At 47.2% G+C, this 47,422-nt stretch carries 36 protein-coding genes, 2 pseudogenes and 1 riboswitch; of the genes and pseudogenes, 27 read left to right on the top strand and 11 right to left on the bottom strand.

From position 1 onward, the window contains the following. Nucleotides 1-705: IS110 family transposase (locus ATB78_RS18535; RefSeq protein WP_155647839.1), on the bottom strand; the 705-nt coding region annotated here is incomplete at its 3' end. Nucleotides 706-1,286: 581 nt separating this feature from the next. Between ATB78_RS18535 and ATB78_RS18530 the strand changes: the two genes are divergently transcribed. The 13 genes and pseudogenes from ATB78_RS18530 to ATB78_RS28565 form a co-directional block, all read left to right on the top strand. After that, a complete protein-coding gene (locus ATB78_RS18530) occupies nt 1,287-4,337 on the top strand; it encodes an amino acid adenylation domain-containing protein (RefSeq protein WP_061009794.1) in 3,051 nt (1,016 codons plus the stop codon). Nucleotides 4,338-4,404: 67 nt separating this feature from the next. Continuing rightward, nucleotides 4,405-5,901, top strand: coding sequence for an amino acid adenylation domain-containing protein (locus tag ATB78_RS18525; RefSeq protein ID WP_061009792.1), 1,497 nt, complete (start codon nt 4,405-4,407; stop codon nt 5,899-5,901). An 18-nt stretch (nt 5,902-5,919) separates the two neighbouring features. Beyond that, nucleotides 5,920-6,195, top strand: a complete 276-nt coding sequence (locus tag ATB78_RS18520) for a phosphopantetheine-binding protein (protein WP_061009790.1) — start codon at nt 5,920-5,922, stop codon at nt 6,193-6,195. A gap of 139 nt (nt 6,196-6,334) precedes the next feature. Continuing rightward, complete coding sequence (locus ATB78_RS18515; protein ID WP_061009787.1) at nt 6,335-11,851, top strand: type I polyketide synthase; 5,517 nt, start codon at nt 6,335-6,337, stop codon at nt 11,849-11,851. A 91-nt stretch (nt 11,852-11,942) separates the two neighbouring features. After that, nucleotides 11,943-16,028 carry a non-ribosomal peptide synthetase gene (locus ATB78_RS18510; protein ID WP_061009785.1) on the top strand — a complete coding sequence of 1,362 codons (4,086 nt, stop codon included), beginning with the start codon at nt 11,943-11,945 and terminating at the stop codon, nt 16,026-16,028. After that, on the top strand, nt 16,025-17,614 hold the full coding sequence (locus ATB78_RS18505; protein WP_061009782.1) for an MDR family MFS transporter: 1,590 nt from the start codon (nt 16,025-16,027) through the stop codon (nt 17,612-17,614). Before ATB78_RS18510 ends, ATB78_RS18505 begins: the two co-directional genes overlap by 4 nt. Next, the gene (locus ATB78_RS18500) at nt 17,611-18,228 is read left to right on the top strand and encodes a hypothetical protein (RefSeq protein ID WP_061009780.1); all 618 of its coding nucleotides are present in this window, start codon (nt 17,611-17,613) and stop codon (nt 18,226-18,228) included. The genes ATB78_RS18505 and ATB78_RS18500 overlap by 4 nt, the downstream gene beginning before the upstream one ends. A 69-nt stretch (nt 18,229-18,297) precedes the next feature. After that, the gene (locus ATB78_RS18495; protein WP_061009779.1) at nt 18,298-19,314 is read left to right on the top strand and encodes an NADP-dependent oxidoreductase; all 1,017 of its coding nucleotides are present in this window, start codon (nt 18,298-18,300) and stop codon (nt 19,312-19,314) included. 34 nt (nt 19,315-19,348) lie between these two features. Beyond that, entirely contained in the window at nt 19,349-20,353 is a 1,005-nt protein-coding gene (locus ATB78_RS18490) for an HlyD family secretion protein (RefSeq protein ID WP_061009777.1), read from the top strand. Between the two features lie 2 nt (nt 20,354-20,355). After that, on the top strand, nt 20,356-21,117 hold the full coding sequence (locus ATB78_RS18485; protein ID WP_061009775.1) for a 4'-phosphopantetheinyl transferase superfamily protein: 762 nt from the start codon (nt 20,356-20,358) through the stop codon (nt 21,115-21,117). A gap of 328 nt (nt 21,118-21,445) precedes the next feature. Further along, nucleotides 21,446-22,102 carry a response regulator transcription factor gene (locus tag ATB78_RS18480; RefSeq protein WP_061009773.1) on the top strand — a complete coding sequence of 219 codons (657 nt, stop codon included), beginning with the start codon at nt 21,446-21,448 and terminating at the stop codon, nt 22,100-22,102. 1 nt (nt 22,103) lies between these two features. Beyond that, nucleotides 22,104-23,537 carry an ATP-binding protein gene (locus ATB78_RS18475; protein ID WP_061009771.1) on the top strand — a complete coding sequence of 478 codons (1,434 nt, stop codon included), beginning with the start codon at nt 22,104-22,106 and terminating at the stop codon, nt 23,535-23,537. Between the two features lie 11 nt (nt 23,538-23,548). Next, nucleotides 23,549-23,874: pseudogene (locus tag ATB78_RS28565) on the top strand (IS3 family transposase); the annotation flags it as partial. 6 nt (nt 23,875-23,880) lie between these two features. Here the strand turns inward: ATB78_RS28565 and ATB78_RS18470 are convergent. Then, nucleotides 23,881-24,138, bottom strand: a pseudogene (locus ATB78_RS18470) (peptide-methionine (S)-S-oxide reductase); the annotation flags it as partial. Nucleotides 24,139-24,316: 178 nt separating this feature from the next. Here ATB78_RS18470 and ATB78_RS18465 point away from each other — a divergent pair. The 4 genes from ATB78_RS18465 to ATB78_RS18450 all read left to right on the top strand — a co-directional run bounded on the left by ATB78_RS18465 (nt 24,317) and on the right by ATB78_RS18450 (nt 26,596). Continuing rightward, entirely contained in the window at nt 24,317-24,715 is a 399-nt protein-coding gene (locus ATB78_RS18465) for an OsmC family protein (RefSeq protein ID WP_005438193.1), read from the top strand. A 111-nt stretch (nt 24,716-24,826) separates the two neighbouring features. After that, on the top strand, nt 24,827-25,381 hold the full coding sequence (locus ATB78_RS18460) for a sugar O-acetyltransferase (RefSeq protein ID WP_061009768.1): 555 nt from the start codon (nt 24,827-24,829) through the stop codon (nt 25,379-25,381). 121 nt (nt 25,382-25,502) lie between these two features. Continuing rightward, nucleotides 25,503-26,318 carry a hypothetical protein gene (locus ATB78_RS18455; protein WP_061009766.1) on the top strand — a complete coding sequence of 272 codons (816 nt, stop codon included), beginning with the start codon at nt 25,503-25,505 and terminating at the stop codon, nt 26,316-26,318. Between the two features lie 44 nt (nt 26,319-26,362). Then, nucleotides 26,363-26,596: a hypothetical protein gene (locus tag ATB78_RS18450; RefSeq protein WP_061009764.1), complete on the top strand. Its 234-nt coding sequence runs from the start codon at nt 26,363-26,365 to the stop codon at nt 26,594-26,596. Between the two features lie 73 nt (nt 26,597-26,669). Here ATB78_RS18450 and ATB78_RS18445 read toward each other — a convergent pair whose 3' ends face one another. Continuing rightward, the gene (locus ATB78_RS18445; RefSeq protein WP_061009762.1) at nt 26,670-26,852 is read right to left on the bottom strand and encodes a hypothetical protein; all 183 of its coding nucleotides are present in this window, start codon (nt 26,850-26,852) and stop codon (nt 26,670-26,672) included. Between the two features lie 360 nt (nt 26,853-27,212). Then, nucleotides 27,213-27,310: riboswitch (guanidine-I (ykkC/yxkD leader) on the top strand. A 66-nt stretch (nt 27,311-27,376) separates the two neighbouring features. On the opposite strand from ATB78_RS18445, the gene ATB78_RS18440 reads away from it, so the two are divergent. The 7 genes from ATB78_RS18440 to atzF all read left to right on the top strand — a co-directional run bounded on the left by ATB78_RS18440 (nt 27,377) and on the right by atzF (nt 37,017). Next, a complete protein-coding gene (locus ATB78_RS18440) occupies nt 27,377-28,450 on the top strand; it encodes a putative urea ABC transporter substrate-binding protein (protein ID WP_240537416.1) in 1,074 nt (357 codons plus the stop codon). 33 nt (nt 28,451-28,483) lie between these two features. Continuing rightward, nucleotides 28,484-29,314, top strand: a complete 831-nt coding sequence (locus tag ATB78_RS18435; protein ID WP_061009757.1) for an ABC transporter permease — start codon at nt 28,484-28,486, stop codon at nt 29,312-29,314. Further along, complete coding sequence (locus ATB78_RS18430; RefSeq protein ID WP_061009755.1) at nt 29,307-30,092, top strand: ABC transporter ATP-binding protein; 786 nt, start codon at nt 29,307-29,309, stop codon at nt 30,090-30,092. Before ATB78_RS18435 ends, ATB78_RS18430 begins: the two co-directional genes overlap by 8 nt. Before the next feature lie 10 nt (nt 30,093-30,102). Then, nucleotides 30,103-30,861: an urea amidolyase associated protein UAAP1 gene (locus tag ATB78_RS18425; protein WP_061009753.1), complete on the top strand. Its 759-nt coding sequence runs from the start codon at nt 30,103-30,105 to the stop codon at nt 30,859-30,861. Nucleotides 30,862-30,872: 11 nt separating this feature from the next. Beyond that, nucleotides 30,873-31,511, top strand: coding sequence for an urea amidolyase associated protein UAAP2 (locus tag ATB78_RS18420; protein ID WP_061009751.1), 639 nt, complete (start codon nt 30,873-30,875; stop codon nt 31,509-31,511). Nucleotides 31,512-31,604: 93 nt separating this feature from the next. Then, complete coding sequence (uca, locus tag ATB78_RS18415; RefSeq protein WP_061009749.1) at nt 31,605-35,195, top strand: urea carboxylase; 3,591 nt, start codon at nt 31,605-31,607, stop codon at nt 35,193-35,195. A gap of 19 nt (nt 35,196-35,214) precedes the next feature. Further along, the gene (gene atzF, locus ATB78_RS18410; protein WP_061009746.1) at nt 35,215-37,017 is read left to right on the top strand and encodes an allophanate hydrolase; all 1,803 of its coding nucleotides are present in this window, start codon (nt 35,215-35,217) and stop codon (nt 37,015-37,017) included. Between the two features lie 92 nt (nt 37,018-37,109). On the opposite strand, the gene ATB78_RS18405 is transcribed toward atzF, so the two are convergent. After that, nucleotides 37,110-38,018: a LysR family transcriptional regulator gene (locus ATB78_RS18405; RefSeq protein WP_061009744.1), complete on the bottom strand. Its 909-nt coding sequence runs from the start codon at nt 38,016-38,018 to the stop codon at nt 37,110-37,112. A gap of 148 nt (nt 38,019-38,166) precedes the next feature. Between ATB78_RS18405 and yjjG the strand changes: the two genes are divergently transcribed. Beyond that, a complete protein-coding gene (gene yjjG, locus ATB78_RS18400) occupies nt 38,167-38,841 on the top strand; it encodes a pyrimidine 5'-nucleotidase (RefSeq protein WP_061009742.1) in 675 nt (224 codons plus the stop codon). Between the two features lie 85 nt (nt 38,842-38,926). Here the strand turns inward: yjjG and ATB78_RS18395 are convergent, their stop codons facing one another. Then, nucleotides 38,927-39,418: a hypothetical protein gene (locus ATB78_RS18395; protein WP_061009740.1), complete on the bottom strand. Its 492-nt coding sequence runs from the start codon at nt 39,416-39,418 to the stop codon at nt 38,927-38,929. Nucleotides 39,419-39,677: 259 nt separating this feature from the next. Here ATB78_RS18395 and ATB78_RS18390 point away from each other — a divergent pair, with 259 nt between their 5' ends. Next, a complete protein-coding gene (locus tag ATB78_RS18390) occupies nt 39,678-40,217 on the top strand; it encodes an NUDIX hydrolase (RefSeq protein WP_061009738.1) in 540 nt (179 codons plus the stop codon). A 121-nt stretch (nt 40,218-40,338) separates the two neighbouring features. On the opposite strand, the gene ATB78_RS18385 is transcribed toward ATB78_RS18390, so the two are convergent. Both ATB78_RS18385 and ATB78_RS18380 read right to left on the bottom strand, forming a co-directional pair. Then, the gene (locus ATB78_RS18385) at nt 40,339-40,761 is read right to left on the bottom strand and encodes a DUF6559 family protein (RefSeq protein WP_061009736.1); all 423 of its coding nucleotides are present in this window, start codon (nt 40,759-40,761) and stop codon (nt 40,339-40,341) included. A gap of 35 nt (nt 40,762-40,796) precedes the next feature. Beyond that, nucleotides 40,797-41,117 carry a DUF4377 domain-containing protein gene (locus ATB78_RS18380; protein WP_009705071.1) on the bottom strand — a complete coding sequence of 107 codons (321 nt, stop codon included), beginning with the start codon at nt 41,115-41,117 and terminating at the stop codon, nt 40,797-40,799. A 260-nt stretch (nt 41,118-41,377) separates the two neighbouring features. Between ATB78_RS18380 and ATB78_RS18375 the strand changes: the two genes are divergently transcribed. Further along, complete coding sequence (locus ATB78_RS18375) at nt 41,378-41,881, top strand: hypothetical protein (RefSeq protein WP_061009734.1); 504 nt, start codon at nt 41,378-41,380, stop codon at nt 41,879-41,881. Here the strand turns inward: ATB78_RS18375 and ATB78_RS18370 are convergent. The 4 genes from ATB78_RS18370 to rpiB all read right to left on the bottom strand — a co-directional run bounded on the left by ATB78_RS18370 (nt 41,878) and on the right by rpiB (nt 47,321). After that, nucleotides 41,878-42,729: a DUF3626 domain-containing protein gene (locus ATB78_RS18370; protein WP_061009798.1), complete on the bottom strand. Its 852-nt coding sequence runs from the start codon at nt 42,727-42,729 to the stop codon at nt 41,878-41,880. The genes ATB78_RS18375 and ATB78_RS18370 overlap by 4 nt on opposite strands. Nucleotides 42,730-42,792: 63 nt before the next feature. Further along, nucleotides 42,793-46,062, bottom strand: a complete 3,270-nt coding sequence (locus ATB78_RS18365) for a mechanosensitive ion channel domain-containing protein (protein ID WP_240537415.1) — start codon at nt 46,060-46,062, stop codon at nt 42,793-42,795. Between the two features lie 148 nt (nt 46,063-46,210). Beyond that, on the bottom strand, nt 46,211-46,879 hold the full coding sequence (gene rpe, locus ATB78_RS18360; RefSeq protein WP_009705067.1) for a ribulose-phosphate 3-epimerase: 669 nt from the start codon (nt 46,877-46,879) through the stop codon (nt 46,211-46,213). Between the two features lies 1 nt (nt 46,880). Further along, nucleotides 46,881-47,321 (bottom strand): ribose 5-phosphate isomerase B, encoded by a 441-nt coding sequence (gene rpiB / locus ATB78_RS18355; protein WP_009705066.1) that lies wholly within the window; start codon nt 47,319-47,321, stop codon nt 46,881-46,883. Nucleotides 47,322-47,422 lie beyond the last annotated feature (101 nt).

Raw genomic sequence — 47,422 nt, 5'->3', positions numbered from 1 at the left:
TGGGGAGCTTACGTCCGCCACGCACAACGTCGATGTAAGGTCGCCAACTCCAGGGATAGTTTTCAGCAATTGTGCACTTTCGTTGTTGTTAACAACTGTCTGAAGCTTACTATCTTGAGCTTTGACTGGTTCATTAAGGTATTTGTAGTGTTCGTGGATAGACACTAATTCACACAGCAAATTCTCCGGCAATGATACTTTTTGCTCCGCTAGCCATTGGAAGAGAGACTTCATCTTTGCATGCCCCTTTGGAAAACTCAGGCCGAACTTAAGCAAGATAGCCCCAATTCGAGACATGGCAGCTGTTCTTTCCTTGATATAACCATCTCTGACACGATGAATCACTGCGATGACTTGGGCCTCTTCACTTTTTACCGCGACAAACCTCATTGTTGGTCGACCAGCGGCTTCTGCAATTGCTGATGCATCTATGAAATCATTTTTATTGCCTTTGACATAAGGCTTAACGTACTGAGGAGGAATGAGTCGAACTTGATGGCCGTACTCACCACACTTACGAGCGAGCCAATGAGCACCGCCACAAGCTTCGAAAGCAATGGTTGTTGGTTCGATTTTACAAAGGAAATGTTGGAGTTGGTTTCGATTAAACTTACGACGTAATACTTCCGCACCCGAACGGTTATGAGCGATAGCGTGGAAACAGTGCTTGCCTAGGTCGATACCTAAAATATGAATAGAAGACATATGGTTCACCTCATTCTGAGAGTCTACTCTAAGCTTAAGGGCTTGAGAGTGGGGCGGACCATATAATTAAGCCAATCGTCGCACCACATGCGAAAAACGTTCAGTTGGTTAAGTGAGGTTTACTGGAAAGAGAACATTGTTTGGTCGCCAGGTTACTTTGTCAGTAGCGTAGGCGTGAATGAACAGGTTGTAGCGAATTACGTTAGACATCAGGGCGAAAAGGATTCTGGTCAACTCCGCATGGAGTTGTAACAGTAAGTACCCCGTGCATGCACGGGGGTATCTACAAAAAAGAAAATGAACTTAACTCTAAAGTGTTTTTTATGTCTGTTTATAGTCAATTTAAAGTTGGTTTATAATTGATAATATTGAATTTAAAGTAAGCTTTATCTCCATAAGTGCCTGTTATCTTGTTTTTATTTCCTCCCTTTCTCTACCTTCGAAACTTTGATGCTTAAAACCAATTTGTTTCCTTAATTAAATCCTAAGTTTTCATGTCTAACTTTTACTTGTAGCAATCGGTCAGCAAGAAAATATTCTCGCTTGACTTCAGGAATACCTTAACCAGCGAGGTAAATATTGTGAAAAATAACAATCCTGTATTTGAAACTATTTCAATGCAATCGTCGATTTCCCCTGAGGCAATAGCGGTTATCTACAAATATAAGTCGCTGACCTATTCTGAGCTTGAACTGCAATCTAGCCAACTGGCGAGCTACTTAGTTAATCAATATCCTGATGGCGACAAAGGTAAAGTGGCGGTTTACCTTGAACCTAGCCTGATGTTGCCTGTAGTGATCTTGGGGGTGATGAAAGCAGGGTTCAGTTATGTTCCGTTATCATCGTTTCAGCCAGCAAAGCGCATTCAACAAGTTCTCGATGATTCAAAAGCTTTTGTTGTAATTACGAATGATTCGCTGGCTAAGAAGCCAAGCATGCTGTCGTGTGAAACAGAAAAACTGAATGTTGATTTGCTTGATCTCATCGGTGGATCTCAATTGGCTTCGTTGCCGAAAGTGACCACATCTGATTTGGCCTACACGCTTTACACATCAGGCTCGACGGGTGTGCCAAAAGGGGTGGAAGTTGAACATGGCAGCATGGCGTATTATCTCGATTGGTTTAATCACGATTTATGGCCTGAAACTCAAGCAACACTTCCACTCACATCTTCTCTAAGCTTTGCGGCAGCGGTGACTCAATTGTTTGCTCCGTTGCTACGTGGCGACACCCTTCATATTCTTCCTGAAGGTACTTTGAATAACCCGCAACGACTCTTTGATTGGTACCAGAACCGAACCAACACGGCGATCTACTGTGTGCCGACAATATGGAATGAGCTACTCAATTACCGCTGCTCAGTCGATGGCGCGCTATCTCTGCCTGAAACCGTTTTTCTCTCTGGTGAACCTGTCGGTGAAGACATTAAGCAACGTACTTTCGACAGCATCGAGAATGTGCGTTTGTTTAACCTATATGGCCCGACGGAAACCGTAGCCAACTGTGCTTTTACAGAGTTGAAGCAAGACCAGCCCGTGACCATAGGCAAAGCGTTGGCGGGAAGTGAGTTGTTTCTGCTCGATGAAGAGGGCGCACTAGTGACAGACGGCAGTGTGGGTGAAATCTGTATATCCGGTCCGGGCGTGGCTCGTGGATACAGCCATCGACCTGAATTGAGCGCAGAACGCTTCTTCTCTCATCGCGGCCATAGCGCGCATCGCACTGGAGATTTAGGTCAGTTCAAAGCAGACGGAGAGATGGTGTGCCTTGGTCGCAAAGATCGTCAGGTGAAGATTCACGGTGTGCGAGTTGAGTTGGGCGAAATAGAAGCCAATCTTCGTCAGCATGGTGAAATAGCCGGTGCCGCGGTGAAAATGGTCAATGGTGGGCTGGTGGCTTACTTGCTGACGGACAAAAAAACCAGTGCTTGGGATCTACGTGCTTTCCTTAGCGAGCGCTGCCCGAGCGCGATGATGCCTGCTCAATTTGTTTACCTTGAAAGCTTTCCTAAATTGCCTAACGGAAAACTCGATAGTGCTCGTCTTCCTGAGCCAGCACCTGTTAGACCTGAGCTGAACTACGGTTGCAACGTACCTAGCAATGATCTCGAACGAGACCTCTTGGACATCTGGCAAGAAGTGTTAGGTTTTAGTGGCTTAGGGGTTGATGATGACTTCTTTGACCTAGGCGGGAATTCCTTACAGGCGATGCGCGCCAGAACCCTGATTCGACGCCGCCTCTACAGCGAAATAGATTTTAAGCTCTTTTTCAGTAATGCGACGCCGCGTAAACTGGCTGCGGTCGTGCCTTATTACTTGGCGGATGATTTGGATGACGCGACATTCACGCCGAATGACAACTATCAAGAAGCGCAATTCGAACCGCTCACATCGCAACAGGCTTACTTCCTGACCCTAGAACAAACCAGTGCAAACCCGAAAGCCTATCAGCCTGCGTTTTGTATCTATCTTGATGGACAGGTAAATGCAGAAGGCGTGGAATGGTGTCTGAATCGATTGTTGGCCAGCAACCCAATCCTGACCACTCAATTTGATCTCGATAACTTTACTGCTAAAGAAGGTGGATTTAAGGCAGAACAAGTAGAGATTCAACACCGCAAGGCTGAGCATTTGACTGGCAAACTCAGTGAAGTGTCTCAACGTGAGTTGCTGGATATGGCAGATATGCCGGACATCAATATCGACGGTGAGCCGCCGATTCGATTTACGATGCTGAGCAAGAATGATGATGAGCATGCGATAGTGGTGCGAGTTCATCATGCCGTATTTGACCATGATTCCATTGGCATATTCTTTGAGCAATTTGTTCAGGCTTACCGCGCGTATGTAGCGGGAGATTATGGCTTTGCGCAGAATCGCCAGCACCATTTCAGCGCAAAACAGCATCGAGGAGCCATGGTGGATGAAGAGAGCCAGATGCAATTTTGGTTGTCGACATTGAACCGCTATCTGACAAAAGGTGTGGATACCTCGCTCTATCCGGTGACGGATTACCCTGCACCTGAAGGTTACTCTGTTGAGCTTTCCCAGCCACTCAGCCAAGCGATAAAAGACTTTGCCCACGCTCACAATACAACGGCTTATGTCGTGTTGCTCATGCTGTTTAATCTCGTGTTAAACCACGAAACTCGTTATCACAACATAACGATTGGCTTGCCTGTCTCCAATCGAGCTCTTTGTCAGCACGATGGTCAGATCGGCTGTTTCGTCAACATGGTTACCTACCATGAGCAGGTTGAACAGATGGATAGCGTTGTTAGCTTGATTGAAGCTAGCAGCAAAGCGATCTACTCGCTGATAGAAAATCAGTCCGTGTCCTACCTAGAACTTGCTGATGAAATGCGAAGCAAAGGCTGGCTCGAGAAACTGCGTTTCCCTGTCACGTTTAATTATCTGTCTGCAATGCCGGAAGCTACAGAGGTGCAAGGCTGCCGCATGAAAGTTCAACACATCGCTGAGCAATCCGCTCGATGCGATTTGACCTTGACTGTCGACGACTGCGAGCAATTGATCCTCAATTTTGATTATGAAAGTACGGCGTTTACCAAACAACAGATCTCCTTGCTGGCAGAACAATACTTGGCTCTGATTTCAGACACATTATCTCTGTAATGCCGAGTGTCTCCGGCTCGCCAGGAGCCGGAGATGAAGAACGATTAAATATGGGGAGATGAATACAATGCCAAAATTGATCCACCGTCAGTTTACTCATCAGTGCGCCAAAACACCGGATAATATCGCTCTGCGAAGTGACAGTGAAAACATCACATACCGCCAACTGGAACTGCGCGCCAATAATATTGCTCAGTCATTAATCCGCTCTGGCATTACATCAGGCGATGTTGTCGGCATCTACATGAATCGCGGCAATAACCTGGTTGCGACCATATTGGGAATATTGAAATCAGGGGCTTGTTATTTACCGCTTGATCCCTATTACCCAAGCGATCGCCTCGCTTATATGGCAGAGCACTCGGAAGCCAAACTAGTGATCACTGACAATTTGAATAGCATGTATTGGTTTGGCAATGATCTTCCAACGTTGGATGTGAATAGCATAGATTTTTCCAGTGCGACAATCCCAGACTTACCGCAGGTAGATGAACAGAGCTTGTGTTACATCATGTACACCTCGGGCTCAACCGGAAAGCCTAAGGGCGTGATGATTGCGCATCATACGGTGGTGAATTACCTCAACTGGATGCAAGATGCTTTTCAACTGACGACAAACAGCCGGGTACTGAATCAGACCACATTCAGTTTTGATATTTCAGTCTGGGAAATGTTCTGGCCTCTGATGACTGGAGCAAGCTGTGCACTGATTGCTGAAGATGCTAAGTACGACCCCGTACTGTTGGCTGACTTTGTTGCGCAGCATCAGGTCACTGTCGCTCAGTTTGTACCAACCGCACTGCGTATCATTGTCGATGCCGATGTATTGCAACAATGTACGTCGTTAGAGCATATCTTCTCTGGTGGTGAAGCGCTGCCGCAGCGTTTGGTGGATGACCTGTCTGCTCAGTATCCGGGTCATATCCATAATCTCTACGGACCGACAGAAGCCACCATCTTTGCCTGTCACTGGTACTGCCAGCCACAGTGTGCCGAAAAAGTTGTGCCGATTGGTCGCCCGATTCCACATGCAGAAGTGCTTGTCCTTGATGAAGATTTACAGCCGGTAAAACAAGGGCAGTGCGGTGAATTGTATTTAGCCGGAGACATTCTGGCGAAAGGTTACCTGAAACGTGCCGACCTCACCCAAGGGCGCTTTATTGATCATCCCTTTGCTAAGCAGAGTGGAGAGAAAATGTATCGCACAGGCGATTTGGTGAGTAGCAGAGAAGACGGTGCGCTACTGTTTCATGGCCGAACCGATTCACAAATCAAACTGCGAGGTCACCGAATTGAGCTAGCTGAAATTGAAGCTCAGTTGCAAGCGATGCCCTGCATCTCTCACGCGGCGGTGATTGTTGATAGCAGCGATGATGGTAAGGCGTCTTATCTGACCGCTTTCTATGTGCCATCTCAGCAGTCCAATGTTGATGTGCAAGTGATCAAAGAACAACTGGCAAAAGTATTGCCTTACTACATGCAACCCTCCCGATATTATTCCGTTGATAGCTTACCCAAGCTCCCTAATGGGAAAGTTAGCAAGTCAGCTTTAAACGCTCACTAACTAGAAGGTTCTAGCACTATGTTGAATAACAAACCCAATATGACACTTGAAATTGAAAACCGTGTTCTCTCAATCTGGCAATCGGTTTTAGACGTCAAAAAAATTGCCCGAGATGAGAACTTCTTTGATGCAGGAGGCAACTCATTATTAATGAGTAAAGTACACAGGGAAATAAAAAGACAGCTTGGAATTCCGATTAATATTATCGAGTTATTTCAATGTCCTACAGTGGATTCGCTAAGCAAGAGTATATCTAAAAAATACCCTCAGGTGTTATTAGAAAAAACGAATTAAAACTTCGCTAATTAGTTTTACCTAGAAGACAAACTCATTTTATTCGCTGATTGAAACACTCCTTTCTTTTCAAAGGAGAGGGGCCGTTTTTCCCGAAATAAGTACAAATAAATACGACATACAACCCGTGAGGTAGCATATGAAAGACCAAGCAACACTGCGCGATAAAGATATAGCTATTATTGGCATGTCAGGCCGATTCCCTGGTGCAGAAGACATCACGACGTTCTGGAAGAACCTCGCTGAAGGGCTGGAAACCATCACAACATTTAGCGAACAAGAGCTTCGCGAATCGGGTGTCGATGAAGAATTGATTGCCTCACCCAACTATATTCCCCGCCGAGGTATTCTCGGCAACGCGCAACATTTCGATGCGCACTTCTTTGATATTACTCCTCGTGACGCGGAAATCATGGATCCTCAACACCGTGCGTTTCTGGAAAGCAGTTGGCACGCTTTTGAAGATGCGGGGTACGTGCCTTCGAGTTATCCGGGCAAGGTGGGTGTGTTTGGCGGGACAGGCACAGCGTGGCATTTGAACAAAGTCCATTCCCATCCGGGTGTCAGCCAGTTTGCCAGTGGCGCATCCGTTGTGACCAATAACGATAAAGACTATGTCACAACGCGAGTCTCCTACAAACTCGACTTAAAAGGGCCAAGCGTGAATGTGCAAACGGCCTGTTCAACCGCAATGGTGGCCGTGGTGATGGGGATTAACAGCCTGTTAAGCCGTGAAAGTGACCTCGTGGTTGCTGGTGGGGTATCCATCGATACACCGGAGCGTCGCGGCTACAAATACATGCAAGGCGGTATGGAGTCGGCGGATGGACGTTGTTATGCGTTTGATTCTCGTGCCAATGGTACGGTGTTTAGCCGCGGTGTTGGTGCTGTGCTGCTGAAACGCGTTAAAGACGCAGTCAATGATGGCGACCATATTTACGCTGTGATCAAAGGTGGTGCGATCAACAATGATGGCAGCCTCAAAGCGGGATTCACGGCGCCGGGCATTGAAGGGCAGGTCGAAGTCGCAAAACAGGCGATTTCCAACTCAGATATTGATGTAGAAAACATCCGCTTTGTTGAAGCGCATGGTACGGCGACCGCGTTGGGCGACCCGATTGAATTCTCGTCATTGTCGCAAACCTTCCGCCACTTTACGGATAAAGAACAATTCTGTCGTCTAGGCTCGGTCAAAACTAACATCGGTCACACCGATGCGGCATCGGGCGTTGCCAGCTTGATTAAAGCCTCAATGGCATTGGAATCCGGACAGCTTCCTGCCTCGCTGCATTATTCTGAGCCGAATTCAAACATTGAGTTTGAAACGAGTCCATTCGTGATGAACACCCAACTGACAGCGTTTAAACAGCAAGACAAGCCAAACAATGCGTTGGTCAACTCCTTTGGTGTTGGTGGTACCAATGCATGTGTGATTCTTGAAACGGCGCCAGAGACCCAACCGGGTGATGCGCATAACTCGCCACTCATGATCCCGTTCTCAGCCCGCAGTCGCAACGCGTTGAATGAGATGAAACAGCGTCTAGCGAGTTACCTGACAGATAACCCAGATGCAGATGTGGCGGACGTGGCGTACACCATGCAGGTAGGCCGCAAACAGTTCGAATTTTCCACCTCGGTGGTCGGCAATGATCGTCAGGCCATCATGGAAGCGCTGGCTAAGCCTTCTCAGATTGTATCTGGAAACAAATCGAAGCGACCAATGGTGTTTATGTTCCCGGGGCAGGGCAACCAATATCCGAATATGTCTCGCGATCTATATCAGACGTATCCGGTGTTTAAACAGGCGATGGATCAGTGCTGCGAATATCTGATGCCAATACTTGAACAGGATCTGCGTGAGATTATTTTCCCACAAGATGATCAAACCGCGGCTCGTATCAACGAAACTCAGTTCACCCAACCTGCGTTGTTCGTTGTTGAGTACGGCCTTGCTCAGCTTTGGATGTCATGGGGCATTCAGCCAGATGTGATGATTGGTCACAGTGTCGGTGAGTACGTGGCAGCATGTTTGTCAGGTGTATTCTCGTTGGAAGATGCTCTCAAAGCTGTCGCGATTCGTGGCAAGCTGGTTCAGGCTCTGCAAGCGGGCGCAATGCTAGCGGTTCTGATGGAAGAAGCTGAGCTCACAGAGCGCTTATCAAACAGTGAACTGGATATCGCGGCGGTCAATTACCCAGAGCTCTGTGTGGTGGCGGGTGAGCTTGAAGCGATAAAAGCCTTCCAATATGAACTGGAAGAAGAAGGCATCTTCTGCAAGCACTTGGATACGTCACACGGTTTCCACTCAAGCATGATGGATCCTATGTTGCCAGCGTTCAAAGACGTGATCGATGGCATTGAACTGAATGCGCCGCAGATTCCGTTCGTCTCGTCGGTAAATGGCGAATGGATCAGCGATGAGTTGGCACAAGATAGTGACTACTGGGTGCGCCATGTCAGAAACCCTGTGTTGTTCTCGCATGCATTCAAAACCTTGATGGCCGACCATCAAGATGGCTTCGTGGCATTAGAAGTGGGGCCGGGCCGTTCTCTTGAGTCTGCGGCTAAGCAACACTTCCGTGAAGAAGATAGTTCGAATGCTGATATCTTCTCGTCCTTGCCTACGGCAAAAGAAGTGGAGATCTCCGGTGAGTATTTCGTCTCAATGCTTGGCGCTTTATGGGCGCACGGCGTCGAGATTGACTGGACATCTTACTATGGTGATGAGCGCCGACGTCGCCTGCCTCTGCCGGGCTACCCGTTCGAGCGAAATGAATTCAAACTGCCTGAGCTGAAAACAGGTAATGCTGAAAGCCTATCAAGCAGCAGTGCGGAAGCCAGTTCAAAACGCAAGAAAACCGATGTTGGTGACTGGTTCTATATGCCTGCGTGGAAGCGAACTATTCCTGCTGACTTTATGCCGAGCAAGCAAACTCAAGATGAAAACGATTGTTGGGTGGTGTTAGCTGACGAATATGGCATCGCTGATCAGCTCCATGCTCAGCTTCTGGCATCAGGCCAACAAGTGGTGACTGTGTTTAAAGGCGTCTGTTATCAAGAGAATGTCGTCACCAGCGACAGCGCGAAGAGCTTTGTCATTGACCCTACCTCTCGTGAAGACTACATCCGAGTGCTTAAGGCAATTGAAGCTCAAGAGATGAATCCGGTTCGTATTGTTGATCTGTGGAACCTCTCTCCTGAGCAAGGTGATGTCGACCTTGAACTGTGTCGTGAACACCAGTTGGATTCATTCTACAGTCCGTTGTACCTGCAACAGGCGTTGGTGAATGAAAACTTGCTGGATAATCTTCACCTGTTGTTGGTGACCAATAATATCTTCAGTGTCTCTGGGGAGCGAGTTTATGCTCCTGAGAAAGCACTGTTAGTCGGGCCTGCCCGTGTGTTCTACCACGAGTACCCAGATGTTCAGTGTCATTTAGTCGATATCGACTGGCCTTCAGACTTAGCGAATGAATCGGGCCATTGGACGGCAGAGCAGGCAACACGTTGTCTGATTGCTGAGAGCAGCATTAACACCGACGGCCAACTTGTGGCGTATCGAGGTGGTTGCCGCTGGGAGGAAGACTATCAGGCGGTTAACTTAAAACAGCAAGAACCAGGCTTATCGGCGCAATTCAAAGATGATGGCGTTTATCTCATCACTGGTGGGTTGGGCGGCCTTGGTATGCTGGTGGCCGGTCACATATCGGAAATGAGCAATGCGACGCTTGTTCTGACCTATCGCAGTCGTCTGCCTGAACGCGAGCAATGGAATGACTGGATTCAGAAGCACCCAGTCGATGACCCAATGAGTGAAAAATTGGCGGGCATCCTGCGTCTTGAAGAGCAAGGTAACACCATTGACCTAGTCAATGTGGACGTCTGTGATTATGTGGCTATGTCGGAAGTGTTTGAACGCTATGATCGCTTTGATGGCATTTTCCACACGGCTGGTATTGCGGGTGGTGGCATCATTCCGCTCAAGTCAGATGAAGATTGTGCCAGCGTTCTGGAGCCGAAAATCCTCGGTAGCCTGATTCTCGATGACCTGACCAGAGACAGCCAGCCTGATTTCATGGTGCTGTTTTCTTCCATCAGCTCGATTGTCGGTGATGAAGCTCGAATTGATTACTGCTCTGGTAATGCTTTTATGGATGTGTTTGCCAGCTACCGTAATCAGAATCGAAACGGTCGCACCATTGCAATCAACTGGGGCAAATGGGGCGATGTCGGCATGGCGGTTCAATGGGCTCGTGAATTGGGTGAGAAAAACAAAGCCAACGAAGCGTCTCTAGAACAAACGGGGCTGCTTACGCTGCTCGGCCGTAAAGGTATGGAAGAAGAATATCGAGTCAATCTGGATGTGCGGAATGACTGGGTACTCAACGAGCATAGGTTGTCGAATCAACCGGCCTTGGTTGGTACCACCATACTGTCGATGCTGCATACTCTGATGAATCAATTCAAGCCTCAGGAAGCGCTTCAGGTTAAGAACTTGCTGTTGACCAAACCGGTGATTTACCACAACGTATGGCCACGTGAAATGCGCCTGTATGTACGCAGTGAAGGAGCTGGCTACAGCTTTAGCCTTCGTAGCCGTGGCGTCCGTGACATCGAGTGGGACGAACATGCGCTGGGCAACCTTGGCCGCGGTGCAGAGAACCTTGCTGTTTTAGATTCACTTGAAGAGATTCGTTCTCGCTGCATGAATAAACTGCCTGACGAATTAACTGGCCATGATTACCCGAATGCTATAACGGGTGAAACCTTCCTGTCGCTCAGTGAGCGATGGAATGGTCCTAAGTGCGTATGGCAAGGTAAGAATGAGTGGTTGATTCATAAAGATTTCGACACTCAGTTCCAAGGTGATTTTGAGCAGTATCCGTATCATCCGGCACTGATTGACTCGGTTGCAATTCGATGCATCAAGCTTATAACGACGGACAACTACCTTCCATTTAGCTACGGAAAGGTCAGCTATCTAGCACCGCTTGATGGTGATTGTTACGCGCACGTCAAACTCAAACAACCATACAAGGCCGAAGATAGTACTATCGTTTGGGATGTGGTCTTCCTATCTGCTGACAGCAAGCCGTTGATGGTTTTGGAGAACTACACGCTAGTACGTATGAAGGCAGAGAATCAGGTTGTTGCTGCGCCGGTGTCTGCTGTAGCTCAGGTTGCCGTCGATGTCTCCGACAAGGACATTTTGTTCTACGAAGGGCTGGATGCACTGAAACGACAACTTGCACACCTAGAGTTTGAGCAACTCGTCGTGGTGACCAGTGATCTGGGTCAGCTTATCTACGAAGCGATTCCTGAACAGGAAGATGAGCAGTTGGCAGAGCTGGAAGTGGAAATCAGCCAAGGGCACGCCCGTCCAGAACTCTCAGTTGAGTATGTGGCACCTGAAAATGATATCGAAAAAGAGATCATTGCAGTTTGGCAGTCGATTTTAGGCATTTCAGGTATTGGTGTTGATGACAATTTCGTCGAGCTTGGCGGTAACTCACTGCTGGCGGTGCAAATTGTGTCAAAAGTATCAGCCAAGTTTGAAGTCGATATTCGAGTGGATCTCTTCTATCAGGATCAAACCGTAAGAGGGCTTTCCGGCCTGATCATCGAGGCGTTTGAGTCTGTTCTTCAGAGTGAATAGCGCCCATTTCCCGGGCATTAGCCCGGGAAGTTCATCACCTTCAGGCTGTCGCACGGCAGCCAAATCTTCCAAACGGTAAAAGGGCACGGTTATGACAACTAAAACGAATCAGATTTTGAACTCTATGGGACTTGAAGAGCTGAAAAGGCTCGCCAGAGAGAAAAAACAGAAAAAATCGCAGCTCATGGAAGAGAGCCGTTGTTCAACAACGGAACCAAAACGCAAAATAATCCCTCTCACCAATGCACAAAATAGCATTTGGGCACTGGAGCAGTTCCTCGAAGACAATAAAGCCTATAACAACCCATTGGCGATCACCTGTCACATTGATCATGAGTTCGAACCAGACAGAGTCGAACGCGCTCTGACGAAAATGACCAATAATCACGATATATTCCGCACTACGATCCGAGTGATCGATGGCGAGCCTTGCCAGTGCATCGACAACCAGCCCAGTTTCAATTTTGGTTTTGATGACATTACTGCCATGCCTGAAGCGGATAAAAATCAGTGGGTCATGCGAGTTGCTCGTGAAGAAGGCAGAAAGAATTTTGACCTGACTAACGGACCACTGTTTCGTTGGCGAATGGCAAAAACTCAGCAGGGTGAATACATCATTATGCTGACCTTCCATCATATTATTTCAGATGGTTGGACCGTCAGCTTGTGCTTCAAAGAATTCATGGGCACCTACTTTGGCCAGACGGTAGAGCATGCAGCGCAGTTTACTGAGTACGCTTTAAAAGAAAGCCGCTGGCTTGAAGAAGGTAGGTACGAACAGGGTCTCAACTACTGGCGCGATAAACTCAGTGGCGTTCAAGGTGTGCTAGAATTGGCAACTGATCACCCTCGCCCAGATACGCTCAACTTTGAGGGAAGTTATGTCAGCCATCCACTTGATGCTGGCTTCTGTCATCAGCTTCAGTCTTACGCAGTAAAACAGGGGGCGACTACCTTTCATCTGATGCTGGCGGCCTACCAGTTACTCCTGCATAAATACAGTAATCAGAATGACATTGTGATTGGTGTGCCTTTCGCCAATCGCGGTGATGCCCAGACGCAGGAAATGATGGGATTGTTCATGAACACGCTGCCACTGCGTTTCACGCTCAATGATGATTTACCTCTTTCGGCTGTGATAGAAGCAGCGAAAGCCGAAAGCGAAGAGGCGATTGCCTATCAGAACGTACCGTTTAATCGCATTCTGGATGTGGTCGACTATTCGCGAGATGCATGTGTTAACCCGCTTTATCAGGCGGTGCTGACATATCAGGTTTATCCGCACTCGCGAACCAATACCTTGTTTAGCTATTCGCCACTCAAAGTAGACTACGGTGTGTCTAAGTTGGATCTCAACTTATGGATTGAAGAAGACGGCGACGGTTTGTTGTGCACATTCAACTACAGTACTGTGTTGTTTGAACGCGCTACCGTGCAGCGAATGCTGCGTGATTTACACACCATATTGATGGCATTGGTTGAGCACCCACAGCAGTCGATTCAAGGCTTGTCATTGGTGACGGAAGATGAACGTCAGTCTCTACTGAAAGCGTGTTTACCAACAGAGGCAAATCAAGGTTTGCCAGTTCATCGCCAATTCGAGCAACAGGCGTTAGCCTGCCCTGAAGATGTGGCAGTGCGTTGTGAAGGCCGTGAACTGAGTTATGCCGATCTCAACGAGCGCGCCAATCAGTTGGCAGCACAACTGGTCTCGCAAGGTATGAATCACGGTGAGCCTGTCGCAATACTGATGGAAAAAAGTGAGCATAATGTGGTGGCGATATTAGCCATCCTGAAAGCGGGTGGTTGCTACCTTCCTATCGACATCAATATGCCAGAAACTAAAATCGGCTTCATCTTAAACGATGCTAAAGTTAAACGAGTTTTACTCGTAGGTGAAGTACCCATTGCTTTAAAAGCACTAGCTACACAATCTTCACTAAATTGGGTCGACATTCTGAAAACAGAAACGAGTAACACCTCACCAACACGGACTAATCCGCCAGATAACCTTGGCGATGGACCAGCGTATATCATTTATACCTCTGGCAGTACAGGGGCTCCAAAAGGTGTGTGTGTTCACCATTCCCAACTCAGTCATTACTGCCGAGCGATTGCTCCGGTACTCGAACAAACTCACGGAGCGCGCTATGGCTTATTGTCGTCCTTCTCCACAGACCTGGCTCATACCATGTTATTCCCAGCGTTGGTTGGTCAAGGCGAGTTGGAGGTAGTGACCAATGGTCTGCTGGAAAGTCCTGAACAACTCACCAATTACCTAAAAGATAAGCCTCTTGATTGTATGAAGATCACGCCGACACATTTGTCTGCGTTGTTAAACGCCCCGAACGCGCAGTATTTGCTTCCAGAGCGCACACTGGTGCTTGGCGGTGAGCGTTTACCTGTATCTCTAATTGAGAAAGTCAAAGCGCTCAGACCAAGCTGCAAGATCGTTAATCACTATGGCCCAACTGAGTGTACGGTGGGCGTGACGACATTGACGATTCCCGACAACATCGCGGATTGGGGTTATCAGGTTTCGCCTATTGGTCAGGCCCTCGATGGAAGTCATGTACTGGTTCTCGATGCTCATCAACAACTACTTCCTGCGGGCGTACCTGGTGAGATTTGTATTGGTGGAGCACAGCTGGCTTCAGGATACCTTGGCCTCGATGAGCAAACGCAGCGTCACTTTGTTCCCCACCCGTATTTGACAGGTGAGCGCCTTTACCGCACAGGTGACAAAGGCCGCCTGTTAGCCGATGGCAACCTTGAATATCTTGGCCGCTTGGATCGTCAGGTTAAAGTACGTGGCTATCGAGTTGAGCTGGCCGATATTGAACAGGCGCTGGGCCAGATTACTAATGTTGAACGCGCAGCGGTTGTACAGCAGCAAACCGCGGACTCTAGCCGTTTGGTCGCTTATGTCGTTGTTGGTGAAACTACCGATCAGGAAGGGATTAAGACGGAACTGAAACAGCTATTACCCGCTTACATGCAACCAGAAATGTGGATGTGGCTCGACGCTATGCCAATCACCGCAAGCGGAAAAACCAATTATCAGGAGTTGCCTGAGGCTAAGCGGAATACACAGACATCGACTTCTTCCCATCCAAACAATCAAACGCAAGCTCGTTTGCTGACGCTGTTTCAGCAAGCCTTGAACACTCAACAGGTCGGTATTGATGACGAGTTTTTCAATCTTGGGGGAAACTCTATCAGTGCACTGAAACTGCTGATTGAAGTGAATAAAGCGTTCTCTACTACATTGACCCTCGGCCAGATACTGGAAAACAGCAGTGTCGCTCGACTTGGCAAACTGATTGAACAGGTATCCGATAACGCTGATTACGGTTCTTCGATTGTGATGCTCAATCAGGGTAACCCACAGCAGAAGCCGACCATACTTCTGATTCACCCTGCTGGTGGCAATGTGCTTTGTTACGACGAGTTAGTTAAGGGGTTGAGCAAAGAGTATCCGGTCTACGGTGTTCAGGTAGCTGATTTTCAGGGGCTAGCTGAGTACAACCGCAAAGTGCCGACGTTAGCTGAGTACTACTTGAAGCAGCTCGGCGAACTAGCAGAGTGTCCAGAGTTGATCATCGGTGGTTGGTCAATGGGAGGCACCATCGCTTTTGAGATGGCGTGTCAGGTTCAGGCTTTGACCGGAAATCAGCCGAAGGTTTTGGTTTTTGATCAACCAGCCCCTCAAGTTGACGTCGATAACAGCGCCATTATGGCTGAGCATGAGCGTCTTGCTTACTTTGCTCATAAGGTAGAGCTGTTTACCGGAACGTCTTTTGATACCTCTGGCCCGCAATTGGCCAAGATGTCACAAGCGGAAAGAACACAGGTATTCCTTACAGGATTTCGTCAAGCGAACTTGGTGCCGAATAATATCAGCGCAGAGGACTTCCAGCACTTTCTCGCCATTCTTCAGGCTCACATGAATGCGACAGATGAATATCAGGGGCAGCGATATTCTGGTCCTGTTGTCGTGGCGGAAGCAGAAGAGATGTTAGCTGGCCGTACGCAACTGAAAGAATCTGGGTTGGGTTGGCAGGCATACAGCGAGCAGCCTCTGACCGTATTGCCTGCGAAGGGTGATCACATCTCCATGATGAACGCGCCTCACATTGGTGACTTGGCGAGTCGTCTACAGGAGGGGCTGCTTTGAGTACGATCGCACTTTCAAAACCGGAAAGCGAAGTCATCGTTTCAAGGAAGGAGTGGTGGGCCATCATTGGTGGCCTCATCGGTGGCTTTATAGCCATTCTGGACATTCAGATCACTAACTCCTCGATGAAAGTCATTCAGGGGGCGCTGTCAGCGTCCCTGGATGACGCCTCTTGGCTGATGACGTCGTACTTTACGGCTGAGATTGTTGCGATCCCACTTTGTGGCTGGCTATCAAAAGCGCTGGGAACGGGTCGTTACGCTTTATGGTGTATCGGCGGTTTTCTCGGCTCGTCCTTGCTTTGTTCGATGGCGTGGAACCTGGACTCGATGATTGTCTTCCGCGCTTTGCAGGGCTTTTGTGGTGGCGCATTGATCCCGCTGTCTTTCCGTTTGATCATTGAAATCCTGCCGCTAGAAAAGCGCCCAATGGGGATGTCGTTATTCAGTATTATTGCCACTTTCGCTCCAGCGATAGGTCCGGCGATCGGCGGTTGGCTAACTGAACACTTTTCATGGCACGCGATCTTTTACGTCAATGTTTTACCGTCACTCGTGGCATGGGCACTGATTCAACGTTCAATGAAGCATCCCATTATTAACTGGCAAATCATTCGTCAGGGCGACTTTGTTGGCGTGGTGTCGGTGATGATGTTTCTTGGTACGCTGGAAGTCATTTTGGAAAAAGGCGGCGATGAAAATTGGTTCGACTCGCGCATGATTTGCGTACTGTCGGTGCTCTCTGCCATCAGCTTTGTCATTTTTGTCTATGACCAGATCGTACATCGTAACCCGCTGATTAACATTCGCCTGTTTAAGGAATATCAGTACTCCTATGCTTTGCTCATCTTTGCCATGTTGGGCTCAGCTATCTACGGCACTCTGTTTCTAGTGCCGTATTATCTGACGATGATTCACGATTACAACGCGACAGAAATTGGTCATGTTGTTATCTGGATGGGGCTACCGCAGCTGGTGATTTTGCCGATGATTCCACTTCTCATTCGTCGCTATAACCCTAAGTATCTTATTTTCATCGGTTTCGTTGGTTTGGCCATCAGTGCCTTTATGGATTGCCATATGAATGCTGACTTTGCCGGGCCGCAGATGATCGCCTCGATGTTGGTTCGTGCGTTAGGACAGCCGTTTATCATGGTGCCACTCTCCATGCTGGCGACCCAGAATATTAAAGCGGAGGATGCGGCCTCATCGGCAGTGTTAATCAATGTATTTCGCAGTCTGGGTGGCTCAATGGGTACCGCGGTACTGTCGACCTATTTCATTACTCGGATCTATTTCCACCTTGATTCCATCAAATCCACCTTACTGACAGGTAGTCAGCAGTTTTATCACTATCTGGGTGGGGTAAAGAATCTGTTGGTCAATCAAGGGCTGCCGTCTGATAGCACCAATGTCCAACAAACAGCGGTGAGCATTCTTGGTGAAAGGATGGCAATTCAATCGCAAATCATGGCCTTTAACGACCTGTTTATGATCATGGGGATCATGATGCTCGCCACCGCCATCATGGTGTTGTGTTCAAACCGTGATTTCCAGCTTCAACTAAAAAAAGAGGAAACAGCATGAGTGATAAAACATCAATGAGTGTCTGGAACTATCTGCTGTCTTCAGAAGCAAGAATGACCATCATAGTGCCCATTCTGATTTACAACCTGATATTCTGGGGGGGAGGAGCAGGAGCGGCGTTGATTGTCACTGCGTGTTACTCCGCATTACTGGAGTTGTTCAGCAAACGGAGTGGTTCTCTGTCCATTATCGCTTTGATTTTGGCTTCGGGCACTATTCATTACCTTTACCTGCATGGTTACACCCTGTTCGGAATTGAACAAGAAAGCGTCTTCCTTTCGGTAGGCGGATCACTGTCTGTCATTGTCGTATTCGGCTTCTACTCCATGATTGGCCGCCCAGTGGTTCGTACTCAGGCGGAAAATGCGCTCCCTCGCTTGATGCAGTTGCCTGTCTATGGCTCGCCAAAATACGCCCAAGTATGGCAGGAGATTTCTCTAGTTTGGATTCTCGCTTACGCCGTGAAGGCGCTACTCGTAATTAAGTTCTCCCGTTATATGCCAGATTACGCTGACTACTTCGTTTTCACTGGCGCTTGGCCACTGACTCTGGCGATGATTGCTTTCAGTTTTTACTGGCCCGGTTTTCGTTGGTCATCGGAGGCAAGCGCATAAATTCCCAGCTACTTGGCGTCAAGTGACTTGGTATCAAATTACAACACTATAAACTCAATGAGGTGCTTTATGAATCAACTAGTTAATCCTTCAATTGTGCTTGACAACCACCCCCAAGGCGCCGCGACAACGGGCAATTTTCGTATCGCCAACCAGCCAATTGGCGAGTTAAAGCCGGGTGAGTTTTTAATTGAAAACACTTGGCTTTCGATGGACCTATATACGCGACCTCGCCTCAATGAAAACACTGCGTATGTCGAGCCGATCAAACTGGGTGAGGTGATTCAGGGAGAAACCATTGGCAAGGTCGTCGAAAGTAACAGCCCTAATTATCAGGTCGGCGATAGGGTGTTCACTTTTTCAGGTTGGCAAAAATATTGTGTCGGTAACGATGCGGATTTCATGACTTATCGATTGCCGGATACTGAGCTGTCGCCAACGATCTTTCTCAGTGTGGCAGGAACTCCCGGTCGAGCGGCGTACTTTGGATTGAATAAAATTGCCAAACCTAAAGCGGGTGAAACCATGGTGGTGTCAGCTGCTTCAGGTGCTGTGGGGTCGGTTGCCGGTCAACTTGGAAAAATGGCGGGTTGCCGAGTGGTCGGTATCGCGGGCAGTGAGGAAAAGTGTCGTTATGTGGTCGATGAACTCGGCTTCGATGCCTGCGTCAATTACAAGTCTGACAATTTGAGCGAGGAGATTGAAGCCGCCTGTCCGAACGGAGTGGACGTCTACTTTGAAAATGTAGGTGGGCGTATATCTTCCTTGGTTGCACGCCATTTAAACGAAGGTGCCAGAGTGCCAATCTGTGGCAGTGCAGCGTTATACAACAAGGGCAAAGATGTGGATGCCTCGACGTTATCACGCTTCTACTCCTCACTGCCGAGTGCGCCGGAAAATCGATTCTTTCTGGTGACCGAGTGGTTCAATGATTATGTTAGCTCTATCAGTTGGCTGACCGCCGCAGTGGAAAGTGGTCAGCTCAAATTTCGTGAAACGGTGACCGAAGGATTGGAAAACGCACCACAGGCCTTTGTTGATCTATTGGAAGGGAAGCACTTCGGTAAACAACTGGTTCGAGTTTAATACTCTTCGCCTTTTTTGATTGGTTGGTCGTGCTATGAAAAAAATAATAAAGATTTTGATTCCACTGACGTTGTTGGTTCTGGCTGGCGGTGCCTATTGGTATTACTACGGGCGATTTTTCCAGACCACCGACAATGCTTACGTTCAAACGGACATCACTAACGTCAGTTCGCGCATCAATGCCGAAGTGGTAAAAATTAATATTAAGGACAATCAGAAGGTCAAAAAAGGCGATTTACTGGCGCAGCTGGATGATCGTGAGTTCGTGATTAAAGAGCGCCTCGCTGAAGCGGCCTTGGCGCAAAGTCAGGCGGAACAGTCGAACGCGGAAGCGGCGTACAAGATGCAGAAAAGTGCTATCGAAGAGTACCAGAGCAAGTTGACATCGGCGAAGGCCAAATATCAATACTCACTTCAGCAATACAAGCGTTTGCAGGCTCTAGAGAAGCAAAACTATGTGTCTAAAGGCGAACGTGACAACGGCGCGTCTGCCTATAAAGTTGATGAAGCGGCGTATCTTGAGGCAAAGGCCAGCCTGAAAACGCAACAAGACAAGCTCTCGGTACTGGAAAGTGAAATAGAGCAGGCTGACGCGATGGTCAAGCAAGCAACAGCCAGTTTGTCGCAGGCGCAGCTCGAATTGGGCTACACCCGAATTGTGGCTTCAATAGATGGCGTGATCAGCAATCGTAACCTGCAAGTCGGTATGATGGTGCAACCGGGGCAATCTGTGGTGAGCATAGTCTCTGATCGCACTCCGTGGGTTCTGGCGAATTTTAAAGAAACGCAAAAGTCTCGCATGCACAAAGGGCAGTCTGTTGACGTTACCATTGATGCCTATCCAGGGAAGACCTTCTCAGCACGAATCGACAGCGTATCGCCAGCCACAGGCGCTACCTTTGCTTTGCTACCACCAGATAACGCGACGGGCAACTTTACCAAAGTGGTGCAACGTGTACCGGTTAAGATTGTGTTCAATGATTCGGTTCAGGTCGACAATGGGTTATCTGCGGTTGTTACTGTGGATACGAGGCAGTAATTATGGCGACATTATTTCCTGATATTGACGCCATAGTGGGAGCGCGTGATCTATCTGAGCAAACAAGCGGTCGGTTTATCAACAAGGAGCAAAGGTTTCTTATTAATGGCGCGAGTGTTTTTGTGTGTCAGTTTAACCATAGCCTCTATCACGACACCTTGTTCAAGGAGTTAAGGATTCAATGTCCTGATGGACTTGGCCGCGCGGTAAGTTCTAGACGAGCCGAGTTTATGGCGGGTCGTTATGCGGCCAGACAGGCGATATCTGCTTGCGGAGGACTGGTTACTGATGGAGTTCAGGTCGGGATTGGAGCAAATCGTTGCCCAACATGGCCAGATGGAATTCTAGGTACCATTACCCATTGCGATGATATTGCTACATGTGCAGTGCTTCCTGCTATTCAGAACATCAGGCGCTACATCGGTATGGATATTGAGAAAGTGTTAGCGACCAAGGTGATACGTGAGATATCCAGCTCCGTTTGTTCTGTATGGGAGTGGCAGCGTTTGGCGTCACTACCATTTAGTAACGATATCATCACCACAATCATCTTTTCCGCCAAAGAGAGTCTTTTCAAAGCGATTTATCCCTATATTGGTGAGTATTTCGGCTTTGAATGTGCTCAGGTTAAATGTGTTGACCCATACAAACAGCGCATATGGCTGAACTTATCGCCTTCGCTGGTGGCTAAAACGGGTTTTCGAGAAGTGGAATGCCATTACACCTTGCAGTCAGATTACGTCATTACTTTTCTCTCTCAATAGTCGATCCCTTCGGCGAAAAAAAATGGAAGTATGTGAATAAACTCATGTACGTAGCATATTTAATAGGGTTAATATAATCAGAGGCTTTCGCACTTCAAGCTGGCGCTGGTAAGGCCAAAAAATTAAATGTTTCACCGTTTATTAAATGTTTTTTAAGTCTAGCTTTTTAATTTGAATGAATTCCATATTTGGCTTCTGTGCTCCCCAAAGCTCTGAAGGTCGACAAAGGTGGATTGAAAGCAGTGAGACTCAGGAAATAAAACCATCGCTTGTGACCTTCCTTTTATCACTGCTGAACGGGGTACGATACAGAATAGAGATAGATAACATGCGCGTATTATTAGTTGAAGATGACCTTATGCTTGGCAACACGATTACCGTTTCCCTTGCCAGGCATCACTATACTGCAGACTGGGTAACGTCGGGTGAAAGTGCCCTTCATGCACTTCAAATTGACAGCTTCCTACTGGTCATTCTTGATATTTCTTTGCAGGGTATCAGCGGTTTGAAAGTACTCAAAGAGCTCAGGAGTAAAGGAGACAAGACGCCCGTTTTGATTCTCAGCGCTCGTGACGAACTTAATGACCGTGTTTATGGGCTCAATCATGGTGCAGACGATTATCTAGTTAAGCCGTTCCAACTGGAAGAACTACTGGCGCGTATGGGCGCGTTAATTCGCCGCTCGGCGGGTATGGCAGATGACACCATCGTGGTGGGTGATGTCTCTGTGTCGGTCAATTCGCATAAAGTCGCGGTTGCAGGTGAGTGCATTAATCTGACGCCGAATGAATTTAAAATTCTCCTCTATCTGGTGACGAATGCTGGTCGCGTGCTCAGCAAAACTCAGATACTGCAAAACATGCATGGTTGGGATGAAAGTGCTGGGCTCAATTCGATTGAAGTACACATCCATAATCTGCGCAAAAAAATGCCGAAAGGCACCATAGAAAACATTCGAGGAGTCGGATACATCATCCAACACTAGTATGAGACTGAATTCTGTTAAACGTCGTGTCGCATTGGCGAGCGTGTTACTTTGCCTCGCGGTTATTACCGCCTCTACCATCTGGGTCTATCTTGATACTCGTCAGGCTATTACGGACGTCGATGATGCACGGCTTCAGGACCTCAGTGAGAGTTTCTTAAAGGTGTTGCTACTGAGCGACCCCTCTGTAATTGGTGAAGACCGAAACTCAGATCCAGAAACCGTTTTCGCTAATATTACCAGTAAAACGCCCCCCAAAGACAAGCCAGGAAAATGGTCGTGCGCTAAGTTGCTTAAAGACAATTTTGCTTATCTTTTGCTTGATGCTCAGGGAGGGATTTTAGCCAGTTCTCCGAATGCGCCACCAGTGGACTTAAAAATGATGCGCCATCCCGGCCTTAATGACATTCAGGATCAGAGGCAGTCCAACATGTGGCGTGGCGTGACCATGCTGCTAACGCAACCGAAAACGGGTGAGCCTATGTTGCTCTGGTTGGGTGAAGACAAGCATCTGCGTAGTGAAGTCGAAAACAAGATTGCAATCCCCGCTATTTTGCCAATACTAGTTGCAACGCCATGCTTGTGTTTGCTATTGGTGCTGTTTACCTATCATTTGTTTGCACCAATCAGCCGTCTGGAAAAGCAAGTGTCGGAGAAGTCGATTGATAACCTCTCACCACTGAATATTACCGATGTTCCAACGGAATTGGATAGCTTAGTTAAACGCTTGAACTACCTGTTTGATCAAGTCGATGCTGCTTGGCAAAGAGAAAAACGATTTAACCAAGATGCTGCCCATGAACTGCGCACACCTCTAGCCGTCATTAAGCTTAATGTACAGAATGCCATTGAAACGCAAAATGCGGAGGAGAGAGACCATGACTTCAGACAGATAGAAAAGAGCATCCTTCGTTCTGAGCGAACCATTGAGCAACTGCTGACGTTAGCAAAAGTAGAGAGTGGGCTTGAAGTGAATTTAAGTCAGACAGTTGATGTGGCCCATATATTACGGAATGTTATTGCCGAGCTGGCGCCCCTTGCATTGAAGCAACAACAAAAAATCACACTAGAAGCCGGCGGGGAAACCTGCACCATTCAGGGCAATGAGGTTTTCCTTAATTGTCTGTTTCGAAATCTGATGGATAACGCGATTCGCTACTCTGGAAAGGGAACCCAAATTTGGGCTGAAGTCATTGAGCATGAAGATCATGTGCAGGCGGTTATCGGCGATAACGGCCAGGGAATGCGCCAAGTTGATATCGACCGAATCTTTGAGCGTTTTTTTCGTGGGAAACAAACTCAGAACAGATCCCATGGGGTCGGTATAGGGATGACGATAGTTGAATGTGTCATCGCTCTCCATCAGGGAAAAATTGATGTCAAATCTCAACAGCCGGGGCTGGCGTTTATAATCAATTTACCAAAAACCCTTTGATTTAGCTTGATGGCCGCCACCTACTTCGCGAAAAATCTAAAGTAGATTGCTATGAACTCATGCTCGAACACCTGCTGTGCTTCGGTGTTGTCCGCATGGTTAAGATGTTCAAGATTTCTCGAAGTGGGTTCTATTATCGGATTAAGCATCGCTACAAGGCTATTCAACGCGAATCCAGAAAGAACTGGCTGAGAATGGTGATAGCTATAATGTTAAAACCATTGCAGCTCGCATGAATCGTCAGGATTCAACGCTGAAAGCGGCACGCAAGTTTAAGTGTACAACGGACAGCAAGCATAAGAGGCCTATAGCTCGGAACTTGCTAGCTCAGGACTTCATTTGTGCCAGAAGAGACTTGTCGATAAGTTGGGTTTTCTAAATCACCGCCTGAGTAACCAGAGACAACGTCTAACACGCCGGGCAATTGTTCTAAATCTGATTCGGTACACCAGAAGCAGCCACCTGCGAGTGTTGCGATGTCAGTTTTACCAGATGCGTTCATCTTATCCATGGTATTGGCCGTACCTGTTTTACTTAGCAAGATGAACAGTACAGGGAGTGTGAATGAGAATCCCACCAATAGCTTAGATACTTTCTTCATAACTTCCTCAAACGTCATTTTTCTCAATGAATGTTACGACAGAAGTAAGAGCGAAAAAATTGCAGTGATTACGAAAAATTCTTTGCCCTTTCTCACAACAGGGCTACAGTAACGGCACGAAACAAGCGCTCATTGGTAGAAGGTTTCCGATGAGGCAAAAGCAATAATGAGGGAAACCATGCAAGCAGAAGTAAAATGGGTCGAAGACTTTAAATTCCTCGGTCAGTCTCAATCTGGTCACTCAGTCGTGATGGATGGCAATGGAGGTGCAACGGCACCAAGCCCAATGGAAATGGTATTGATGGCTGCTGGTGGTTGTAGCTCTGTGGACGTTGTTGATGGTCTAAAATCAGCGGGCCAGAAAGTGGCTTCTGTCAACGCGAAACTCACCACTGAACGTCGTGAAACAGCTCCACGTATCTTTACTCAGGTGAACATTCACTTTGAAGTCTCTGGTGAAGCACTAGACCCAGAAATCGTAGCTAAAGTGGCGGCGGACTCATTAGAAAAATACTGCTCAGTATGTCTAATGTTGGGCGAAGGCGTTGAGATGACTCACAGCTGGGAAATCGTATAACCTCTGCGTGACACAACAACAAAATAGGAAAGAGAAAAGCCCGTGCTTTTCTCTTTTTTTATTCCTCTTATACGCTAATCTATCTTGGTCAAAAGTTGTAGGAATGATCCAGTGACCGAATTAGAAAAAATGATGTCTGGCCAAGTGTTTAACGGTACAGATGAAGAGATCGAAGCGATCCGCACTCACGCAACTCATGCGTTGAAGGCATTCAATAACAATACCGATGAATCTCAACGTGATGCTTTGCAAAAGGATCTGTTTGGTAAAGTTGGCATGAGTATGGTCCGAGCGCCGTTCCATTGTGAGTTTGGTAAAACGATTGAAATCGGTGAAGAGACCTTCATCAATATGAATGTCGTCATGCTTGATGGAGCTAAAATTACCATTGGTAGCCACGTACTTATCGGCCCTAGTGTGCAACTTTACACGGCATCACATTCGTTGGATTACCGCAGCCGACTTAAGTGGGAAACGTTTTGTAAACCAATCACCATTGAAGATAGTGTTTGGATTGGTGGCAACTCGGTGATCAACCAAGGGGTAACCATTGGTGCTCGCTCAGTCATTGCTGCTAACTCAGTGGTAAACAGCGATGTTCCACCAGATTGTCTATATGGCGGTACGCCTGCCAAATTGATTCGTCGCTTAAACGAGGACCAGTAATCACACATACTCACGGCGCTTATTCTCATAATCAATAAGCGCTTGTTTACATATCGGTTTCATTAATTTATAAATTTCATGTGCTTATGTTTGTTGCCTGCGAAATTTGTAAGAAGAATGTATGAAGCTGAAAGTTGTAAGTATTTGCTTAATTGTGGTGGCGGTGTTCGCGAGTGCTCGCCTCTATTTTGATGCCCAAAAGCTCGCGCTTCCGCAATGTCCCCAAGAAGAAAAAGTCGAGACTTGGGTTCAATTCGTATTTGACTACTCGATTCTCAGCGATTTCGACATAGAAGCATTGGAAGCTCGAATCGAGGAAGACTTAGCCTTTTCAAATCTTATTCTCTCAAACTCATGTATCCCCATGGTTCGTAAGAGTGCTGGTTATGAATTCTTCGATGCTCACAACGCGAAGCCAGCGGACATGTTGTCCTCCCATTATGAACTTAATCTGCAACACCGCAATTTGTTGGAACGCGCGTACCAAGAACCAAACTTCTATGTTGTGCTAGTGCTAAGTGAAGACAACAGTTACTTTGATTTTGAGTACAAAATCGCCGAAACGTGGGTCGATCTGTTTCCTAACTTTGTGGTTTCTGATGTACGAGCTGCTCCACTCGCCTTGGAGCATGAGCTAGGGCATTTAGCGTGGGCACAACATGACTTAAAAACACTGTCATCTCAGCTTCAGAGTAGAACACTCAACTCCATGACGACAGAGGATAACCAATCACAGATCAAGCGTTATGCTCATGCTGCTTTGTGTGGTGATTCTGGAACCATCATGAGCTACTCAGAGAACCTTCTACCTGTGTATTCCAGCCCAAATATTACCTATCAAGGCCAAGTCTGTGGGGACGTTGAAACCGCCGACAATGCTCGACTATTAACTGAGTATGCGCGAGCGCTGAGGGAAAAGGTCAGTGCGAGGCTTTAGCGAGACATTTTTTAGAAAACAGAATCGATTTCAAGGAGCTTATTATGTCTAAAAAGACGGAAGTTGTTATGTGTCCTTCGTGTGGTGTGGAAACGCATCATGTTGTGGTGTTGGTCAGAAAGAAAAGTGCTTTTGAGGGAGATAAGAATCGCACTAAGAAGGAATTCATTTCTGGCTTTCTAAAAAGCACAGTGTTTGGTGCTTTCCTTGCGTCTATGGATGAGTTCTCTCGTCATCTAATCTGCGAAAACTGCGGCAACAAGATCATTCAAGATTGATCGTGATAGTCCTCCTACCAATCAAACAAAAATGAGCTCCAATTTGAGCTCATTTTTTATCGATATTTGTTACTTAAGAATGGAAGATCACTTGCTCGTCTTCCGTCATTACAAGCGTCGCTTTGTTTTGCTCAATAAGCTGTGCGGCATAAGAAGGCGTCACAGCTTGCATCTCGCCTTTTGCTTTTTGTGTCAGTGATTCCCACGCTTGGTCACGATATTTACCCGCTTGGGTGTATTGAATCAGTACTTTCATAGCTTCACACTCCGGTGTGGTTGACGTGCTACTTAAGTTAGCTCTCCTATCATGGTTGCGCACCTGTTAAAAATGAAACATTAGATTAACTAAATGCTAAGAAGTGCAGGTTGAGGCTATCTCGCACCATTGTTATTGGTCAGATTCCAAAGGTATTTTGCGGCTCTCCATTGCTTTGCACTAACTTGGTGATCCTTGCACTAAGTTAGTGGGCTTTTATGGGGTGGACTGTTACGAATTCCAAGTAAGGTTATGATATTTAAAGGCTTAAGTTTTTGGCATGAGATTTGGATTACTGATAACTGTGTCGCAAGAGCATAAGGTTAGAAGCACAGTTATGTGTATCTAACGGACAATTTGGCAATAGACATCTAGGGTTCCGGCTGTTGATACAGTGTCTGGGTCAAGAGTTGTCAACCTCGCAAGAGGTCACACGGAGGGATAGAAGCCCGGGAGATTAAACCAAGCCATTTGGTTGTGTCTCTTGTGTTGATATCTAAGTGTGACTCATGGAGGAGATTCCAATGAAAGCTCGATTCAAGAAAAGCGTACTCACCGCAATGCTTGGCACCACTCTGTTGGCCACTGCATTTCCCTCAACAGTATTAGCAGAAGAGAAACAGAAGTTTACGCTCGCGTGGTCTATTTATGTAGGTTGGATGCCTTGGGATTATGCAGACCATTCTGGCATTTTAGACAAGTGGGCTGAGAAGTATGGCATTGAGATTGATGTCGTACAGGTCAACGACTATATAGAATCGATTAATCAGTTCACCACTGGTCAGTTTGATGCCACTGTCATGACCAATATGGATGCCTTAACCATTCCTGCTGCAAGTGGCGTAGATTCAACCGCGCTGGTTGTCGGTGACTTTTCTAATGGTAACGACGGTATTGTTCTCAAAGGTGATAAAAGTCTCTCCGATTTAAAAGGCCAATCTATCAACCTCGTTGAACTGAGTGTTTCGCATTACCTAATGGCTCGTGCGCTAGAGAGCGTTGGGCTGAGTGAGCGAGATGTTAAGGTCGTCAATACGTCGGATGCGGATCTGGTCGCCGCGTTTAGCACTAATGATGTCTCTTCCGTCGTGACATGGAACCCACTGCTCAGCGAAATTACTTCTCAACCAGATACCTCTTTTGTTTTCGACTCTTCTGATATTCCTGGGGAAATAATTGACCTTCTTGTGGTGAACACCGGCACCCTGCAAAACAATCCTGCTCTGGGCAAAGCACTGACTGGCGCATGGTATGAAATCATGTCGGTCATGCAATCCGACTCCAAAGGCGATGAAGCGAAGTCATACATGGCACAAGCTTCAGGCACAGACCTTGAAGGTTACAAGTCCCAGCTGCAAGCGACCAATATGTTTTACTCCGCCGATGATGCCGTGACTTTTACTCAAAGCCCGAAACTGGCCACGACAATGCAAAAAGTCAGCGAGTTCTCTTTCGAACATGGGTTACTGGGTGATGGTGCTCCGGATGCTAAGTTCATTGGCGTAGAGACGCCTGCAGGTGTGTACGGAAACCCAAATAACATCAAACTCCGATTTACTTCTGAATACATGCAAATGGCGGCAGAGAACAAACTGTAACTGCTGTATTTGGTTATTTGAAATGGAGTTGTTATGACCAAAGTTATCAATCGTTACCCATCGAAGTTTGGGCGTGTCATGTTGGGTGTGATGCCTTTCCTAATCATGCTGGCGGTTTATGTCACGGCATCCGATGCCCGGTTAGCTGAAAATTCAGCAGACAAGTTACTGCCAGCATTTAGCAGCTTCGCTGACGCCATTGACCGCATGGCTTTTACGCCAAGTAAGAGAACGGGCGAATACCTGATGTGGGTAGACACCAGCGCCAGTTTGGTTCGTCTCGGCTGGGGGATAGGAATCAGTGCACTGCTTGGACTTTCGTTAGGGATTGCTACTGGCATCATTCCCTTGGTGCGCTCGTCTTTGTCACCGGTGATTACCGCGGTTTCACTGATTCCACCTATGGCGATTCTGCCAATTCTGTTTATCTCGTTTGGTGTCGGTGAAGTGTCAAAGGTGGTGCTGATTGTGGTCGGAGTGTGTCCGATCATTATTCGAGACATTCAGCTACGCGTGCAAAGTTTACCTGATGAGCAATTCATTAAAGCTCAGACACTTGGGGCTAATAGTTGGCAGATCATTGTCCGAGTCATCTTGCCGCAAATCATGCCCAAGTTGATTGAAGCTGTGCGACTCACATTAGGCAGTGCATGGCTGTTCTTAATTGCGGCAGAAGCGATTGTCGCAACAGAGGGCTTGGGTTATCGAATCTTCCTTGTTCGTCGTTATTTATCAATGGATGTGATCTTGCCATACGTTTTGTGGATCACGATTTTAGCCTACTGCATGGATTGGTTATTGCGTTTGGCATCGCAAAAACTGAGCCCTTGGTATCACCAAGCTCAAGGAGAGAATCATGGCTGACCAGCAACCGATTATTGAAATCAAACAAGTGTGGAAAGAGTACGGTGACAACATTGTGCTAGAGCGTTTGAACCTCACGGTGAATCAGGGCGATTTTGTCAGCATTGTAGGTGCTTCTGGGTGTGGAAAAACCACCTTTCTGAATATGTTGCTAGGAACAGAAACACCGTCTAGAGGACGCATACTTTTGGATGGTCAACCTTTGGCTAAAGAACCGAGTGTTGAGCGCGGTATTGTTTTTCAAAAGTATTCAGTGTTTCCCCATTTGACCGTACTTGAAAACGTCATGTTGGGTTATGAATTTGAAGGCCAAGGCGTGACCAGTACTTTGTTTGGGCGCTTGCTAGGTGCCAAAAGACAACAAGCAAAGCAACAAGCTCAAGCCATGCTAGAGCAGGTCGGGCTCATTGCGGCTCAAGATAAGTATCCCCATGAGTTGTCAGGTGGCATGAGACAACGGCTGTCGATTGCTCAAGCTTTGATTAAAAAGCCAAGAATACTCCTACTGGATGAGCCGTTTGGTGCACTTGATCCTGGTATTCGAAAGGACATGCACACCTTAGTTAAGTCTCTGTGGAAAGAGCAGCAACTCACTGTATTTATGATCACACATGATCTCAGCGAAGGTTTTCACCTTGGTAATCGCCTATGGGTGTTTGACCACACTCGACAAGATGACCAAGCCCCGGAAAGGTTTGGCGCTCAAGTGACGTTTGATATCCCGACGGAGCAAATTGATCAAACGCCTCGAGATCTTATTCTCAAGAAAATCGCATAAGGAACTGAATATGTTAATAGGACAGGACGTGTCTTTTTCCGACACATTACCCGGTGCTGCACACTGGTCTATGGTAGTGCCGAAAGGGCGCACGGTAAGGTTTAAAGACTTAGAAGGCGGAGCAAACTTGAGTGTGTTGTTCTACAACCCTGCAAACCCTCTAGAGCGCTACAATGCGCCAGATACATTGAAGTGCCAACACACCTTTAAGCTCTCTACGGGTAACTGTTTGTACTCGGATATGGGGCGAATTTTCTGTTCTATCGTTCGTGATGATACCGGATGGATCGATACCGTTTGTGGTGTCGCGAACAAGCAGAAAGTGGCGCAAAAGTGGGGGGAAAGAGACTACCAAACTGAGCGAAATCAATGGAAGCAAAATGGCTACGATGCCTTGCTGGTTGAAGTGGCGAAATACGGTTTAGGAAAGCGAGATTTGGCCGCAAACCTTAATCTGTTTAGCAAAGTGGCGACGGATGAAGAAGGCAATCTGGCTTATCACTTAGGCCACAGTAAAGCCGATGACTGTATCGAACTTCGCTTTGAGATGGATACCTTGGTTGTGATGACCACGTGTCCACATCCTCTCAATCCATCAGAGACCTATCCTTATAAACCAGTAGAAGTATCCGTGTTTGAGTCGGAGGCGATGTTAGAAAGCGATGCATGCCTAAATCATCGAGAAGAAAATGCGCGCGGTTTTGAAAACAACCGACGCTATACCAATGCTACTCAGCAAGCGTCCTCTCAATCTCATCATGGTTATTAAAGGAGTAAAACATGATCGTAGAAAGCCAATTAATACCAAGTGAAGCGCTCTATCGAGATGTCGTTCCTGCGGGTGACTACTACATGAAGGTGGTCAAGAAAGGCCACACCGTTCGTATTCTAGATATTGAAGGCAACCAAGCGGCGGATGTGCTGTTTTACAATGCGAATGACCCATCAGAACGTTACAGTGCAATTGATACGATACGAGAGCAAGGCAATGTTTACCTCACCGCAGGCACTAAAATTCTCTCAGATCTTGGTAACGTGATGCTTGAAATCGTCGCAGACACATGTGGTCGACACGACACCCTTGGCGGCGCGTGTGCGACGGAGAGCAATACGGTGCGTTATTCGATAGACAAAAAATGCATGCATGCCTGTCGTGACAGTTGGTTACTCGCCGTTTCAGAGAATGAGCATTTTGGCCTGAGTAAGCGCGACCTTACCCATAACATCAACTTTTTCATGAATGTGCCTGTTACCGCGGAAGGTGGGTTGACCTTTGCCGATGGGATCAGTGGCGCTGGTAAATACGTTGAGCTCAAAGCCCACATGGATACCATCGTACTCATGTCGAACTGCCCGCAATTAAATAACCCGTGTAACGCTTACAATCCAACGCCTGTTGAGGTTCTTGTTTGGCAGTAAATCCCAGTAAATGAGCTGAGAAAACGAGCTAGGGACGACCCTATTTGATGCTCTTTATTCTTCCGGGACGACCCGGATTTTAGGGACAAAATTATGTTTAGTAAGGTGTTAATTGCTAACCGTGGTGCCATTGCCTGCCGTGTTATTCGTACATTAAAACAACTCAATATCGGAAGTGTCGCCGTTTACAGTGAGGCCGATGCGCAAAGCCTACATGTTGTCGATGCTGACCAAGCTTTCTCACTTGGAAAGGGTGGAGCATCGGAAACTTATCTCGATCAAGAAAAGATCATCTCTATCGCCAAACTGGCGGGTGCGGAAGCCATTCATCCTGGCTACGGCTTTCTTAGTGAAAACCCAGAATTTGTAGAACGTTGTGAACAAGAAGGGTTGGTCTTTTTAGGACCGACCGCGGAACAAATGCGAGCGTTTGGCTTGAAGCATTCCGCTCGCCGTATTGCAACACAAGCGAAGGTTCCGTTGCTTCCTGGGACGGAGCTTCTCAGCGACAAACAGCAAGCACTTATCGCGGCAGAAAAGATTGGTTATCCAGTGATGCTGAAAAGTACCGCTGGTGGTGGTGGCATAGGCATGCAATGTTGCTTTTCTAGTGATGAACTGACGGAAGCTTTCGATAGCGTAAAGCGGCTTAGCGCAAACAACTTCAGTAATGACGGTGTGTTTGTCGAAAAGTTTATTCAGCAAGCTCGCCACATTGAGGTACAGATTTTTGGTGATGGACGCGGACATGTGGTTGCACTCGGAGAGCGAGATTGCTCGGCTCAGCGACGAAACCAAAAAGTCATCGAAGAAACGCCTGCTCCGAACTTGAGTGAAAGCACTCGAACAGAGCTCCAGAACACGGCAATTCGTCTTGCTAGCAAGGTGAATTATCGAAACGCGGGTACGGTCGAGTTTGTGTTGGACCAACAAACCCAAGCGTTCTACTTTTTGGAAGTGAACACACGGCTGCAAGTTGAGCATGGTGTGACGGAAGAGGTGTTTGGGGTTGATCTGGTCGAATGGATGATTCGACAAGGTGCAGAGGCATTCGATCTGGAAAAAGCAGGCACAAACCTAGAATCAAAAGGCCATGCCATTCAAGTTCGACTCTATGCTGAAGACGCCAATAAAAATTTCCAACCTTGTGCTGGGTTATTGAGCCATGTGGACTGGGCGAAGCAAGATAACTTACGCATCGAACATTGGATTGAGGCCGGGGTGGAAGTCTCTCCGTTCTTTGACCCTATGCTTGCTAAAGTCATCGTTCATGCGAAAGACCGAGAGACCGCGTTATCAGAGCTTAAACGCGGCCTAGATAACAGCACTGTCTATGGCATTGAGCACAACCAAGCTTACCTGAGCCAACTACTCGATAGTGAGTTAGTCAAAAAGGGCGAAGTGCTGACTCAATCTTTAAACAGTTTTGAATTCCAACCTCATACTTTTGATGTGCTCAGTGGCGGGACGCAAACCACGATTCAAGACTACCCTGCTCGTACCGGTTATTGGGATATTGGTGTACCACCGTCGGGCCCCATGGACTCATTAAGTTTCCGTTTAGCGAATTGCCTTGTTGGAAACCTTGAGTCAGTTGCAGGATTAGAGATCATCGTGTCTGGTCCAACGTTAAGATTCAATCAGGCCACGTTTATCGCGCTGACTGGGGCAACGATAGAAGCTTCACTGGATGGTCAGCAAATCGAAATGAAAACCCGTGTGAAAGTGGAAGCGGGACAAGTGTTAAAGCTAGGCAAGGTACTTGATGGAGCTAGAACTTATCTGGCGGTGCATGGCGGCATAGATTGTCCAGAACACCTTGGCAGTCGTTCAACATTTACCCTTGGGCAGTTTGGTGGTCACGCTGGGCGAGCACTTGTGGCTGGTGATGTTTTGCACCTCAATAGAGAAGTGTCAAAGGCAGAACCAAAGCTAGACGCGATAACACAAACCGAATTTGATGGTGAGTGGCAAATTAGGGTGATTTACGGCCCACATGGAGCACCGGACTATTTCACCCAACAGGATATCGACAGCTTCTTTGACGCAGAATGGAAAGTGCACTTTAACTCCAGTCGTACTGGCGTTCGCCTAATCGGACCGAAACCAAACTGGGCACGCTCTGATGGTGGCGAAGCAGGTCTACATCCCTCCAATATCCATGACAATGCGTATGCGGTTGGCACTATTGATTTTACTGGGGATATGCCAGTCATTCTGGGGCCTGATGGCCCAAGCTTAGGTGGCTTCGTTTGTCCTGCGACCATCATAAAAGCAGACCTATGGAAAATGGGACAACTCAAGGCGGGTGACAAAATTCACTTTATTCCGGTGTCGGTGCAAGACGCAGAACATGCCGAGTGCGTGCAACTGACTCAGATTGAAACGGGCGTGATCAGCGAACTAGCACTGCCAAAAACCGAGCCTATCTCACCAGTCATCAAAACCATTCCAGCTGACCGCTATGGCGAAGAGGTTATTTATCGTCCAAGTGGTGAAGATTACTTATTGGTCGAATATGGTCCTCAAGTGTTGGATATCCGTCTTCGCTTTCGTGTTCATGCCCTCATGCTCAAGTTGCAGCAGAAGCAAATTTTGGGTGTTGAAGAGCTCACTCCGGGGATTCGTTCCTTGCAGGTTCACTACGATAACCTTGTGTTACCGAGAGAGCAGTTACTAGCAGAGTTAGAAGCAATTGAAGCGGGGTTAGATAACATTGACCAGTTATCGGTGCCCGCCCGAATCGTGCATTTACCGCTTTCTTGGGACGACGAAGCAACACGACTTGCGATTCGAAAATACGATGAAGTGGTTCGTAAAGATGCGCCTTGGTGCCCTGATAATATTGAGTTTATCCGCCGTATCAATGGCCTCGATTCTGTCGAGGACGTAAAGAAAATCGTCTTTGATGCCAGTTACTTAGTCATGGGACTTGGGGACGTATATCTCGGAGCACCAGTGGCAACACCGATGGATCCTCGACATCGCTTAGTCACAACAAAATACAATCCAGCTCGTACTTGGACACCTGAAAATGCGGTGGGGATTGGTGGTGCATATATGTGTGTCTATGGCATGGAAGGGCCGGGAGGGTATCAATTTGTGGGGCGTACCTTGCAAATGTGGAACCGTTACCGCCTAACAGAGGCTTTCACTAAACCTTGGCTGTTGCGATTTTTTGATCAGATTAAGTTCTATGAAGTCAGTGCAGAAGAGCTCCTTGATATTCGTGAGAAACACCCACAAGGTCATTATCCAGTGAAAATTGAACAGACAGAATTTTCACTCTCGGATTATCAAGCTTTTCTCGATGAGCATGCCGATGAGATCAAAGCGAGTAAAACGCGTCAGCAGAAGGCTTTTGAAGAAGAGCGTCAACGCTGGGAAGAGTCAGGGCAATCGAACTTTGTTGCGACAGAAATCGAGCAATCATCTGTGAAAACGGAACTCGCAGAAGGGCAAGAGGCGATAGAAAGCCATGTCGCAGGCAATATTTGGCAAGTGCTTGTTGAGCCGGGGCAGACCGTTAAAGAAAACGAGGTCGTGATGATACTCGAAGCCATGAAGATGGAACTAGAGGTGACGGCAAGTGTGTCTGGTGTTGTCGATTCCATTTGTCATGATGCCGGCGCGCAAGTTCATGCTGGTGAGCCACTCCTTGTTGTAAACACGTGTGCCGCATAACGGTTCTAAGGATAGAAATATGAACGATTTAACCGTATCAAAACTCTCTCAATCAGCCCCTTTAACGATTAGTGGTTTGCTAGACGCTTATCGCTCTGCAGAACTCGACGTTAAAGCGTTTCTAACTGAAAAACTTCAGCAAGTGCGAGAGGATGAGTTTAACTCTTGGATTTCAGTGATTTCAGATGAACAACTGGATGTTTTTCTTGATTACCTAACGGAAAAAGGCAGCCACGACTTACCTCTGTTTGGTGTTCCTTTCGCCATTAAAGACAACATTGATCTCGCCGGATTAGAAACGACAGCGGGTTGTGAAGCATACCGCTATCCACCTTCTGAATCTGCATTTGTTGTTGAACTGCTGATAAAAGCGGGTGCTGTACCACTTGGAAAAGCCAATATGGATCAATTCGCGACAGGCCTAGTTGGTACTCGCAGCCCTTGGGGGGCAGTGAAGAACAGCTTCGACCCAAGTTATATCTCGGGCGGCTCAAGCTCGGGTAGTGCGGTCTCTGTGGCGACTAGCCAAGTCTATTTTTCGTTAGGTACTGACACAGCTGGCTCTGGGCGCGTTCCTGCTGCGTTTAATAACCTATACGGTCTAAAGCCGAGTAAGGGGTTGTTGAGTTGCAGTGGCGTTGTTCCTGCCTGTCGAACCTTGGACTGCGTGACTTTCTTTGCAAAGAGTGCAGAGGACCTCGGCGCACTGTATCAAGTCGCTGCTAAATACGATGAGAAGGATTGTTTTTCACGATGCTCAATTGAGCCAAGCTTTGACGACCCGAAAACATTTGCTGGTGTTCGGGTTGGTGTTCCAAACGAAGCGCAATTGAAGTTCTTCGGTAATGATGAGTATCGCAAGCTTTATGCTCAGGCTGTAGCTCGATTGGAAGCATTGGGCGCCGAGGTGATTCCGTTTGATCTTGAGCCATTTATCCAAGCGGCAGATTTACTTTATAACGGTCCTTGGGTTGCGGAGCGCTATGCTGCGATACAAGAGTTCTTTGAAAGTAATGAAGAAAACTGTTTGGATGTGATTCAAAAGATTGTCGGTGGAGCAAAAACGCTCTCGGCGGCAGAGACCTTTAAAGCCATCTACCAACTTCAAGAATACAAAGTACAGTGTGATCAGTTGATGGATGACATTGATGTTGTTCTCACCCCAACGGCAGGCACCATCTACAAGATTGAGGAGGTCAATGAAGACCCTATTGCACTCAATACCAACCTCGGTTACTACACTAACTTCATGAACTTGTTGGATTACAGCGCCATTGCGATACCCGCCGGATTTACCGATGAAGGGCTGCCATTTGGCGTGACTTTATTTGCTCAGGCATATCAAGATGAAACCTTAATCAACTTGGCTGGTGAGTGGCAAACAATGATGAACTTGCCTCTTGGTGCAACACAAATTCAGCTAGCTAATCTTGATAGTGTAGATCTGCTGGTGTGTGGGGCGCACATGAAAGACTTAACGTTAAATCATCAGTTGATTGAGCTAGGGGCGAATTTCAAGCAGCGAACAACAACGTCTGAAAACTACGCGCTTTATTGTCTTGCTGGTGGACCACCATTAAGACCGGGCTTGGTAAGAATGCCAGAGCAAGGCAAGAGGATAGAAGTCGAAATTTGGCGAATACCGAAACGTCATATTGGAGCATTGCTTGAACAAATTCCCCACCCTCTAGGGTTAGGTAATGTCGAGTTAGACTCCGGACAATGGGTGAAGGGCTTTATATGTGAACCCATCGCTGTTGATGGCTCAACGGACATTACACATACTGGCGGGTGGAGAAGGTTTATCGCTGAAACGCTCTAGCTGAATACAATACTAAAAATTCTGCACTTAGCAGATTTGCTCCCTCAGCTCATTGCCGTGCTTGTGCTGAGGGAGGTCAAAGTATCAATCGATCAATAACGATCCCAGTACGGTGTATCAGTGCCGAGTTTTTCGCTGATGAAGTCGATGAACACACGTACTTTCAAGGGCATGTGTTTGCGCTCTGGAAACACCGCGTAGATGGCATGCTCTGGGAGAGAGAAGTCTTCCATAAGCGGTTTTAAGTTACCGGCTGCAAAGTCTTTCGCGGCGATGAAGGTCGGTAATTGTGCGATGCCAGACCCTCTTAAGAGCAGCTGGCGAATCGCTTCACTGTTGTTGACCACAAAGTTGCCCTTCGGCAGCACCTTGTATTCGTTGCCGCTGTTGATGAACATCCATTCGACCCCGCCTCGGAAATACGAATAACGCAAACAGTTGTGCGTCACCAAATCGCTTGGTTTGGTTGGTAGGCCAAACTCTTCTAGGTATTCGGGAGAGGCACACAGCACGCTTTTACACGGAGCAAGGCGCTTAGCGACAAGGTTAGAAGTCGCAAGTTCGCCAATGCGAATTCCCAAGTCAAAGCCTTGTTCGACCAAATCCACCATGGCGTCTTCTAGCTGTAAATCGACCTCAATTTTCGGGTAACGTGCAAGAAATTCGCTGATAAGTGGTGCAACGTGCAATACGCCGAAAGACATGGGAGCTGTGATTTTGAGCCGACCTTGCGGTGAGCCTTGTAGCTCAGAAACGGCATCGACACCTTGTTGAGCAAGGTTCACTGCTTGTGAAGCGTACTCGAAGTATCGGCGTCCAGCCTCGGTTAGGCTGAGCTTTCTCGTAGTGCGATTAAGCAAGCGAATGCCAAGGTCATCTTCGAGTTGGTTAATGCGTTTGCTTATCGCCGATTTAGTCAGGTTTAGCTGCTTGGCGGCAAGGGAAAAGCTGCCACATTCTACGACAGCGACAAATACTGGCAGTGACGCAATGGCATTCACGGCGTGCTCCTAGGTTATTGGGTTATCTATTATTAATTTTATTGTTGAGAAAAACGATACAATCATTTTCCAATTATAGAGATTATCTTCAAGAAGAAAACAATTAGACTATGCGGCAGAAAACGACCTGGATATTGGAAAGAAGAAAATGAAATACGATTGGATCTTGTTTGACGCTGACGAAACCTTGTTTCACTTTGATGCCTTCAAAGGTTTGCAGCTGATGTTTTCTCGCAAAGGCGTAGATTTCACCGAGCAAGATTTTGCGCACTACCAAACGGTCAACAAACCACTTTGGGTAGATTACCAAGATGGTAAAGTGACGGCAGATGAGCTCAAACACAAACGCTTTACTGAGTGGGCAGAAAAGCTCAACACCACAACAACGGATCTCAACACTGCATTCCTAGAAGCGATGGCGGATATCTGTACTTTGTTGCCGGGTGCGAAAGAGTTGATGGAAGCGCTGCAAGGTAAAGCTAAAATGGGCATCATCACCAATGGTTTTACCGAACTGCAAGCGATTCGCCTAGAACGTACAGGTATGAGTGATTACTTCGAGCACGTGGTGATTTCTGAGCAAGTCGGCATTGCCAAGCCGGATCTGGGTATTTTTGAATACGCGATGACGCAAATGGGCAACCCATGTAAGACGCGCGTATTGATGGTGGGCGACAACCTGCATTCCGATATCTTGGGTGGCAACAACTTTGGCATTGAAACGTGTTGGTTGAACACCACAGGTGCGAGTGTGGATGAACGTATTGCACCAAGCTACACGGTGGAATCATTGAACGAGCTTAAGAACATCCTTGTGGCTTAAATGAACAAACAAACGAAAAAAGCGCTGATTTCTCAGCGCTTTTTTGTTTCTATCGATGCTGTTTTGTATTCATCGAACTTGCTTATTAGCTAGCGTTGTTTTCCGCAAATTCACGTTGTGCTTGTTGTTCTTTCTCGCCAAGTTTGAAGTAAATCTTACCGACGATGACTTCTGAAATCAGGATAGTAAACACCACCGCAAAGAAAGCGACGACACCGTTCCAAGGACCACTAAAGTCAACCTTGTCACCGAACAGAATGTTAATGGCTTCTAGCATCACGAACTTCGAACCGACCAAGATAACGTAAGTCGATATACCACGGTAAATCTTAGGTGCCGTACCCGGCTTCGATTTAAAGTACTCTGCGATTTTGTGTTCCGCTTTAATAGACAACTTCAAGAGCAACTGAAGCAGCAATGCCGCGGCGAAAGAAATCGTAAATGAATCAATGGTTACGAAATCCCAATATTCGTCATAGAAGTTCAGTACCGTAAGGTCTACCAATACCGCCAAGGTATAACCAACAAACAGACGTTGTGGAGTGTTGAAACCGTAGACTTTATCCGATGCGCTCATAAGAACCCTCAATCAATAATGAACAAGTTTGCAAAGCCATGCCTTGCGTCGATGGGTTAACTATATGAGTTCCTCGAACTGAAAACTTGCCATTTCGCGCCATCGTAATCATTGCGATGAATGATTGTTTCGATTGTATATATTGAATACCAATAAGCGCGTTGAATTTGAAAGCCGTCTACAAACTGACACGCAAACAGCGTTAGAATGGCTTCTAATCCAATAACTAATTTTGAAGAATCAAGCAGTAAGGACTCTCATGGCAGACATCAAGCAGCTCGACAGCAAAGTGGTGTATCAAAATAAATGGATGACGGTACGTGAAGATAAAATCCAACGTCCTAGCGGAGCAGAAGGCATCTACGGTGTGGTCGACAAGCCAGACTGTGCAGCGATTCTGGCGATCGATAACGGCGTGATTCACTTAGTACAGCAGTTTCGTTACACCGTAGGGCAACGTTGTTGGGAAACCCCGCAAGGGGCGTGGGAATCAAATCCAGATGCGGATCATCTTGAGCTAGCAAAAGGTGAGCTTCGAGAAGAGACAGGCATGCAGGCCAATAAGATGGAGTACGTTGGTGCGCAGTTCATCGCTTATGGGTTCTTAAACCAAACTTGCCATGTGTATTTCGCGAGTGAGTTAGCCGAAGTGGGCAATCAGCTAGACAGTGAAGAAGAAGACTTGATCACGCGCTCGTTCTCAGTTGAAGCGTTCGAGCAAATGATGATAGACGGCGAAATCAAAGACTGCGTCACCATTGCGGCTTATGGTTTAGCGAAATTGAAAGGCTTGGTATAAGCAAAACGAAGCTTTTAAGTTGCCCAAGGTGATAGGCTAAAAGGCTCGTGATGAGCCTTTTGTGGTTAATATTGAGATGACTTGGCGTCGCTTTTTATTGCCACAGATGCTGGCTTAATTGCTATTCACCGCCACCATCCCCACCGCCATCTCCTCCAAAGTCTCCGCCATCAGCATCGAAATCATCCGAATCGGTAGCGGGCTGTTGTTTGTGGCTGTCTTGAATCTCCGCATAAGTCAGTAAAGCACTGACGCTCACCAGATCCGTCGCTTGGTCAAACAAAGCAAGTGAGACTTCTGATTGGAAGTCAGCATGTTCACCTAGCTCTTGGCTTAGGCCCATCGGCACGTAAGTGGCTTGGCTAATCAACATGCCGTATGCGATCAGGGCAAAGGCATCATCTGTCTTGCCGTTTTCTTTCAGCGCCCAATCGATCTCTTCCTTCGAGTAATCTGCTTTCTCACCATACTTGAGTGCTAGTTTTGGCGTGATGTCCTTTGCGACCTCGCGAATTTGGCGGTTTCGTTTCCAATTTCCAAACATAAAACTTCCTTTTCTATGGGTGGTGAACGTTATGGCTATCGCTTCTCTAACACTTCAATCAGCTCATATCGATACAAGCTCGCATCGGCTGGTGCATTCTCTGGGGTAAATCGCTGAGTGCGTTTGATTTTTAAGGTGTACTCGGAACCTGATTCAAATTCAAAACCGTCGATTTGATCATAGAAGTAGTTACCATCGACCACCATGCATTTCATTGGCCCGACGCCCACACAATCCACCAGTTCTGGACCTACATTAACGGTCATGATTTTTGCGGTGTCATCGGATTCGTGTTGAGCACAGCCAAATAGCGCAGCTGCCATCATGGGCAACACAACATAGCGTTTAAGATTCATTCTTTGCTCCTTAAAGGGTTATCAAATCATCATAGCAAGATTGACGAAAAGTGATGGTAAACCCGCGATAAAAAAGATAAACCCACCCTAACAATTTTTGCTTGTGTCTGTCTCTAAACGCTGCTTATAGAACCCGGCACTGAGGATTCTCCTTGTAGAGACGATTACTCATCGGGAAAAGGGATTGAGAGGATGAGCTTGAACTTTGCGATGGTGGCTTTATAGTATTCCATTCATAAACCTTTTGGCGGAGCAGTAACGTGAAATTATTGGCAGATAAAACGGGCGAGCAGTTCTTGCAGATTTTAGATGAGCAAGGTGACGCGCTAACGGTGCAATTCATCTCCAATGAAGGTGAGCCAAAAGGACAACCATTCAAAGATTCTCTCAAGGGCTTGAAGCTAGCGGGATGGTCTTATCGAACAACGTCGACTGCGATTGGTATCTCTCGATTCAAAAAGGGGTATCTAGAGGATGCACATGTGAGCTTTGCGCTGCATCGTTTGTACCCGTTGGGACGTAAAGTAAAACTGCCAAGCGGCGAGATTGTGCAAATCGCCAGCTACGCCAATACCCACGTAGATGGCTATTACATGTTTGTTCGCCGCGATGATGAGCAAGAGTTGGTGCGCATGAAGATGTCACCAGATTGGCTGTTAATGCCATCAGAGAAGTTACTTGCTCTGCCTTATTATCCGCGTCCTCGTACTCAACAAGAGCTTAACGTGATCGATGATTTCGACAAATGGGCTGGTGGTTTTTAATCCCCAGTCTGTCGATAATCAAACCCAAATCGCGCTAAGTAGTGCCAGACTTTTTTCAAATCTTGCTCGTCAAACGTTTTTGCTTTTACCGCTTCACCAATAATACGTGGTGTTAGCATGCCTTTTTCTGCAACTTGATTGGCGATGTCTAAAATGGCTTGTCCTCGGTAGTCTGGATAAAGATTGATGTCTTCTGTTGAAACACAAAAACCACTGTGCCAACGAATTTCAACTGGCAATTCACGAGCGTAATCTTCTACCTCTGTGTCTTTAAATGAAGGGTCCAGCACCAAGGCTTGAATATCTTCCTCTAAGCGCAAATCGCCGTGGATTTGAGTTTCGATATAGGCGTCCAACCTGTCTGGTGCTTGTGCGTTTAACTCATCCAATAAGGGTTGAACACGTTCAATGGTGGCAAAGTGCTCAGGCTCGAAGAAGCTATCTGGATAGCAGAATGTCGCTCGCTTGCTGATCTCTGGTTTCAATAAGAAGTAGCTCGAACCAAATCGGGGTGAAGCGCCAACGTTTGAACCTGAGAAGTTTAACGCGCCATACTTTGGGCGTTGATTTGGTTGGCTATTGTCGTAAACCCCATCAAACACACGTTGCTCCCAACGCCAACGCTCCCCACCTTCGTAAGCCGTCAGTCCGCCATTGCTTGTACCGGTTTCAAATTGGGATTTGAGCTTGCCATCTTGGGCTATTGCTTTAAGCAGTGGTTCGCCCTTAGAAGTGGTTCGATCGGGATGAAAGTTGATGGTCACTGCGAAAGGATGTGACTGCGCTACTCCTGCGGATTTCGAGCGAATCACATCTAGAGCACGTTGAGTAAATGGATGATCGAGCACGACATTGACCTCTGGTTTTTCTTTCAACTTACCGAGTTTATCCGTGCGGTGCAATTGGCAGATTTAGCTTTTCTCACCATCCTGTGGCCAGTCGCGAACGTGCACATCCATCTGTGGGAAGGCGATTTCGATGTTGTTCTCTTTGAACAGCTTATCGATGTTTTTGTTGATGATGTGAATGGTCGATAAGCGGTGATCGATGGAGTTGATGTGCACACGCAGCTCGAAATCCAAGCTGCTCGCTCCGAACGCTAAGAAAAAGACTGATGGAGACGGATCGTTCAACACTAATGGGTGCTCTTCAGCCACTTGATACAACAACTCTTCGACTTTCTCGACATCAGAGCCGTACGCCACGCCAATTGGAATCACAATACGAGTGATTGAATCGGTGAGCGACCAGTTGATGAGTTTTTCGGTAATAAAGGTTTTGTTCGGCACCACAATCTCTTTGTTGTCCCAATCAATGATGGTGGTAGCGCGAGTTTGGATTTTACTCACTGTGCCTGATAGGTCATTGATGGTGACGATATCGCCGATGCGAATTGGGCGCTCAAATAGCAAGATCAAACCAGAGATAAAGTTCGCGAAGATTTCTTGCAGACCGAAGCCTAAGCCAACACCAAATGCTGCCACGAGCCATTGCAAACGCGACCACTGAAAGCCAAGAATGGCGAAAGCAGACAGCACACCCGTCATCAAAATCAGATAGCGCAGCAAAGTGGTCACCGCGTAGCCCGTGCCGGGAGATAACTCTAAACGGCGCAGAATCAGCAGCTCCAGAATACCCGGTAGGTTGCGCACGCCAACAAAGGTAACAAGCAAGGTGATCAGCGCATAAATCAGAGACTGTAGCGTCACGTCAACCAAGGTCGAACTGCCGCTGACCACTTCACTGACTTGCCACACCACCACTTTATCGAGCCAACTGGTCATCTCTAACGCACTCGACCATAAAGTCAGAACCGCAATAACCAAGCCAATCAAGGATAAACCGCGCAACAGTGTCATGGATTGTTCGCTGATCTGTTCGCTACCCAAGCCTTGCTCTTCCACTTCCGGGAAGTTTTCTCTGAGTTCGGCGATTTCCGGTGGTTCGTCTGCTTGTTCTTGTTGCTGAGCAATTAGCTCTTCACGGCGCGCCAGTAGGCGTTGGTAATTAAGTTGACGGTGTTCTAGTTTGAGCCAGCGTTCGCCAAGCTGATACGTAAACAAGACGCCAAGCACGACAAACAGGGTGAGTTGCTGGTAAATGAGCAACAGCCATGCAGCAATGTACAAACCCATCAACGCCATAATGATGATGGCAATGAAGGAGCCGAGGATCATCACTTTAAGCAGCAACAATCCAAGTCCACGATTGAGTGGAACAGGCAGTGTCGATGGGATGCGATCAGATTTAAGTAAAGCGCCATACACCATCGTCATGCCGACCATTAGCATCAGGAAGAACAGGCGAGATATTTCTGCTTCTTGGTCACCGGCAACCAACTCTGCAAAGAAGATCAGCAAGAGGAAGAGGGCAAACGGAAAACGCAGGCGGTTACTCTGCTTATGAACATAATCACAAATGCGTTCTGGCCAATTTAGGTGCAGCTCCAACAAACCTTTTTTCGAACTCATGGCATAAATCAATTCGATCACAAACAAGGCAGAAGCGCTGGCAACAATCAGCATTTTGGATTCGGTCGCGTTGGGAGCAGGCCACAGCCAGAACAGTGCCGCTGCGGTGATGGCATACCAAAGTGGCAGAATCACGGCTCGACACATCGCCATAAACAGCAGTGAAATACTATTTTGGAATCGATCCTTGAGCGGGTGGCCAAATACCTTTTTGTATTCATGACGAAGTTGAGTCGTACGACGAACCAAACGACGCCCCAGATAAAACAACACCAGTGTGTAGAAAGCAAACGCACCACCCACCATTTTGAGTTGGTCAGGATTGACCTCATCTTGCAGGGTTTTCAATGGGGTTTTGGTGCCAAACCAAATCTCTTTATCAAAGTCAGTCAGGTGCTGCCAGAAAGGCACATTACTGCGTGTCCAAAGTTGTTGTTCACGTAAGAAGGCTCGCGCATTTTCGACTTCAATGGCGTACTGGTTAATGGTCAGTTGCAGTTTTCCTAAAGCAATAATGAGCTTTTCATAATCTTGAGATAGCTGTTCTATGAGCTCATGCGATAAGGTTTCTAAACGGTCGGGAGCTTTGGCATTGGATTGCGTCGCACGAACGGCGTCTTCAAGCGCAAAATCATCCAGCAACTGACTGATTTCGTATTTGCGGATGTGAGCATTGGCAATCTCATCGGGTATGGTTTTATTTTGAATTTGGTTTGGCAAACGCTGTAGCTGAGCGCGAATCGAAGCGCCAAATGCGGTGCTGTCTCGCAGCCATGAGAGGTTTTCTTTGATTAGGCGCTGTTCTTCCGACAAGCTACGGCGCTCTGATTCAAACTTTTGCCCTGCAATGCGTGCTTGGTCGATTTCTACCAATACTTGTTCTAGCTCTAGCGTGTACTGACGAAGCTGCTCGATGAGTCGCTGTTTCTCCACGTCAGATTCATCGGCCTTCGCGCTTAGCTCCCGCGCTTCGGCAATCAAACCTCTCACCGATTCTTGTTCAACTCGGGTGAGCTTGTCTTGCAGTTCAATCAGCATGGGAGAGGCTAACTGAAGCTTCTTCGCCAACAATTGCTGTTCTAATCGCACAAGCTCAGTGCGTTCATCCAAACTTTGTAGTTCAGCCGTCATCACCTCTTTTTGTAACTTAAGATAGGTGAGATTCGCGGTCTCTAACCATTGATCTATTTCTGCGCCGTTTTCACTTTTGACCAATGAAGCTTGCTCAATTTGTTGATTCAATTGAGCCAAAGAAACGGGGAGGGAGGTTCTTGCTGCGTTGAGTTGTTTGGTCTTTTCAGCATTCGCTTGTGAAGTGGTGCGCCATTCACTCATGGCTGCCTGAAGTGACGCTATAGATTGAGATAGGTCGCTGTAGCTATTGAGTTGCTTGGCCTTGAACATGTCGAGCTTTTCGGCTTCTTCGATTTGTTTGAGAAGACGTTCTCGCTGCAAGGGGAACTGGCTAATGATTTTTCGGTAATCGTCACGCGATGCTCTCTGTGCGTCGAACCCCGTAATTTGATTGAGTAGTGTTTCGTACTGACCAATCAGCGTGTCGTTTTTTGGTGACTCCGCGTTCAAGCGTGCGATTTCGCTTTTCAGAAAGTCGGTTTCGGGTAGGGTTTGCGCGACGGTGACAAAGGAAATCAGCAATAACAACACAGCGGTTAAGCAACGCAAGCTACGGGCAAACATCGGCTTTATCATTCCCTTCACACCAACCTCGACTCTGAATTTATTGAGTAGAAATAAGTGTATACGCTAGATGGGATGTACGCCTGTTTTGACAAAAAATCCCCGAGCGCACCAGAAGCAAAGCACTCGGGGATAAACTAAGAAAAGATAGTTGGGGGTTTTAAGCGACCGCTTTTTCGCCAAGGGCGCGTAGGTCTTGCATGGTGTCTGCGTAGCTCTTTGGTTTACCAAACAGCCCCGCAGTACCAAGAATAAAGTACTCCACTTTGTCGCTCAGACGTTCAATTACTTCTGGGCTGATCGCGCCGTCGATGGCGATCTTAGTGTTGGTGCCTTTCGCTTCGATCATTTCGATAATACGCTCGATGCGGTTGTAAGCATTTGGAATAAAGGCTTGTCCTGCAAAGCCAGGGTTTACCGACATCACCAAAATCACGTCCGTCACATCCAGTACGTCTTCAATCGCGCTCAGTGGTGTGCCCGGGTTGATTGCTAAGCCTGACTTAATGCCTTTCGCTTGGATGTTACCGAGTGAACGATGCAGGTGTGGTGGCGCTTCTGCGTGGATGTACATCAGCTTAGGGCCTAGTGCTGCAAACAAGTCGATGAACTGGTCTGGATCCGACAACATTAGGTGCACATCGTATTCGATGTCCGTTAGGTTACGAATCGCTTTGATGTCTTCTGGGCCAAGCGCGAAGTTTGGTACAAAGTGACCGTCCATCACATCAATATGCAGCATATCGACGTTTGCTTTTTCTAGCTCTTTCAGCTCGCTTGCCAACTTAGAGAAGTCGACACACATCATTGAAGGACAAAACTTAGCCATCTTATCGCTCCTCAATTTCTGCAATTTGGTTTACACGGTTCTGATGACGACCACCTTCGAACTCTGCCTCTAACCAGCTGTCGATGATCATTTTTGCTAGCTCAATACCGATAACGCGAGAGCCGAACGCAAGGATGTTGGTGTTGTTGTGCTGTTTAGATAGCTGCGCCGTGTATGGGTCGCTACAAACGACAGCGCGAATACCCGGAACTTTGTTTGCTGCTAGCGAAATGCCAACGCCTGTACCGCAAATCAAAAGACCTTGGTCTGCATCGCCACTTGTTACCGCTTTCGCGACGGCTAAACCGTATTGAGGGTAGTCAGTACGCTCTGCTGAATGCGTGCCGAAATCAATCACTTCAATACCTTTACTTTCTAAGTGTTTGATAACCAATTCTTTATGTTCGATCCCTACATGATCACAACCGATAGCAATTTTCATATTCGTAACTCTCAAGCGTTCAGATTTGCTTTAAAGTTTACAAATAAAATCACAACTGTAAACAATGAATTTAATTAAAATTCATTGGAATTTACTTAAGT

The sequence above is a fragment of the Vibrio sp. CUB2 genome (genome assembly GCF_001557945.1).
GTDB lineage: Bacteria > Pseudomonadota > Gammaproteobacteria > Enterobacterales > Vibrionaceae > Vibrio > Vibrio owensii.
This window is presented reverse-complemented; position numbering and strand designations above follow the sequence as displayed.

Bases quoted from the DNA above. Each gene is read 5' to 3' on its own strand.
- ATB78_RS18525 (WP_061009792.1), top strand. From the start codon at position 4,405: ATGCCAAAATTGATCCACCGTCAGTTTACTCATCAGTGCGCCAAAACA.
- ATB78_RS18520 (WP_061009790.1), top strand. From the start codon at position 5,920: ATGTTGAATAACAAACCCAATATGACACTTGAAATTGAAAACCGTGTT.
- ATB78_RS18515 (WP_061009787.1), top strand. From the start codon at position 6,335: ATGAAAGACCAAGCAACACTGCGCGATAAAGATATAGCTATTATTGGC.
- ATB78_RS18510 (WP_061009785.1), top strand. From the start codon at position 11,943: ATGACAACTAAAACGAATCAGATTTTGAACTCTATGGGACTTGAAGAG.
- ATB78_RS18500 (WP_061009780.1), top strand. From the start codon at position 17,611: ATGAGTGATAAAACATCAATGAGTGTCTGGAACTATCTGCTGTCTTCA.
- ATB78_RS18495 (WP_061009779.1), top strand. From the start codon at position 18,298: ATGAATCAACTAGTTAATCCTTCAATTGTGCTTGACAACCACCCCCAA.
- ATB78_RS18490 (WP_061009777.1), top strand. From the start codon at position 19,349: ATGAAAAAAATAATAAAGATTTTGATTCCACTGACGTTGTTGGTTCTG.
- ATB78_RS18485 (WP_061009775.1), top strand. From the start codon at position 20,356: ATGGCGACATTATTTCCTGATATTGACGCCATAGTGGGAGCGCGTGAT.
- ATB78_RS18480 (WP_061009773.1), top strand. From the start codon at position 21,446: ATGCGCGTATTATTAGTTGAAGATGACCTTATGCTTGGCAACACGATT.
- ATB78_RS18475 (WP_061009771.1), top strand. From the start codon at position 22,104: ATGAGACTGAATTCTGTTAAACGTCGTGTCGCATTGGCGAGCGTGTTA.
- ATB78_RS18465 (WP_005438193.1), top strand. From the start codon at position 24,317: ATGCAAGCAGAAGTAAAATGGGTCGAAGACTTTAAATTCCTCGGTCAG.
- ATB78_RS18455 (WP_061009766.1), top strand. From the start codon at position 25,503: ATGAAGCTGAAAGTTGTAAGTATTTGCTTAATTGTGGTGGCGGTGTTC.
- ATB78_RS18450 (WP_061009764.1), top strand. From the start codon at position 26,363: ATGTCTAAAAAGACGGAAGTTGTTATGTGTCCTTCGTGTGGTGTGGAA.
- ATB78_RS18445 (WP_061009762.1), bottom strand. From the start codon at position 26,852: ATGAAAGTACTGATTCAATACACCCAAGCGGGTAAATATCGTGACCAA.
- ATB78_RS18440 (WP_240537416.1), top strand. From the start codon at position 27,377: ATGAAAGCTCGATTCAAGAAAAGCGTACTCACCGCAATGCTTGGCACC.
- ATB78_RS18435 (WP_061009757.1), top strand. From the start codon at position 28,484: ATGACCAAAGTTATCAATCGTTACCCATCGAAGTTTGGGCGTGTCATG.
- ATB78_RS18430 (WP_061009755.1), top strand. From the start codon at position 29,307: ATGGCTGACCAGCAACCGATTATTGAAATCAAACAAGTGTGGAAAGAG.
- ATB78_RS18425 (WP_061009753.1), top strand. From the start codon at position 30,103: ATGTTAATAGGACAGGACGTGTCTTTTTCCGACACATTACCCGGTGCT.
- ATB78_RS18420 (WP_061009751.1), top strand. From the start codon at position 30,873: ATGATCGTAGAAAGCCAATTAATACCAAGTGAAGCGCTCTATCGAGAT.
- uca (WP_061009749.1), top strand. From the start codon at position 31,605: ATGTTTAGTAAGGTGTTAATTGCTAACCGTGGTGCCATTGCCTGCCGT.
- atzF (WP_061009746.1), top strand. From the start codon at position 35,215: ATGAACGATTTAACCGTATCAAAACTCTCTCAATCAGCCCCTTTAACG.
- yjjG (WP_061009742.1), top strand. From the start codon at position 38,167: ATGAAATACGATTGGATCTTGTTTGACGCTGACGAAACCTTGTTTCAC.
- ATB78_RS18395 (WP_061009740.1), bottom strand. From the start codon at position 39,418: ATGAGCGCATCGGATAAAGTCTACGGTTTCAACACTCCACAACGTCTG.
- ATB78_RS18390 (WP_061009738.1), top strand. From the start codon at position 39,678: ATGGCAGACATCAAGCAGCTCGACAGCAAAGTGGTGTATCAAAATAAA.
- ATB78_RS18385 (WP_061009736.1), bottom strand. From the start codon at position 40,761: ATGTTTGGAAATTGGAAACGAAACCGCCAAATTCGCGAGGTCGCAAAG.
- ATB78_RS18380 (WP_009705071.1), bottom strand. From the start codon at position 41,117: ATGAATCTTAAACGCTATGTTGTGTTGCCCATGATGGCAGCTGCGCTA.
- ATB78_RS18365 (WP_240537415.1), bottom strand. From the start codon at position 46,062: ATGATAAAGCCGATGTTTGCCCGTAGCTTGCGTTGCTTAACCGCTGTG.
- rpe (WP_009705067.1), bottom strand. From the start codon at position 46,879: ATGGCTAAGTTTTGTCCTTCAATGATGTGTGTCGACTTCTCTAAGTTG.
- rpiB (WP_009705066.1), bottom strand. From the start codon at position 47,321: ATGAAAATTGCTATCGGTTGTGATCATGTAGGGATCGAACATAAAGAA.